35 protein-coding genes, 1 pseudogene and 1 riboswitch are annotated in these 57,671 nt (G+C 31.0%); of the genes and pseudogenes, 27 read left to right on the forward strand and 9 right to left on the reverse strand.

Annotation, left to right across the window (positions count from 1 at the left end; translation table 11 throughout):
* Positions 1-39: 39 nt before the first annotated feature.
* Complete coding sequence (gene dltB, locus ACJDT4_RS03905) at positions 40-1,029, reverse strand: D-alanyl-lipoteichoic acid biosynthesis protein DltB (protein ID WP_406786228.1); 990 nt, start codon at positions 1,027-1,029, stop codon at positions 40-42.
* Positions 1,026-2,552 (reverse strand): D-alanine--poly(phosphoribitol) ligase subunit DltA, encoded by a 1,527-nt coding sequence (gene dltA / locus ACJDT4_RS03910; protein WP_406786229.1) that lies wholly within the window; start codon positions 2,550-2,552, stop codon positions 1,026-1,028. The genes dltB and dltA overlap by 4 nt, the downstream gene beginning before the upstream one ends.
* Before the next feature lie 218 nt (positions 2,553-2,770).
* Positions 2,771-2,874, forward strand: a riboswitch (TPP riboswitch).
* An 89-nt stretch (positions 2,875-2,963) separates the two neighbouring features.
* Here dltA and thiC point away from each other — a divergent pair.
* Together thiC and ACJDT4_RS03920 are read left to right on the forward strand one after the other, a co-directional pair.
* Positions 2,964-4,277 carry a phosphomethylpyrimidine synthase ThiC gene (thiC, locus tag ACJDT4_RS03915; RefSeq protein WP_406786230.1) on the forward strand — a complete coding sequence of 438 codons (1,314 nt, stop codon included), beginning with the start codon at positions 2,964-2,966 and terminating at the stop codon, positions 4,275-4,277.
* Between the two features lie 513 nt (positions 4,278-4,790).
* Positions 4,791-5,567 (forward strand): DUF2161 domain-containing phosphodiesterase, encoded by a 777-nt coding sequence (locus tag ACJDT4_RS03920; RefSeq protein ID WP_406786231.1) that lies wholly within the window; start codon positions 4,791-4,793, stop codon positions 5,565-5,567.
* Between the two features lie 105 nt (positions 5,568-5,672).
* Here ACJDT4_RS03920 and ACJDT4_RS03925 read toward each other — a convergent pair whose 3' ends face one another.
* The 3 genes from ACJDT4_RS03925 to ACJDT4_RS03935 form a co-directional block, all read right to left on the reverse strand.
* Positions 5,673-7,736: a methyl-accepting chemotaxis protein gene (locus tag ACJDT4_RS03925; protein WP_406786232.1), complete on the reverse strand. Its 2,064-nt coding sequence runs from the start codon at positions 7,734-7,736 to the stop codon at positions 5,673-5,675.
* Between the two features lie 620 nt (positions 7,737-8,356).
* Positions 8,357-10,255, reverse strand: coding sequence for an ABC-F family ATP-binding cassette domain-containing protein (locus tag ACJDT4_RS03930; RefSeq protein ID WP_406786233.1), 1,899 nt, complete (start codon positions 10,253-10,255; stop codon positions 8,357-8,359).
* A gap of 15 nt (positions 10,256-10,270) precedes the next feature.
* Positions 10,271-10,633, reverse strand: coding sequence for a helix-turn-helix domain-containing protein (locus tag ACJDT4_RS03935; RefSeq protein WP_406786470.1), 363 nt, complete (start codon positions 10,631-10,633; stop codon positions 10,271-10,273).
* A gap of 568 nt (positions 10,634-11,201) precedes the next feature.
* Here ACJDT4_RS03935 and ACJDT4_RS03940 point away from each other — a divergent pair.
* From ACJDT4_RS03940 to ACJDT4_RS03980, 9 genes are all read left to right on the forward strand, one after another.
* Complete coding sequence (locus ACJDT4_RS03940) at positions 11,202-11,933, forward strand: TrmH family RNA methyltransferase (protein ID WP_406786234.1); 732 nt, start codon at positions 11,202-11,204, stop codon at positions 11,931-11,933.
* A 153-nt stretch (positions 11,934-12,086) separates the two neighbouring features.
* On the forward strand, positions 12,087-12,245 hold the full coding sequence (locus ACJDT4_RS03945; protein WP_053242914.1) for a zinc-ribbon domain-containing protein: 159 nt from the start codon (positions 12,087-12,089) through the stop codon (positions 12,243-12,245).
* 122 nt (positions 12,246-12,367) lie between these two features.
* Complete coding sequence (locus ACJDT4_RS03950; RefSeq protein ID WP_406786235.1) at positions 12,368-13,942, forward strand: DEAD/DEAH box helicase; 1,575 nt, start codon at positions 12,368-12,370, stop codon at positions 13,940-13,942.
* A 143-nt stretch (positions 13,943-14,085) separates the two neighbouring features.
* Positions 14,086-14,985: a delta-lactam-biosynthetic de-N-acetylase gene (gene pdaA, locus ACJDT4_RS03955; protein WP_406786236.1), complete on the forward strand. Its 900-nt coding sequence runs from the start codon at positions 14,086-14,088 to the stop codon at positions 14,983-14,985.
* Between the two features lie 249 nt (positions 14,986-15,234).
* Positions 15,235-15,759, forward strand: coding sequence for a sigma-70 family RNA polymerase sigma factor (locus ACJDT4_RS03960; RefSeq protein ID WP_406786237.1), 525 nt, complete (start codon positions 15,235-15,237; stop codon positions 15,757-15,759).
* Positions 15,749-17,074, forward strand: coding sequence for a DUF4179 domain-containing protein (locus tag ACJDT4_RS03965; RefSeq protein WP_406786238.1), 1,326 nt, complete (start codon positions 15,749-15,751; stop codon positions 17,072-17,074). The genes ACJDT4_RS03960 and ACJDT4_RS03965 overlap by 11 nt, the downstream gene beginning before the upstream one ends.
* A gap of 447 nt (positions 17,075-17,521) precedes the next feature.
* Positions 17,522-19,168, forward strand: a complete 1,647-nt coding sequence (gene abc-f, locus ACJDT4_RS03970) for a ribosomal protection-like ABC-F family protein (RefSeq protein WP_406786239.1) — start codon at positions 17,522-17,524, stop codon at positions 19,166-19,168.
* A gap of 31 nt (positions 19,169-19,199) precedes the next feature.
* Positions 19,200-19,628 (forward strand): hypothetical protein, encoded by a 429-nt coding sequence (locus ACJDT4_RS03975; RefSeq protein ID WP_406786240.1) that lies wholly within the window; start codon positions 19,200-19,202, stop codon positions 19,626-19,628.
* A gap of 103 nt (positions 19,629-19,731) precedes the next feature.
* Positions 19,732-20,547: a CPBP family glutamic-type intramembrane protease gene (locus tag ACJDT4_RS03980; protein WP_406786241.1), complete on the forward strand. Its 816-nt coding sequence runs from the start codon at positions 19,732-19,734 to the stop codon at positions 20,545-20,547.
* Here the strand turns inward: ACJDT4_RS03980 and ACJDT4_RS03985 are convergent.
* The gene (locus tag ACJDT4_RS03985) at positions 20,516-21,373 is read right to left on the reverse strand and encodes an AraC family transcriptional regulator (RefSeq protein ID WP_406786242.1); all 858 of its coding nucleotides are present in this window, start codon (positions 21,371-21,373) and stop codon (positions 20,516-20,518) included. The two genes, ACJDT4_RS03980 and ACJDT4_RS03985, sit on opposite strands and share 32 nt — an antisense overlap.
* Positions 21,374-21,804: 431 nt before the next feature.
* Here ACJDT4_RS03985 and ACJDT4_RS03990 point away from each other — a divergent pair, with 431 nt between their 5' ends.
* Complete coding sequence (locus ACJDT4_RS03990) at positions 21,805-24,825, forward strand: glycoside hydrolase family 2 TIM barrel-domain containing protein (RefSeq protein WP_406786243.1); 3,021 nt, start codon at positions 21,805-21,807, stop codon at positions 24,823-24,825.
* Positions 24,826-25,013: 188 nt separating this feature from the next.
* Here ACJDT4_RS03990 and ACJDT4_RS03995 read toward each other — a convergent pair whose 3' ends face one another.
* Positions 25,014-25,661, reverse strand: coding sequence for a hypothetical protein (locus tag ACJDT4_RS03995; protein WP_406786244.1), 648 nt, complete (start codon positions 25,659-25,661; stop codon positions 25,014-25,016).
* 282 nt (positions 25,662-25,943) lie between these two features.
* On the opposite strand from ACJDT4_RS03995, the gene ACJDT4_RS04000 reads away from it, so the two are divergent.
* The 7 genes and pseudogenes from ACJDT4_RS04000 to ACJDT4_RS04030 all read left to right on the forward strand — a co-directional run bounded on the left by ACJDT4_RS04000 (position 25,944) and on the right by ACJDT4_RS04030 (position 38,629).
* Positions 25,944-26,960, forward strand: coding sequence for a LacI family DNA-binding transcriptional regulator (locus ACJDT4_RS04000; protein ID WP_406786245.1), 1,017 nt, complete (start codon positions 25,944-25,946; stop codon positions 26,958-26,960).
* Between the two features lie 150 nt (positions 26,961-27,110).
* The gene (locus tag ACJDT4_RS04005) at positions 27,111-28,355 is read left to right on the forward strand and encodes an ABC transporter substrate-binding protein (RefSeq protein ID WP_406786246.1); all 1,245 of its coding nucleotides are present in this window, start codon (positions 27,111-27,113) and stop codon (positions 28,353-28,355) included.
* A 238-nt stretch (positions 28,356-28,593) separates the two neighbouring features.
* Positions 28,594-29,463, forward strand: a pseudogene (locus ACJDT4_RS04010) (carbohydrate ABC transporter permease).
* The gene (locus tag ACJDT4_RS04015) at positions 29,460-30,287 is read left to right on the forward strand and encodes a carbohydrate ABC transporter permease (protein ID WP_406786247.1); all 828 of its coding nucleotides are present in this window, start codon (positions 29,460-29,462) and stop codon (positions 30,285-30,287) included. The pseudogene ACJDT4_RS04010 and the gene ACJDT4_RS04015 overlap by 4 nt, the downstream one beginning before the upstream one ends.
* Before the next feature lie 14 nt (positions 30,288-30,301).
* The gene (locus tag ACJDT4_RS04020) at positions 30,302-31,978 is read left to right on the forward strand and encodes a glycoside hydrolase family 13 protein (RefSeq protein ID WP_406786248.1); all 1,677 of its coding nucleotides are present in this window, start codon (positions 30,302-30,304) and stop codon (positions 31,976-31,978) included.
* A 737-nt stretch (positions 31,979-32,715) separates the two neighbouring features.
* Positions 32,716-35,316 (forward strand): glycoside hydrolase family 66 protein, encoded by a 2,601-nt coding sequence (locus ACJDT4_RS04025; protein ID WP_406786249.1) that lies wholly within the window; start codon positions 32,716-32,718, stop codon positions 35,314-35,316.
* A gap of 187 nt (positions 35,317-35,503) precedes the next feature.
* Positions 35,504-38,629: a CBM35 domain-containing protein gene (locus tag ACJDT4_RS04030; protein WP_406786250.1), complete on the forward strand. Its 3,126-nt coding sequence runs from the start codon at positions 35,504-35,506 to the stop codon at positions 38,627-38,629.
* A 683-nt stretch (positions 38,630-39,312) separates the two neighbouring features.
* On the opposite strand, the gene ACJDT4_RS04035 is transcribed toward ACJDT4_RS04030, so the two are convergent.
* Complete coding sequence (locus ACJDT4_RS04035; RefSeq protein ID WP_406786251.1) at positions 39,313-43,635, reverse strand: pullulanase X25 domain-containing protein; 4,323 nt, start codon at positions 43,633-43,635, stop codon at positions 39,313-39,315.
* A 254-nt stretch (positions 43,636-43,889) separates the two neighbouring features.
* Here ACJDT4_RS04035 and ACJDT4_RS04040 point away from each other — a divergent pair, with 254 nt between their 5' ends.
* Complete coding sequence (locus tag ACJDT4_RS04040) at positions 43,890-45,404, forward strand: leucine-rich repeat domain-containing protein (protein ID WP_406786252.1); 1,515 nt, start codon at positions 43,890-43,892, stop codon at positions 45,402-45,404.
* Between the two features lie 148 nt (positions 45,405-45,552).
* On the opposite strand, the gene ACJDT4_RS04045 is transcribed toward ACJDT4_RS04040, so the two are convergent.
* The gene (locus ACJDT4_RS04045) at positions 45,553-45,963 is read right to left on the reverse strand and encodes a CBS domain-containing protein (RefSeq protein WP_406786253.1); all 411 of its coding nucleotides are present in this window, start codon (positions 45,961-45,963) and stop codon (positions 45,553-45,555) included.
* Between the two features lie 981 nt (positions 45,964-46,944).
* Between ACJDT4_RS04045 and ACJDT4_RS04050 the strand changes: the two genes are divergently transcribed.
* The 7 genes from ACJDT4_RS04050 to ACJDT4_RS04080 all read left to right on the forward strand — a co-directional run bounded on the left by ACJDT4_RS04050 (position 46,945) and on the right by ACJDT4_RS04080 (position 57,650).
* Positions 46,945-49,875 carry an insulinase family protein gene (locus tag ACJDT4_RS04050; RefSeq protein ID WP_406786254.1) on the forward strand — a complete coding sequence of 977 codons (2,931 nt, stop codon included), beginning with the start codon at positions 46,945-46,947 and terminating at the stop codon, positions 49,873-49,875.
* A gap of 277 nt (positions 49,876-50,152) precedes the next feature.
* Positions 50,153-51,772 (forward strand): ABC transporter substrate-binding protein, encoded by a 1,620-nt coding sequence (locus ACJDT4_RS04055; protein ID WP_406786255.1) that lies wholly within the window; start codon positions 50,153-50,155, stop codon positions 51,770-51,772.
* Between the two features lie 35 nt (positions 51,773-51,807).
* Positions 51,808-52,806, forward strand: coding sequence for an ABC transporter ATP-binding protein (locus ACJDT4_RS04060; RefSeq protein ID WP_406786256.1), 999 nt, complete (start codon positions 51,808-51,810; stop codon positions 52,804-52,806).
* A complete protein-coding gene (locus ACJDT4_RS04065; protein WP_406786257.1) occupies positions 52,799-53,785 on the forward strand; it encodes an ABC transporter ATP-binding protein in 987 nt (328 codons plus the stop codon). The genes ACJDT4_RS04060 and ACJDT4_RS04065 overlap by 8 nt, the downstream gene beginning before the upstream one ends.
* Positions 53,786-53,810: 25 nt before the next feature.
* Positions 53,811-54,761 carry an ABC transporter permease gene (locus tag ACJDT4_RS04070; RefSeq protein WP_406786258.1) on the forward strand — a complete coding sequence of 317 codons (951 nt, stop codon included), beginning with the start codon at positions 53,811-53,813 and terminating at the stop codon, positions 54,759-54,761.
* A gap of 12 nt (positions 54,762-54,773) precedes the next feature.
* Positions 54,774-55,688: an oligopeptide ABC transporter permease gene (opp4C, locus tag ACJDT4_RS04075; RefSeq protein ID WP_406786259.1), complete on the forward strand. Its 915-nt coding sequence runs from the start codon at positions 54,774-54,776 to the stop codon at positions 55,686-55,688.
* 633 nt (positions 55,689-56,321) lie between these two features.
* Complete coding sequence (locus ACJDT4_RS04080; RefSeq protein WP_406786471.1) at positions 56,322-57,650, forward strand: M20 family metallopeptidase; 1,329 nt, start codon at positions 56,322-56,324, stop codon at positions 57,648-57,650.
* Positions 57,651-57,671: the final 21 nt, after the last annotated feature.

Below are 57,671 nucleotides of genomic sequence, written 5' to 3' on the forward strand. Positions count from 1 at the left end.
TTTTAGCAAAGTAATTTTTAAATCAAATTTTATATCACTTCAATTTATTGTAAGGTTTCTTAAGTTGATGACATTGCCGTGCCATATTCCCATAGTAAGCATTGTTATAATAAAGCCTAAATACGATGAGGTATATCTGCTTTTAAACCATTTATGTTTCATAGCGTTCATTACAAACCTAGTATATATAAAATCTCTAAACCAAAATGATAATGACATATGCCATCTATCCCAAAATTCTTTCATGTTCTTGCTTAAGAAAGGCATATTAAAGTTTTCTGGAAGCTTAACTCCTAAAAAATAGCCTGTACCAATAGCTATTGAACTATATCCAGCAAAATCAAAGAAAAGGTATAAACTGTAGGCGTACATACACTGAACTATATTATTTATACTAAAGTTAGATGGTATTTTTGAAAGCCAATAGGTGTATATTAAGCTGGCTATAACAAACTTATAGGCAACGCCTTTAAAAATCCTAAAGATACCATTTCCCATACAATCTATATATTCTTTTCTTGTAAGAGTTTTATTTATGTCTTTTTCAAAACGTCGACTTCTATCAATAGGACCAGAGCTAATGCTTGGGAAAAATAAAATAAAGTAAGTTAAATCAATAAGTTTAATTTCTTTTATTAATCCATCATGTGTTTCTATTATTACTTGCACAGTTCTAAAGGTAAGGTAAGAAATACCTATAAAACCTAAGGTTGAAGAAGTAAAAAATCTACTAAACTTGACTAAACAAAGAGGAAGTATGCTTAAAAAAACAAATATACGCATGATCCAAATATTATCTGTTTTTTGTCTAATCAAGAAATATAGCTTTATTAAGATTACCTGAAGTATGTAAAAGCCTAAAAAACTTAATAGTTCTGCTTTATTCCTTCCGATAAATAGCAACATCATACATAGGCTTAAAAAGGTTCCATAATATTTTAGTTTTTTCTCTAATAATCCAATAATTATCGCTGGAATTAATGAAACAAAAAGAATGTAGAAGAATATACCATGTTCAAAAGGGGTCATTTTAAATCCTCCTGAAGTAATTTTCTATCTATTTTGCAATTTGAATTCATAGGGAATTTATCTAGTATTTTAATTTTTCTAGGTACCATATATAGAGGCAAAGATTTATTAAGGTCATTTTTTATCTTCATAACTATTTTAAACTCCTTTTCATTAAATTCTTTGCTTAGCGTAACGAAGGCTGCTATATAAGAAATTTTTTCTTCAATTTTAACTGGCAGAGCAACAGCGTTACTTATGTAATCTAATTTTCTTAGATTATTTTCAATATCTTCTAACTCAATTCTATATCCATTTAATTTGATCTGGAAATCTTTTCTTCCGCAGTAGTAAAACAAATTATCTTTCTTGTATGCCAGGTCACCAGTTTTATAACCTTGCTTAAGGCCAGTTTCAGTTTTAACCGTGAAAAAGTGCTTTTTGTTCATTTCTTCATTGTTATAGTATCCAATACTTACATTGTCACCGACTACATAAATTTCACCTTTTTTGTTATCTTTAATTTCTTTGCCAGTATCATCTACTAGCATTACTTTAGAATTAGTCATTCCATACCCTATTGGAATAGAATCCTCAGCATAAATCATATTCTTACTGATTTCCGCAGCTGTTATTAAAACAGTGGCTTCTGTTGGACCATATCCATTAATTATTGAGATATCTCCAAACTTTTCATAGAGAGTTGAAACTAATTTTTTTGATAGTATTTCACCAGCAAAAAACATCTTTTCTAGCTTTGGAAGTAAGTTTTTATTAAAACTATTATCAATAACGCACATTTCGGCAAATGAAGGTGTTGATATCCACATAGCTATTTTTGATATGCCTAAATTTTTAAATAAATCCTTAAAATTTGTAGTCATTTCTTTATCTATTACATATAAAGTTTTCTTAAGAAGAAGTCCAATGTATATGCTAATCACAGATACATCGAAAGAGTAAGATACTTGATTTAAAAATACACTCTCTTCTTCACTAGTTTTGCAATAAGGCATGAACCATTCAATAAATGTTTTTAAAGCTTTGTAGGTGATTTGAACACCTTTAGGTTTACCAGTACTTCCAGAGGTATAAATCATATAATAAACATCATTTTCTTTTACACGGTATGATTTGTCAGGCTCAATTCCGCTAAATTTAACAAAAATATCATTCAAGGTGTTTAAGGACAAAATCTCTCCATTAAAGTTATCAATATCAATATTTCCTATATTAATAAATAATGTGGGTTTAGAGCTTTCAATAATATCTTTTATTCTGTCCTTTGGAAAAGTAGTATCTATAGGAATATAAGCATGTCCAGATTTACTACAAGCTAAAAAAGAAATTAGCATTTCATGTTCTTTATGACCGTAAATAGCTATTGGTGATTTATCGTCCCCATATTCAGAGATTATGTATTTTGCAAGTGCATCTGAATATTTTTTTAGCTGACCATATGTTAAAGTAGAATTTTTGTATATTTCGAAGACATTTTCCCTATGTTCAATGCAGATTTGATCTATAGTATCAAGCAAATTCAAAAGAATCAGTCCTTTCTATTGAGATAATTATTAAACATAAATATTATATTCTAGTAAATAAATGTTTTCAATACAATTAAATTACTTAATAGTATTTAGATACAACAACGACACATATATTACATAAGTGTAACGTATGTGTATTGTTAAAGTTATGGCATATTTAGAAATGTATATGTTAGTTTACAAACGTGTTAAGTGATGGTAAAATGAGAAATGTAATTTGCTAGAGGTGCCTTAATGTAAAAGGCTGAGAGGAGAAATCCAACTCTTAGAACTTGATGTAGTTAGTACTACCGTAGGGAAGCAGAGCATTATTAGATTATGAATTTTTAAGCTTGCCCTTAATTTGGGTGAGCTTTTTTTAATGTGTCTGCATCCAAAAATAAAATTTAGATAAGGAGAAATGTTATGAATTATTTAACCCAAATGGATGCTGCAAGAAAAAGTATATTTACAGAGGAGATGAAAGTTGTCTCTGAAAAAGAACATATTGAAATTGAAAAATTGAGAAAGCTTATTGCAGAAGGAAAAGTTGTAATTCCAGCTAACAAAAATCACAATTCCTTAAGTGCAGAAGGTATTGGGGAAGGACTTAGAACTAAAATAAATGTAAACCTAGGAATATCTAAAGATTGTGCCAATGTGGATATGGAACTTGAAAAGGTTAAAACAGCACTTCAAATGAAGGCAGAAGCTATTATGGATTTAAGTTCTTATGGAAAGACAGAAGAGTTTAGGAAAAAGCTTATAGAAATGTCTCCTGCGATGATAGGAACGGTTCCTATATATGATGCAGTAGGTTTTTATGATAAGGAATTAAAGGATATAACTGCAGAAGAATTCTTAAGGGTAGTTGAAAAACAAGCTCAAGATGGTGTGGATTTTATGACTATTCATGCTGGAATAAATAGAGAAACTGCTGAAGTTTTTAAAAGAAATAACAGAGTTATGAATATAGTTTCAAGAGGTGGTTCACTTTTGTATGCCTGGATGGAACTTAACAATAAGGAAAATCCATTCTATGAGTATTTTGATAAAGTTCTTGAAATATGCGCTAAATATGATGTTACTATAAGTCTTGGAGATGCTTGCAGGCCCGGATGCATAAAAGACTCAACTGATCCAAGCCAGATTAAAGAACTTATTACTCTTGGAGAACTTACTAAAAGGGCATGGGAGCAAAATGTACAAGTTATGATTGAAGGACCTGGACATATGGCGCTTAATGAAATAAAATCAAATATGATTATAGAAAAGAGATTATGTCATGGAGCACCTTTCTATGTTCTTGGACCTATTGTTACGGATATAGCTCCAGGGTATGACCATATAACAAGTGCAATAGGAGGAGCAATTGCAGCTGCAAACGGGGCGGACTTTCTATGCTATGTTACTCCAGCAGAGCATTTGAGGCTTCCTAACTTAGATGATATGAAAGAAGGAATTATAGCCTCTAAAATAGCTGCTCATGCCGCTGATATTGCAAAGAATGTTCCTGGTGCAAGGGAGTGGGATAATAAAATGGCAGAGGCAAGACAAAAATTAGATTGGAAGGCTACGTTTGAACTCTCAATAGATCCAGAAAAGGCTATAGGATATAGAAAAGAATCAACACCAGAAAATCCAGATACCTGCACTATGTGTGGAAAAATGTGTGCGGTTAGGAATATGAATAAAGTTATGAGTGGAAAAAATGTAAACATACTTAGAGACGATGATTAGCATAAAAATTGCGAAGTAATAATGCTTCGTCGCGTTAAAAAAATTCTATAAATCTTGGTGTATATTTTAAAATAGTGCTTGCTTTGAGTTCAAGAAGGATAATGGGCAAAGCCCAAGCCTCGTATATGTTTATACTCTCTGAAAAGATGCTCAGACAATTGAAATATCTAAGTATTTTACGATTTTTTTGCCAAGATTTATTAGAATCTTTTTAAACTGTTCCTTCAGCATTGTTACTTCGCTCTCTCGGTAGTGCAAGGAAAAAATTCCTCCGTGCCTACGGAATTTTAGCATGAATCTTTGTAATCAATTAAACTTGTACAATATATTATTGACTTTTATTAGTGTATATGGTTCTTAGTGTGAAATTGATAATACCATTATGTATTAAAATTGTGATTTTTTAAGTAAACTATAATTTTAATAAAATTGTTTTTGGTTTATGAAATCTTTATGATAAAATTACTATTAAATGTAGAGAAATTTATAATACTTTTATCATGAGGTGTAGTTATGATGGATAAAGAAAAAATACTAGAAGAAGATTTGTACAAGCCTGTTCACGATTTCTTTGAAAAACAAGGGTATACAGTAAGGGCGGAGGTTAAGGACTGCGATGTTACGGCTATTAAAGATGATTTCCTTATTATAGTTGAACTAAAAAAGAATTTGACTGTAGAACTCTTGTCACAGGCAGTTAAAAGGCAAAAAATTTCAGAACTAGTTTATATAGCTGTTCCAAAACCTAAAAGGATGAAAGCAGATTCAAAATGGAAGGATATTTGTCATCTTATAAGGAGATTAGAGCTTGGACTTATATTTGTGAATTTTAAGAGCAGCAAAACTTTTGTTGAAGTTGTCATAGAGCCCAAACCTTTTGATAGAATAAAAAGCATTAATGCAAATAAAAAAAAGAGAGCAAGTCTTATAAAAGAAATTAAGGGCAGAAACAAGGATTTAAATGTTGGAGGAACAAGGGGGAAAAAGCTTGTAACTTCTTATAGAGAAAGTGCAATTGAAATTGCCTGCTGCCTTGATAAATTTGGACCGCTTTCCCCTAAAAGGCTCAGAGAAATTGGAACGGACTGCAAAAAAACTGTATCTATTTTATACAAGAATTATTATGGCTGGTTTGATAAAAAATCAAGAGGGGTTTACGAGCTAAATGAGGAAGGAAAAAAGAACCTCAAGGTGTATGAAGAACTGGCAAAATACTACTATGAGAAGATAGGGGAGAAAGTGACAAGTGATCAGCTCAGAGTACAGAGTACAATTGACAGAGGACAGTGAAGGTGGATTTATCTTACTTACGTCAGATAAATCTAAAATTATATAAAAATGCAGTGTAATGAAAAAACCTTGGAATTATAGGTACATAAATCCAAGGTTTTAAAGCTAAATTTTAAACTGATCTATTGATACTTTTAATTCTTCTGCAATTGTAGCTAATTTTTCACCTGAGCTTGCAATTTCTTCAATTGTAGCTGATTGTTCTTCCGTAGATGCAGATGCCTGCTCTGTTCCAGCGGCATTCTCCTCAGATATTGCCGATAAATTTTGCGTTAATTCAATAATTTTGTTTTTATTCTCTGCCATTAAGCCTGTAGAATGATTAAGTTTAGTGATTATGATTTTTATATCATCAATTGCCTGTGCTATTCCCTCAAATTTTCCTTCAGTTGCTTCAACGCTATCTTCTTGTTCTGTAACAATCTCTTTTGTTTGCTTCATAAAATCAACTGCACTTTGTGATTTTGTCTTTAATTCATTTATTATAGTTTTAATGTCATTTGTAAAGTTATTAGATTGTTCTGCAAGCTTTCTTATTTCATCCGCAACAACGGCAAAACCTTTACCTGCTTCTCCTGCTCTTGCAGCTTCAATTGCAGCATTTAAAGCTAAAAGATTTGTCTGATCCGCAATGCTTTCAATCATAGCACTAGCACTTTCAATTTTTTCTGCATTTTCATTGTTACTCATTATAATCTGATATACATTGCTTGATGCATCACTGTTTTTCTGTGTCTTATTAATAAGCTCTTTTAAAATTAGGAAACCTTCTTCCTTTTGTTTTTCAATTTGAATTGCTGCAGCATTAAGTTCTTTAGTATAATTTAAATCTTGTTCTAATAAATTGCCTAACTCTTCTACATTATGAGCTGCTATTTCTGTATCTTTAGCTTGTTCACTAGATCCTCTTGCAATTTCTTCAATAGTTTTGGCTACTTCCTCTGCAGCAGTAGCTGCTTGCTCCGAAGTAGCTGTTAATTCTTCTGAGGAGGCAGCAATATGCTCTGCTGCACCTGCAGTTTTTCGAATAAATTCAGCCACGTTTTCTCTCATAATTTTAAGAAACCTTATCATATCTCCTATTTCATCTTTTCTATTTAAGTACTTTTCATTCAACTGTTTATCTTTGGAAAAATCTAAATTACCAAAATCTTTTACTCTGCCTGTGACTGCTATAATAGGTTTTGTTATGCTGCTAGATAAATAATTAGCCAAAATACTTATTAACACTAATATCACTATAGCCGAAATAACTACTATATTCATAATTTCTTTTGCACCAGAATTTAACTCCTTTTGAGTAATAAGCGATGCTAATATCCAATCCGTCCCTTCAACTTTATATGGACTTACAAGATATTTTTCTCCATTAATTGAAACCTCAAAGGTTTTTGCTTGATCAGTTAGAAGTTTATTCAAGCCAGCAATACCAACTTCTTGTACTTTTTTAAAATTATTTTTAGGATTTTTTCCATCTGCCATTATCACACCTGTATTGTGTATAAGCATTGAATACCCTGTTTTACCAAGCTTCATTTGATTTAACATATCGCTAATTTTAGATTGCTTCACATCAAGGCCTATTACTCCAAGAAACTTTCCATCTTTATCTGTAAATGAACGGGCATTGCTTGTAAGCATCGAAGACTGAAAAATATATGGCGCTGTTCTAATGATTTTTCCGTTCTTATTTTCAGCATCAACGTACCAAGGTCTTTTTACAGGATCATAACCTGCAAATGTAGTAGTTTCGGGCCATTGTATATATCTTCCATCCTTAGTGCCTAGATATACATAGTTTGTACCTTCATGGTTATGTCCATACTGCTCAAATATTTTGTATATCGCTTTTTCAAGTTCTCCATTAGCAGAAGGTTTCATTTGAGTTTCTTGTGTTGTGTTTTTATAAGTTGTTATGCTGTCATCTACCGCCATTATCAGGGGATTTGTTGCCAGCATATTAAGATTTTTATCTATTTGGTCATTGAAAATTTCAATTGATTGAGAAACTATTTTCAGTTGTTCTCTAGAATTACTCAAATAATCATTATAATTCTTTTTATTTACTTGATAAATTGCTATACCACTGATACTTACTACAGTCAGTAAAACAATTAAAACTATAGATATTAAAATCCTACCTTTTATCCCACTAATGCTTTTACTCATGATATCCCGTCCTTTTCTTATTTTTGCACTTTTACGTATTTTTCGACATTTATATAGCTTCCTTTATATGATTTTGTATGGATATTGAGGGCAATTTTAACATGATTATATTTTATATCATAAACTTCCACTTTATATAATATATATTGGTGCTAAATAATCATCTTCAAATGTTGATAACATGATATTCATTAGTATTACATTCTTTTTTTTACTTTGTTTTGCCTTGGATTTTATCTCTTTATAAGCAATTTTTTTAAAATCTATTTTCACTAATTTATATATATAAAGTTCTTAAGTTGATGACCTTAGGTGTGCATGAGGGGGGGAATTGGGATGTTTTAACACAAGCGATATGGATAGATGAGGATAAAGCTCAAATTATAGAGTAGATAAGCTGAAAGGCTGAAATCACCTAGCGCTAAATTTATCTCGATAAACTGGAATCTAAAAAGCAGAGTACAAAGTACAAAGGACAATGAAGGATGATTTTTCTCCGCTATGCTTTGAAAAATCTTAAACTTATTGCGCGCAAAGCGAAAGGTAAATCATTCTTAATTGTGCATTGAGTTAAATTTGAGTTTGTTAGGATAGATTATATTTAATGATTTTCAATATTGTTACTTATGATCTTTAATTCTTTCTGCCAATTCGTTTAAATATTCCCATCTGTCATACAAGTTTTGAAGCTTTTCTTCCTGCTCTTTCTTTTTAGCTAGGAGTTCTTGCAAAACTACATAATCACTTCCAGCTGAATTAATTTGACTTTCAAGTTCAGCAAGTTCTTTTTCAGCAGTTTCAATTAATCCATCTATTTCGTCATATTCTCTTTGCTCTTTATAAGAAAATTTAAGCTTATTATTTTTGGACTTTTCTTCTTTAGGCTTACTTTGCTTTATTTTTTCTGGCTTAGGTTCTTCAGTTAAAACTGCTTTCTCAAGGTATTCAGAGTAATTACCAGTGTTGTATTCTATTTTGCCATTACCTTTGAAAATAATAAGTTTATTTACAACCTTGTCAAGAAAATATCTATCATGAGAAACAGTTATTACGCTGCCAGAAAAACCATCAAGATAATCTTCAAGTAATGTGAGGGTTTCAATATCAAGATCATTTGTAGGCTCATCTAGTATAAGAACATTAGGAGCCTCCATAAGTATTCTTAAAAGATAAAGTCTTCTTTTTTCGCCACCAGAAAGTTTTGAAATAGGAGTCCACTGCATTTCTCCTGTAAATAAAAACTTTTCAAGCATTTTAGAAGCACTTATAAGTTCTCCACTTTCATCTTTTATAAATTCAGCACCTTCGCGTACATATTCAATTACTCTTAAATTTTCATCCATGTCTTTAGACTCTTGAGAAAAATAACCTATTTTAACGGTTGAACCAGCATCTACAGTTCCGCTGTCTGGAAGAATTTTGCCCGTTATTATATTTAAAAGTGTAGATTTTCCTATGCCATTTGGACCAACTATTCCAACAGTATCGCTTTTGGAAAAAATAAAGCTAAAATCATCTATTAATTTTTTGCTACCAAAGCTTTTGCTTATATTTTTTAGCTCTATAACCTTTTTGCCAAGCCTTGAGCTTTGAGCAGAAATTTCAATTTTATCTTGCACGGCTAATGATTCTTTTTTATTTAATTCATCAAATCTTTGTATTCTTGCTTTTTGCTTTGTGCTTCTTGCCTTAGCACCTCTTCTTATCCAGGCAAGCTCTCTTCTTAAAAGGTTTTGCCTTTTGTCTTCAGAGGATTTTTCCATCTCTTCTCTTTCGAGTTTTTTACTTAAAAAGTCACTGTAATTGCCTGTATAGGTGTATATTTTACCATTGTGAAGTTCAAACATGTTGTTTATTATTCTATCAAGAAAATACCTATCATGGGTTATCATAAATACTGCACCCTTTTTTTGAGTTAGATATTTTTCAAGCCATAAAATTGTCTCGCTATCAAGATGATTAGTAGGTTCATCTAAAATTAAAAGATTGGAAGGGGTTATAAGTGCAGCAGCTAAGGCAATTCTCTTTTTTTGACCGCCGGATAAATTGCCTATCTTTTCTTCAAAATTTTTTATTCCAAGCTTTGTGAGTATAGTCTTTGCTTCACTTTCCATATCCCATAAATTTAGAGCATCTAACTTTGAGGTTAAATCAACAATAAGCCCTTGAAGCTTTTCATCTTTAGGATTAAGTGCTGCATCGTGAATTGCTTTTTCATAAGCTTTTAAAATTGTCATTTCTTTAGAATTACCTTTGAAAATTTGTTCCATAACTGTTGAATCATCATAAAAATCCGTATTCTGCGAAAGATAGCTTATTGAAAGTTCATTGGAGGTTGTTATGCTTCCCGAATCGTAGTCAGTGAGACCGCAGAGTATTTTTAAAAGAGTTGATTTGCCGGTTCCATTTATTCCAATAAGACCTATTTTTTCTCCAGAATTTATAGTAAAGTTTATATCATTTAAAATAGTTTTTTCACCATAGCTTTTTGATATATTATTAAGAGTTATTAGATTCATAATAGCATTGTCCTTTCATAATTGTTTCCTATAATCGCTTGGGGAAATACCAAAGCTTTTTTTGAATATTTTAGAAAATAAAAGCACATCTCTATAGCCTATAGAACGTGCTAACTGTCCAGTAGTAAAATTGCAATCTTTAAGAAGTTCACAGGCCTTTTCCATTCTGAAATTTATTAAAAATTGCTGCGGAGAAGTATGCAAATATTCTTTAAATAGTCTAAAAAGATAGGCTCCTGTTATATTTACATATTTAGCGATATCATGGACTTTTATATTGTTGCTATAATTATTACTTATATATGTAGAAACATCTCCTATGTATTTTTCAGCAGTATCCTTTTGAGTAATATTTTTCTTTATGCCAATGAAGCTAATTCAAACATATGTAATTAAACTGACTCAACTGTCAATTGTCAATTGATTAAGGTATGCAAAATAGCACTTGTAAAAGTATAACATTGACTATTTTAAACTTTCAGGTTGTCTATCTATAGCTTAAGTTTGACAGTAGTTGTACTTTAGTAACATCATAATATGAATAGTATACATTATTCCATATTATAAAACCAGTAAAAGTTATGAAATAGAAGCAAAAGCAAATGTAAAATTAAGGAAAAAATATTATTGTCTATAACGTACAATGTTTACCTTTCGTTTCTCTCAGGTAAATATTAGAGCTTAATAGTATTAGCTGTCCTGAGCACTCTATCTTAAGTGTTTGGCACACATTAAGTTTAAGATCTTTAGAAGCGATAGTGGAGAAAAGTCAACAATCACTCTACTCTGTTTATAATATGTTTGAAATGACTGGGAAATAGTATTATAATAAAAAAGTATGTTTAAGAAAAAGTGAAATTTAATCAGTATACAATTCAAAGCTTACAATATTTACAAGTTGTGAACTGTGAATTATGAACTGTGCATTGATATAGGAGATTTAGATATGGATTTTAAATTAAAAAGTTATAAAAAAGATTTCGATTATTCTTATACCTTTGGAGCATTTCCAACTATGGAACTTATAAACTTTAAACCAGAAGCTGTAGTGAAGGTTTTAGTGAGTTCAAATTATGATAAAAAATCCTCAGAAGATAGTATATATAGTGTATGTAATGACAAGAATATAGAGGTAGAGGAAAATGATAAACTTTTTAATAAATTAAGTCCAAAGGAAAACTGTTACGTAATAGGAGTTCTCAAAAAGTTTAATTCTCAAATTGATAAGAATAAGAGCCATGTTGTGCTTGTTAACCCGAGTAACATGGGTAATATAGGAACAATTATAAGAACCATGATTGGATTTGGAATAAATGATCTTGCTGTTATAGGCCACGGCGCAGATTTGTTTAATCCAAAGGTAATAAGAGCATCTATGGGAGCAATATTTAAGTTAAAGTTTACTCATTATGATTGCTTTGAGGATTATATTAACGAAAATGGTCAACGCAGTGTATATCCTTTTATGTTAAAGGGTGCAGTAACTCTTGATAGTGTAAAAGTTGAAAAGGATAAGCCATTTTCAATAGTATTTGGAAATGAGGCTACAGGTTTAAGTGATGACTTCCTTAATTATGGAACGAGTGTACTTATACCTCATCATAAGACTATAGATTCACTCAACTTGACTATAGCCGCAGGCATTGCAATATATGAGTTTTCACTAAAAAGTAAATAGAGTTAAGCCTTAAAAGCATCTTGCATTAAGATAATTTGTGTGATATTATAAATAGGGTAATTTAATATATAAGAAATTCACATTCTCCTTTTTTTATGGAAAATGAAATTTTTATTTATTAGATTAGAATTAAAAAAAGGAGATGTTTATAATATGGCTGATAAGACTATTGTTTGTAAAGATTGTGGTAAGGAATTTGTTTTCACTGAAGGAGAACAGGAATTTTATAAAGAAAAAGGATTTGAAAATGATCCAGTAAGATGCCCTGAGTGCAGAAAATCAAGAAAGCAAAATAGATCCTTCAGAAAATAATTAAAAGAGAACTTTTAGTGGCTGTTGATCTCGTCAACAGCCATTTTTATGTATTTTAGGTAATTATGCTACTATGGCATTAAAAAATAATAATTGATATTATTTAAGAAAGGAAAGATTTAATGGAAAATATAAAATTTAATGATTTAGCTTTAAGTGACAGCGTATTAAAGGCAATAGACGACATGGGATTTGAAGAACCTTCTCAAATTCAAGCAGAAGCAATTCCAGTTGTACTTGAGGGAAATGATATGATAGGTCAGGCACAAACAGGAACAGGAAAAACACTTGCATTTGGTGCACCTATTATAAGTAAGATATCAGATGAGGAAAAAACAAATGCAATAGATGCATTGATATTAACGCCAACAAGAGAACTTGCAATTCAAATTACAGATGAATTAAATAGGCTAGCAAGATATGCAAAAACTAGAATATTACCTGTTTATGGAGGTCAGTCTATAGACAGACAAATAAAATCAATTAAAAGAGGAGTTAACATAATAGTTGGTACTCCTGGAAGAATAAAAGACCATATAAATAGAAGAACAATAAAACTTGATAGTATTAAGTTTCTTGTTTTAGATGAAGCAGATGAAATGCTAGATATGGGATTTATAGATGATATAGAATCAATAATAAAATCCAGCAATAATGACAGACAAACAATGCTTTTTTCAGCAACAATGCCAGCACCTATAAAGAAATTAGCTTCAAAGTATATGAGAAATGAAGTAAAGCATATTGCTATAGTTAAAAATTCTTTAACTGTTGATAAAATAAAACAGTATTATTTTGAAGTAAAGAATAAGGATAAATTTGAAACTCTATGTAGAATTATAGATGCTGATGAACCTGAAAGTACTATAATATTTTGCAAGACTAAAAGAGGCGTAGATGAACTTGTTGAATCCATGCAGGTTAGAGGATACAATGTTGAGGGAATGCATGGTGATATGAACCAAAATCAGAGAATAAATACACTTAAAAAGTTTAAGGAAAATACACTTGATTTTCTTGTGGCTACAGATGTTGCTGCTAGAGGAATAGACGTTCATGATATATCACATGTTATAAATTATGATATACCTCAGGATATTGAATCTTATGTTCACAGAATAGGCAGAACAGGAAGAGCAAATAAAGAAGGAATAGCATATTCACTAGTAACACCTAAAGAGTATGTAATGCTTAAGCAAATCGAAAAATTTACAAAGAGTAAAATAAAGAGAAAAGATATACCAACCGTTGATGATATATTTGAAACAAAATATAATAACATGCTTGAAAAAATAAAGCAAAATATAGAAAAAAATGATTTTAAGAAATATGTTCCTTTTGTTGAAAAATTAGATGATGAATATAATTTAGTAGATATATCAGCTGCTCTTATGCAAATGCTTTTTGAAAAAGAAATAAGCTTTGACTATACCGAAAATTCAATAGGCGTTGACTCAAACGTAAGATTATTTATAAATGTAGGAAGAAAAGACAAAATTAATGTTAAGAAACTCCTTGAGTTTATAGATAAAGTATCAGGAATAGAAGGAAATGAAATTGGCGATATAGATATACTTGATAAATTTACATTTATTGATGTTCCAGAAAGACTTACAGATGTTATAATAAGAAATGTCCGCGGTAAGAAATTAAATGGTAGAAAAGTAAATGTAGAAGTAGCAAATAGTAATAAATAAAAAATAATTTATTATAATATTTGATAGAAAGCTGTCTTTAGGTAATTAAAACTTTAGATGGCTTTTTGGCATGGAAAAAATTAATTTTATTTATATTAATTATTATTTGCAGATTGTACATACTAAAAGCATGGAGGTGAAATTTGTTGAAAAATAAAATTTTTTGTGCTTTTATAGCTTTTATGCTGATGATTAATTGTTTGTTTTATAATGTAAAAGCTCAAATTGATAGCAGTGTTTTGAATAAGGAAGTTAATAAACAAGAAGACATTAAAGAGTATATAAAGGAGCCTGTATTGGATCAGCTTAAAAATGTATTTTTTTCTAAATACTATAATGGGCTTAGTTCTAGACCTTATGAATGGTATTATATGAATCCTGGAAAAAATGTAACTCCAGGACCACCAAAAGAAACTTCAAAGTTTGTACCTAAGTATGACTGCTATTACATTGGAGATCAATCTAAAAAAGTGATATATTTAACTTTTGATGAAGGATATGAAAAGGGATATACAGGGAAGATTTTGGATGCGTTGAAAAAGCATAATGTTAAAGCAGCCTTCTTTGTTGTTAAGCCATATATAACCCAAAATCCTGAGCTAGTAAAAAGGATGGTTAATGAAGGACATTTAGTATGTAACCATAGTGCAAGACATCCATCTATGCCGTCAATAACAGATGAGAATAAATTTAAAAAAGAATTTACGGATGTTGAAGATGCTTATACTAAGGTTACAGGTAAAAAAATGCCTAAGTACTTTAGACCACCTATGGGCAAATATAGCGAATTATCACTTTATAATACAAAGAAATTAGGATATAAGACTATATTTTGGACATTTGCATATGCTGATTGGGAAACCGATAGTCAGCCATCTCATGAGTTTGCAATAAAAAAAATAATGAGTAAAACAAATAATGGTTCCGTGCTTCTTTTGCATGCAGTTTCAAAAACAAATAGTGAAATAATGGATGAACTTTTAACTAGATTTGAAAAAGAAGGATATAAAATAGAAACTTTAGACCAGCTAGTAAAACATTAGCGAAGGAACAATGCTTCGTAGCATTAAAAAAATCCTATAAATCTAAGATTTATTAGGATTTTTTTAAACTGTTCCTTCATCATTGTTCCTTCGTTCCCACGGTGGTACAAGGAAAAAATTCCTCCGTGCCTACGGAACTTTAGGTATGAATTTTTGTAATCAAGTTAAATTTTTGAAACTTTTCATCTTGATTAATCATCTAACATATGTAAAATAAAAGATGCTGCAGCAGTTGAAAGAAGGTAACGAATGGATATAAAAGAGCTTGTTATAAAAAGCAAGGATGGAAATATTTCATCATTTATGAAGCTTCTAAGAGAAAAAGAAGAGCTTATATATAAGATTTCCTTTACCTATACAAAAAATAAATATGATGCTGAGGATTGTATATCGGAGGCAGCGATAAAGGCTTTTGATAAGATAAAGCAGTTAAGAAATCCAGAAAAATTTTATTCATGGTATATTTCTATTCTTATAAATGTGTGTAGAAGAAGTATAAAGCAAAAAGTAAAAGCATCTTCAGATGAAGAATTAAAATTAATAAGAGATGAATTTTCTTATAGATCTGTTGATGACAGGATTATTATTGAAGGGCTTCTTTCTAAATTGAAAAAAGATGAAAGAGATATACTTGCGTTAAGGTATCTTAAGGATTATTCCATAAAGGAAATATCAAATATTATGGACATGCCTTTAAGTACCGTTAAGACGAAGATATATAGAAGTTTAAATGCTTTAAAATGTATAAATGGAGGTCTTAAAAATGAATACTAATATTCCGGATGATTTAATGGACAATGTTGAAAGAAAACTTAGAAAGCATGTTAAAAATAGAAGAAAAAACCTTCACAGGGCAGTAGCAGCCTTAGTTGGATGTGCAGTGATTTTGCCAACTTCAGCTTTTGCATATGCTAAGTATATAGATAGTATTCCGTATAAGCAGGAAATAGATTTGGCGCGTCAGCATAATAATATTACTAAGATAAATAAGGTCTTTAAATATAAAAATGTTACCTTTACTATAAAGGAAATTGTTGCAGATGACACTGGTATGGAGGTTATTTATGATGTATCTGATCCGAAGTATTCTATAGATAGGGTTAATTTTTCAGGTGGCAATAACAACTTTATTAGTGCTTGGGGATATTCCGCTCCACAAGAAGATGAAAACTCTAAAGAAAAAGCTTTTAATATATCTGTAGATAAAAGCGGGGGGGACTATATGGAAAATAACCCTATAAAAATAAAGATTAACTCAATTTCATACAAGGCTTCAAACAGTTTAGCAGATAAAATAAAATCTATGGTTAGTAGTAAAAGTACAAAGGTAGACTGGAGTTTAAAAATGAATGTTCCAATGCAAGCTACTAGAATAATTCCAATCAATAGGAATTACAAATTAGATATTGGTACATTAAAAATTAAGGATTTGAAAGAGGGAATACTTCAAACAATTATAGAATATGATTTTACTCCTTCAAGTAGTGATATACAAAGTGTAATGCCTATATTTTCAATAAGATTAGATAAAAAGTATACAAGCAATGTAGAAAAAAAACAGTCGAATTCAATGCAGGGAGAAGATTTTGAATCTATATATTATAAAAAAGTAAATGAGATAGGAATAAGACTTATAGGAGCGCGGGTTAATTATGAATTTGTGAATCCTAAAACATACGAAGTGAAAAATGATAAACTTCCAATGGAATTTGATTATAATGGAGATAAGTTTAAAATAGTTTCAATGAAGGATAAGGGCAAATCAACTGAATATGCAATAGAGTACAGTAAGAAAGAGAGGACGTATGATGATTTGAATATAGTATTTGGAAATGGAAGTGGTGGGCAAATAGAAAATGGTACTGTTGAATATAAAGATAAAGCTGCTAATGAAAAAATATATAAGAGTTTAATCAGAAAGATTCCAGAAGATAATATTAAGAGTATTTCCGATTTTAATACTGGTGCTATAAGTACTAAGGTTACAACAGAAGTGAAAGGAGAAAAAAGGTTTAAAGTTTCTGGAGCATATAAACGAATTATTTACGATGAGGATGAGATAGTAATTGATAATCCATTTAAAAATTAATTGAAAGTGTTGTTTTAGACAATTTTACTTGTTTAATATAAATTAGTGAGTTATAATGTTTATAATATTTTGAAAGGGTAAGGTATGTAAGCGATGCGAAAGTAATCTTTTTTAGAACGAATAACATCACAAAATTTAAAAATTTATATTTTAGTATGTTTTTTTGTGATGCAATAATATTCTAGAGAGGGTTACTTTACGTTTATTATAGTTAATTATATTAAAGTTTTAAATTGATAAAATATTTTTTACACTTAATTTTAAAGTAGGATTAGAGTACAAAGTACAAAGTAGAGGTAGTAGTGAAGGTAGATTTATCTTTCACTGTACTCTATACTCTTAATCTTTATAAATTACTTGTAGGAATTTTTTAACAACATTTAAAGCTTTCAGATATTTTATAATGATATGTAAGTTTCCTCTCTAAGCAAATGGGAGGAATTTTTTATGTTAAATTTAGAAATATGTAATTTAAAAAAGTATTTTGGAGATAGATTAATTTTAGAAATAGATAATTTAAAGGTTTATAGTGAAGACAAAATAGGTATAGTTGGAGTAAATGGAGCAGGTAAAAGTACACTTCTTAGTATACTTTGTGGAAAGCTTGAGGTAGATGAAGGCTATATAAAACATTATGGGAGTTGTTCTTATATAAGCCAGCTTGAAGAACCTAATTATGAGGTTAAGGATAATGAATTATACAGTAAATTTAATTTGCAAAATAAGTACAATAATAATTTAAGCGGTGGAGAAAAGACAAGGTTTAAGATAGCAGAAGCACTTAGTAAGGAAAGCGGCATTTTATTTGCAGATGAGCCAACATCAAACTTAGATATATCAGCCGTAAAAATGTTTGAAGGAATGCTATTAAATTTTAATGGTAGTATAATGCTTGTTTCACATGATAGAGAACTTTTAGACAGTGTTTGTAATAAAATACTTGAAATTGAAAATGGAAAAGTTAAATTATATGACGGTAACTACTCCCAATTTATAAATCGAAAGAAAATGGAAAGAGAGAGAAAAGAATTTGAATATACTCAGTATGTAAAGGAAAAAGAAAGGCTTGAAAAAGCAGCGGTTGAAATTGAAGGTAGAACTTCATCAATGAAAAAGGCACCTAAGAGAATGGGAAATTCTGAGGCTAGACTTCATAGAAAAATGGGAAATCAAAAATCTAAAGCAAAATTAGATAAGACAAGGAAGGCTATGTATTCAAGAATTGAGCACTTAGAGACAAAAGAAAAAGTTGTGAAGGTAGAAAAGGGAAATATTGATTTTGAAGCATTAAACAAAGTACATTCTAGAGTTGTTATTTCAGGCGAAAATATTAATAAGGCATTTGGAAAGAGAACAATATTTGATAATGCTAAATTTGAAATATTTAGTGGAACTAAGGTAGCTTTAATGGGTGACAATGGTTGTGGTAAGACAACTTTAATAAAGATGATACTAAATGATAAGGAAAAGATAAAAGTTTCAAAGGCACTTGAGATAGGATACTTTAGTCAGGATTTAAGTATTTTAGATGAAAGTAAAACCGTTCTCTACAATGTAATGAAAACTTCTGTTTATGATGAAGCTTTTGCAAGGCTTATTTTATCAAGGCTTTTATTTAAAAGAGAAGATGTTTATAAAGAAGTTTCAGTTTTAAGTGGAGGGGAGAGAGTAAAACTTTCTTTTGCTAAGATGATTCTTACAGGAAGCAATATACTTATATTAGATGAACCAACTAATTATCTAGATTTATATTCAATTGAGGCATTAGAAGAGGTTTTAAAAGAGTATGATGGAACAGTTTTATTTGTATCTCATGATAGAAAATTTATAAAAAAGGTTGCAACAGATATACTTACTATAAAAAATCATAAAATAAATACCTTTAGAGGAAATTATGATGAGTACTTGAAATTTATAAATAAGCCTAAGGATACAAATGTTGATGCTAAGAACGAAAAGATGATTTTGGAGAACAAATTATCCGAAATTATAGGAAGACTTTCTATGCCGGGTAAAAATGATAATATAGAGGAATTAGATGCAGAGTACAAAAGGATTCTACAAAGACTTAGAGAAGTAAAGCAAAGCTTATAGTAGTAATTTGGGCAAGTATACTATAAGAGAAATGAAACCCTTAGAGATTAAAGGAGAAATAACGGATTTTAATTCCTATGATGAAGATGAAATCTTGAAGAAAAATACAAATAATTTAAAAAAGGCAATTACATTGGCAAATTTGAGGCGTGTAATAAACTTTGATCAAACTGGCATTAAAGATGATAAATATATAGTTGCAGAAGAAATAGATGATTCAAAAAACGATTCTGATGGCAAAATTGTTACTTATTCTAAATGCATTTACACTGTTATGGAAGATGGAAGATGGTTAAATGGTCATAAAAACATTGATGATAAAGTAGAAGAGAGTTTAAGAAAGGTTGTCAGGGAGAAAAAATGTGAGCCGGTAGGATTGGTATATGTTAACACGTTACTTACCACATATGAAGAAGGACTTGAACGTATATTCTTAGAAATTTATGTACCAATAAAATAGTAGATAAAAGGTATTGACCTGGGACTTACTCATAGGTTTAAAATAAGTATTTAGTAAGTGCAATTGAGTGTATTTGCTAAATACTTTTTTTAAGGAGTTTGTTATGTTAACAGAAAAAATTTTGAAAAGGCCAATAGTAAGTTTTATTATACTAAGTAATATAATTTTTTGGCCACTTTTTTCACTTGTAGGAGCAGCAAAGCTTTTAGGGTTTCCATCAATAGTATTTGATATAATGCTGTGCATATCTTCTTGGTCATCAACCTTTGCTTTTGCAATTTTATTTAAAAGAATTTATAAAGGACAAAATTTCGTAAAATATGTGAAAGATAAATTTAAGGATAAAATTAAGCCCTCAATAATTATTTCAGCTGTAATTATTGAAGTTATGATATTTATTGGTCTTATCTTTATAGTGAAAGCTAAAAGCAATGAAGGATGCTCAATATTTTCAGTAACCTCTTTTGGAATGTTTGTATATCTGTTTTTTAAAAATTTACTTGCAGGACCTACGGGAGAGGAGCTAGGCTGGAGAGGTTTTGCACTAAATGAGCTTCAAAAAAAGTATTCGCCTTTAAAGTCAGCTTTAATATTAGGGCTTTGGTGGGGGCTTTGGCATATACCGATAATGCTCACAGTGGGGCTAACTGGTATAAACTTGATAAAATACATTGCATGTTTTATGACTTCAATTATATCGCTTAGTATTATAATGACAGTGTTTTATAATTTAAATAAAAATTTATTAGTTACAATTATAATACATCAATTATCTAATTTCCTTATTGGGATTATAAATGTTAAATTAACAGATATTATAATGTACTATGCACTTTTATACTTTTCAGCAGCAGTTATATTAATAGCCGTAAAGCATAAAAGAGTATTTAAAGAAGAATATTTCGGGCGGTATTTCTGAAGCCGGTTGGTGTATCACCTGTATATTTTTTGAAAATATGGCTGAAATATAAGGGATTATCATATCCAACCATGGCTGCAATCTCACATACATTGTAGTTAGAATCAAGCAGCAAATTTTTAGCTTTGGATAAGCGGGACATAATAATATATTGGTTAGGAGTCATTTGAGTAAAATCTTTAAATATTTTTATAAAATAGTTGTAGCTTAAATTATTTTCTAGTGCAAATTTTTCAATATTAATGTCCTGCTTATAATTACTTTGAAAAAATTGTATTGCATTAAAAATCACATCATTTTTAGCATGGTGTGATGTATTTTGTTCAGAGGTATCACGGTGCATATTGGCAACAAGTTCTTGCAAGTATAATTTTGTTAAAAGCAGGAAATTGGATCTCTTTAACTGAATCTCTTGAATTATTTTATTAAACAAATCATCATATTTATTATTTATTGCTATTGTATAAAAACCAGTATTTGAATAGCCAGAATCTTTTAATAAAGAAGCTGCCTTATATCCTGTAAAGTGAATCCAATATATTTCTGGATTTTCATGAAGTAAATAATGATAATTTTGTTCGTGATTTGGAAAATACACAATAAAGGTTCCTGCTTTTACAGTCTTAAAAGAATCCTCAAATTTGTAGTGTCCAAGTCCATTTGCAAGGTAAAGAATTTGAAAATCACGTCGTCCACCTGGTCTTATTGTTTGAAATTTGTTTTTTGTGATTAATTTCTGATGTCCTACACTATTTACAATAATATCTTCACTGTTGTCTTCAATCCCTTCAAAAGTTTCTTGATAGTATCCAGTTATATTAAGCATAATAACACCCCACTATATTTAAGCCCATTATAGCATTGCTATTTTAAACTGTCTATTCAAAAATCGTTATTTTGTATATGTTTTCAGTTAAATTGTTTATATTAATGCATTGCGGCAAATTGTATAATGGAGATAGATACAGGTGTTAATAAGTAGAGGATTATGAGAGGATTTAAATATAAGAAAGTTAAAATATATAGATAACTTGAAAGTCAGAGTAGAGAGTAGAGTGAAGTATGATTTTTCTTCCCTGTGCTTTGAAGAATCTAAAATTTAATGTTTCCGCATGGCGTAAAATATAGTATCCAGTGCAGCTGACACTATTAAGTTCAAGGATTTAGCTGAGAGAAACGAAAGGTAAATCTAATTCCTACTCTTTACTATGTTTCAATTTGACATCTTGTATCAAAAATTTTGCAGGGGTGATAGAAATGTTAAATGTGAAGAAATATTGGGAAGATTTAAACGTTATGCATGTAAATAGACTGGAGCCAAGAGCATATTATATACCCTATGGCGATGCCAAGACTGCATTTAATAAGAAAAGGGGAGAATCACCTTATTATCAAACTTTGAATGGAAGCTGGAAATTTAAATATTATAAAAGTGTAAAACTTATAGAAGATGGGTTTTATAATGAGAATGCTTGTGTAAACGATTGGGATAATATTATAGTTCCATCTTGCTGGCAAGTAAACGGCTATGACCAGTGCCATTATACCAATTTAAACTATCCAATACCATGTGATCCACCATATGTACCAAATGAAAATCCAGCTGGAACTTATGTTAGAGAATTTAATGTGTCCGAAAACTGGAGTGGTAAATCAAAATATGTAGTATTTGAAGGTGTAAATTCCTGTTTTTATCTTTGGGTTAATGGAAAATTTGTAGGATATAGTCAGGGAAGCAGAATGCCTGCTGAGTTCGATATTACAAACTATTTGATAAGTGGAAAAAATAGAATGTCAGTGTTAGTTCTAAAATGGTGTGATGGAACTTATTTAGAGGATCAAGATTTGTGGCGTTTTTCAGGGATATTTAGGGATGTATATTTACTTGCTAGAGAAGAGGCTCACGTTGTAGATGTATTTACGAAACAAGATTTGTTAGCAGATTTTAGTAAGGCTTCATTGAATTGCGAAATAAAAACTGTAGGAAGCTGTGATATAAAGATAGAGCTTATGAATGCTGAAGCTAAGGTTGTCGCTAAAGGTACGAAGACTATAGATGGTAAAGACAATATACAGCTGGAAGTAGAAGAACCTACATTGTGGAATGCAGAAGCTCCATACCTGTATAAATTATATGTTTACAGCGGCGATGAGGTGATTTTATTTAATATTGGATTTAGAAGGATTGAAGCATTAGATGGTGTATTTGATGTTAATGGAAAGGCTGTAAAATTAAAGGGAGTAAACCGTCATGACTCTCATCCGGAACTAGGACAGTCCATCCCATTAAATCACATGAAAAAAGATCTTATGCTTATGAAGCGTCATAATATTAATACTATAAGAACTTCTCACTATCCAAATGATCCGCGTTTTTTAGATTTATGCGATGAATATGGTTTTTATGTGGTAGATGAGGCGGATTTAGAATGTCATGGATTGCACAGTGCAGGGCTATTTAAAGATGGTTCCTTCCATGTGCTTTCAAAGAATTCTCAGTGGAAAAAAGCTTTTTTAGACAGGGCAGAGAGATTAGTAGAAAGAGACAAAAATCATCCTTCTGTTATAATATGGTCAATGGGAAACGAGTCAGGTTATGATGCAAATCATATTGCTATGGCTAAATGGGCAAAAACTAGGGATAATTCAAGATTAATTCATTATGAAGGTGCGGCAGAAAATTATAAGGGCAGCACAGATACAGAGTGCCTTGATATGGAAAGCAGGATGTATGCTTCTACTGAATATATTGAAAAATATGCGCAAAATGAAGATAACAAAAAACCTCTCTTCCTTTGTGAATATTGCCATGCCATGGGAAATGGTCCGGGAGATTTAAAGGATTATTGGGATGTAATATACAAGTATCCAAAGCTAATGGGAGGCTGTGTTTGGGAATGGTGTGATCATGGAATAAAAACAGAAACCTCTGATGGAGAAGAGTTCTATGCTTATGGTGGAGATTTTGGAGATAAACCTAACGATGGAAACTTCTGCTTAGATGGTCTTGTATATCCTGATAGAAAACCTCACACAGGTCTTCTTGAATTGAAGAAGGTTATAGCACCTGTAAAAGTAGACGCAGAAGATTTAAAAAAAGGTACAATAAAGGTTACTAATTTATTTGATTTTATTGATTTGTCAGACATTGCATTATGCTGGAAGGTTGAAAAAGATGGAAAAACTATTCAGCAGGGAGAAATTTCAGAACTTGGGGTTGAACCACAGGAATCTCAGGTATATGAACTAGACTTTGACATTCCAGAAAAATTAGAAAGCAGGTTTTTCCTTACAATAAGCTGCATACAAAAGAAAGATACCCTCTGGGCTGAAAAAGGGTACGAGATAACTTTTGAACAGTTTGAACTACCGGCTCAAAAGCTTCAGAATAACTTTAAAAAGTGTGTTTCTTCAATAAAATTAGAGCAGGTGGATAATTTAATTACAATAGAAGGTTTTGATTTTTGCCATGTATTTGATGTTTATGACGGAGCATTTATAAAAATATCAAAGAACTATGTAGATATGATTGATGGTTTGCCAAAGTTTAATATATGGAGAGCACCAACAGATAATGATAGAAATATAAAGGATAAATGGATAGTTGAAGGTTATGAAAGAGCAGTTACCCATGTGTATGATGCTAAAATTACAAATAGTTCAGATACTTCTGTGGAAATTACTACGAGTTTTTCACTTGCTGGATATAGTATGTATCCTATTCTCCACGGAGAAGCTATTTGGACTGTAAATGGAACAGGAGAAATATCACTTAAGGTTAAAGCTAAGGTTAGAGAAGAACTTGAATTTCTTCCACGTTTTGGTTTGCAGCTTATAATGCCAAAGGGTACTGAGGAAGTTGAGTATTTTGGCTATGGACCTCATGAAAGCTATATAGATAAAAAGCGAAGTGTTAAAAAAGGAAAATACTTGCTTACTGTAGATGATATGTTTGAAAACTATCTTATGCCTCAAGAAAATGGTTCGAGATACGGAACAGAATGGGCTGTTATATCTAACAAATTAGGTATGGGACTTAAGTTTACAGGAACCTCTGATTTCTCCTTCAATGCAGCACACTATACACCAGAGGATTTAACGAAGGCTGGTCACCCATACGAGCTTAATAAGAGAAAGGAAACTGTTGTAAATATTGACTATAAAATGAGTGGTGTAGGTTCAAATTCTTGTGGACCAGAACTTCTTAACAAATATCGTTTAGAGGAAAAAGAATTTGAATTTGATTTAAAGATAACTCCTATTTTTAAAGAAGAGTAAATGAGTGAAACAATAATGTCTTGCAACGTTATTGTTTCAACCAAAGATTTACCACAATTAGGTATTGGCTTAGTATATTTTTCAACTTTAATATATCTCTTTCCTTAAAGTTAATAAGAATACTAATAAAATTTGTATGAATTTTATTAGTAAAAAAATAGGTTGCTGCACTAAGTGCAACAACCTATTTATTTGCGTAATAGTGTTTTGAGAATTTTAAGTGCCCTGCTTTTTCTTTCGGATGAGGAAATTACTACTAATATATTGTCATCATTATTAGAAGACAGTTTGTTTAAAATATTGGAATCTTCAATATATATTCCGTATGTACCTAAATTACCAGAAGAATTAGTTTTAGTTAAAAACTTATAATTTTCTTTTGAAAGTGAAGAAAATCCATTGAGCGATTGCAAATTTAAAAATATACCAGAAGAAAAATAACTTTGAAAAAACTTTTTATTTACAATAGCCATATCTATATCCTTTGCAGTAATTTTAGCAGCTAATTTTTCAAAGGTTTGAGGATTAGAACTAAGAGATTCTTTATCAGTGAAGGCTGAGTCAAGAGTAATAATTTTTTTCTTATCGTTATTTAATATAGTTTTGTTAATATTATTTTTCATGTCAGACATATTCTTTTCATTGATGTAATTTCCAATGTAAGTAATATTGTAGTATTCCTGTTGTTTTGTAACCATGGAATATATAAAAGATACTATAAGTGCGATTACTATTAATACAGCAAAAATGTGAATTTTATAATATTCCCAAATATAAGCTCTTTTTTCTTTAGGAGACATTTTTTTTACCATTTCAGCTACTTGTGGATTTTTCATAAGTTAATTCACTTCCTAAACTAAATATGTATGTTTTTATATAATAATTTAGCATAGCATAAATAAGGGATTTTAACAAATATTATAAGTCAAATTCAAAGAATAAAAGTGTATAATAATTCTAGACATGGTTTAATATATATGATATACTAAAAATACATTAAACGTTTACGTTGAATTTTATAGCATTAATTGAAATGGTTTGTCCTTAATAGCCTAGCAATTACTATATTCAAATCGTAAAATACATAAGAATAAGAAGTTTAGAAGGAATGTGTTATTATGGAAAATCAAAATGGCAGACCAACAATTAAAGATGTAGCAAGAGAAGCGGGTGTATCTGTAGCCACTGTTTCAAGAATAATCAATGGATTAGATGGATATTCAGAGGAAACACGCTCGGCAGTTATGGATGTTGTTTATAAATTAGGATATAGAAGAAATGCTGTTGCTGCCCATTTAAAAATAAAAAAGACACATACTATAGGTGTACTTATGCCTAGAATTGACACTGGATTTTATACGGAAATACTTGATGGAATAGAAGATGCAGCACATAGAAATAATTACAGTGTTATAATCTGCAACACAGGAAATTCTGGTATTAGAACAACAGAGTATTTAAATGTTTTATATGAACGTCAAGTAGATGGAATAATTGCTTGTAGTATGTCTCCAAAAGAAAATTTTGATAAAAAAATAGTAGCAACACATATACCTAGTATTCTTGTTTCAACATTATCTTATCGCTGTGCATTACCATATGTAAGGGTTGATGACTATCAAGCTTCTTATGCAGCTGTGTCATACTTAATTAAAAATGGACATAAAAAAATAGCAATGTTATCAGGACCTTTAAGTGATCCTATTGCAGGGATTCAAAGGATTAATGGATACAAACAGGCACTTATAGACAATAAACTTGATATAAATGAAAATATTATCAAATATGCAAATTTTAATTTTGAAACAGGCCAAAAGGCTATGAGAGAACTCTTAAAAGAAAAAGATAAGTTTACTGCGATATTTGCTGTTTGTGATACTGTAGCTGTAGCAGCATTATCTCTAGCTTATGAAAATGGACTTAAAGTTCCAGATGATTTTTCTATTATAGGATACGACAATACAAAGGAAGCATCTATGTGTATACCACCGCTTACAACTTTGGCTCAACCATTGTCAGAGATGGGTCAAAAGGCTTTTAATATGATATTAAAAAGGATAACTACTAAAAGTGAAGTTGAAAGCATAATTATGCCATATACAATTGTAGAAAGGGCTACAGTAAAAAAAATATAATATTATATTTTTTTTGCAAGTTACGTAAACGATTAAGTAAAACTGAATTAAATTTACTATAAAATATGATTAAAATGCTTAAATAAGTTTACGTAAACGGTATTAGCGTAAACTTATAATATATAATTATAATTCTTGGGGGGATTTTTTATGAATAAAAAAATTAAAACTTTTTTAGTAACTGCTTTAACATTAACACTTAGTTGCTCCTTGTTAGCTGGTTGTGGTAGTAGTTCATCAGGAAGCGATAGTAAAGTAAAACTAGAGTTGTTTTCAAATAAACCTGAAAATAAAAATATACTTCAAAGCATGATTAAGGAATTTGAAAATAAAAATCCCAATATTACAATTACCCTTACTGATCCACCTAAAGCTGGTACCGTTTTGAAAACAAGGCTTACTAAAAATGATATGCCAGATGTATTAAGTATAGGTGGAGATTCTACTTATAGTGATCTTGTAAAAGCTAATGCCTTAGAAGATTTAAGTAATGAAAGTTTTAGTAAGGAAGTACAAAAGCCATATATTAATATGCTTAATCAACTTGTAAGTAATAAAGACACTAAATTATATGGAGTACCATATGCTACAAATGCTGATGGCGTAATATATAATAAAGATATATTTAATAAATTAAACTTACAGATCCCTAAGACTTGGGATGAATTTATGACTGTAATTAAAAAAATTGAAGCTTCTGGACAATTACCTTTTTACTTTACACTTAAAGATTCATGGACAGGAATGTGCTTCTGGAATATTTTTGCAAGTGACTTACAGCCTGATAACTTTCTTCAAAACAGAAAAGCCAATAAAACTACTTTTGCAGCTACACATGGTGAAGTAGTTAATAAAATGCTTGAATTAACAAAGCATGGTGAAAAAGGTATATTGGGTGTAAGTTATGATGATGGAAATGCAGCTTTTGCACAGGGAAAGGCAGCAATGTATCTTCAGGGGAACTGGGCAATAAATGAAATAAAAAAATCTAATTCTAGTATAAATCTTGGAATGTTCCCATTACCAGCTTCAAATGATATTAGTAAAAATAAGATAATTTCAGGTATAGATGTATTATTTGCAGTATCTAATAAATCAAAACATGTACCTGAAGCTAAGAAATTTATAAAATTTATGCTTGAAAAAGAAAATGCACAAAAATATATAAAAGACCAATTTGCTTTTTCTGCTGTAAATGATGTTGTGCAAGGAGATGAAAGTGTTAAGGGTGTTCAGGAATACTTTAAAAATGGACAAATAGGAGCATATCCAGATCACTATTATCCAGTTGGACTAGATGCTGCAACTGTAGTACAAAGTTTATTTAATAATAATGATAAAACAAAATTCTTAAAAGACCTTGATACTGAATATGATAAAGCTAATAATCAATAAAATAGTACAAGGTAACATAAAAGTTATTTGAGCAGCAGCTTATTACTCTTACAGAGTAGGATAAAGATGCTTTAGGATATTGTTGTTTTGCGTTAGATGAAATCAAGTTATATTTTTTCCGTTACCTGTTAAAATGTTTACTTAAAAGCTTTTAATAGCGTTAACGGAAAAAATTAACTGTAATTGTGCATTGATTGTAGCTTAAATGAAAAATAAAAGTGGGGTGAGAGTTTTGAAAATGAAAGTAAAAAGAATGGGTACATTTTATCTAATGATAATACCAGCATTTTTGTTGTTTTTTATTTTCCACACAATGGCACTAATTAAAGGTATTTTTTATAGTTTTACAAATTGGCAGGGCTATGGTACATGGAATTTCATAGGATTAAAAAATTATATAGGGTTATTTAAGGATAATAACATATTTAATGCATATGGATTTACCTTTAAATTTGCAATTGTAACAACAATTATTGTTAATGTACTAAGCCTGGCAATAGCAATGGGATTAAATTAGAAAATAAGATTTAAAAGTACATTAAGATCATTGTATTTTTTGCCCAATATACTTGGAGTTTTAATAGTTGGTTTTATATTTAATTTTATTTTTGCTCATATTTTACCAGGTGCTGGACAGAGCCTTCATATAGCTTCATTAAGTCAAAATATATTAGGAAGCGAAAAACTTGCATGGCTTGGTATTGTATTTGTAACAGCATGGCAGTCGATAGCTTTTAATACAATAATATATATTGCTGGGCTTCAGACTGTTGATGATGATATATATGAGGCATGTGAAATAGATGGTGCAAATGCATGGCAAAAGTTTAAGGGAATAACTTTTCCATTAATAGCACCATTTTTTACAATAAATATGGTTCTTTGTATGAAAAATTTCCTTATGGTATTTGACCAGATTATGGCAATGACAGGAGGGGGACCAGGAAGAGCAACTCAGTCAATTTCAGTTCTTATATATACAAGAGGATTTCAAAATGGAGAATTTGCATATCAGTCTGCTAATGCTGTAATATATTTCTTTGTTATTGTAGCTATATCCTTATTTCAACTTAGAATCCTTGAAAAGAGGGAGGCGAAGATACAATGAAAAGAAACAAAACAAATTGGCCTTTAACGATATTGCTTATAGTAATTGCAGTAGTGACTATAATATTTCCATTATATATCACCATTGTAATAGCCTTAAAGGTTCCAAAGGATATGGTGCCATCAGCTATATCTTTTCCTAAAGCATTGCATTTTGAGAATTTTCCAAAGGCTATAAGGATGACAAATTTCTTTACTGCTTTAAAAAATAGTTCATTAATAACAATATTTACGCTTATATTTACCATTATTACTAATTCATTTGTAGCCTATGCTATAGCAAGAAATAGAGATAAAAAAGTATTTAACCTATTATATTATTATTTTGTTAGTGCAATGTTTGTGCCATTTCCTATAATAATGCTTCCACTTGTTAAGCAGGTAAGTCAATTTCATATGGATAATATAGCGGGAATTATATTTTTATATGTTGTATTTGGTCTGCCGTTTAATGTATTTTTGTATGTGGCATATATAAAGTCCATACCGATGTCTCTTGAAGAAGCAGCAATAATAGATGGAGCAACAACCTGGCAAGTATTTTTTAGAATAGTATTTCCTATGTTAACGCCAATAAATGCTACAGTTGCAATTACAACCTGCCTTTGGACTTGGAATGATTTTATGTTGCCATTGGTTATTTTAACAAAACCTGAATTGCAAACTTTGCCGTTAGTTCAGTATGTATTTCAGTCTCAATTTAGTACAAATTATAATTTAGCATTTGCATCATATATTCTTGCATTGTTACCGTTAGTTGTAATATATGCATTTGCGCAAAAATGGATTATATCAGGAGTTACTAAGGGGGCAATAAAACAATAGAAGGAGTTGATATAATGAGTAAAAAGTGGTGGAAAGAAAGTGTAATTTACCAAATTTACCCAAGAAGCTTTAAAGATAGTAATGGTGATGGAATTGGAGATATAAAAGGTGTGATTCAAGGACTTGATTATTTAAAAAGGTTAGGAATTAACATAATATGGTTATCACCAGTTTATGAATCACCTAATGATGATAATGGATATGACATAAGTAATTACAGAGCTATAATGAAGGAATTTGGTACCATGGAGGATTTTGATCTTCTTTTAAAAGAGGCACATAAAAGAGATATAAAAATAGTAATGGACTTGGTAGTAAATCATACGTCTGATGAACATCAATGGTTTAAGGAAAGCAGAAAATCAAAAGATAATAAGTATAGGGATTATTATATTTGGAGAAATGGTAAAAACGGACAGCCACCTAATGACTGGATTTCATTTTTTAGTGGTTCAGCCTGGGAATATGATAAGACAACAGAAATGTACTATCTGCACTTATTTTCTAAAAAACAAGCTGATTTGAATTGGGAAAATGCTGAAGTGAGAAAAGAAGTTTTTGATATGATGAAATGGTGGCTTGATAAGGGAATAGACGGTTTTAGAATGGATGTTATAAGTCTAATAGCAAAGGATATAGATATTGATGATGAAAAAGATTCCAAAGTAGTTATGCCCAATATCCCTAATATAAATAATGAAAGAGTGCATAAATTTTTGCAGGAAATGAATAGGGAGGTTTTAAGCAAATACGACATTATGACAGTTGGAGAAACACCAGGAGTAGATCCACAAGAAGCCCTGAATTTCGTTGGAAATGATAGAAACGAACTTAACATGATATTTCAATTTGAGCATGTAGGAATAGGGGATGGACCAGATGGAAAATGGGGGAAAAGTGAATTTAATTTAAAAGAATTTAAAGATATAATGTCAAAATGGCAGGATGTACTTGAAAATGGTGGATGGAACAGCTTGTACCTAAGTAATCATGATCAACCAAGATCAGTTTCAAGATTTGGCAATGACACAGAATATAGAGAAGAATCAGCTAAGATGTTAGCTACATGCATTCACATGATGAAAGGGACACCTTATGTTTACCAAGGCGAAGAACTTGGAATGACGAATGTTAAGTTTGACAGCTTAGACGATTATAGAGACATAGAAACCATTAATGCATATAAGGAATATGTTGAAAGTGGCAAGAAAACTAAAGAAGAAATGATGGAGGCAATTTATAAAAGAGGTAGGGATAATGCTAGAACTCCATTTCAATGGGATGATTCTGAAAATGCAGGATTTACTGAAGGAACACCGTGGATAAGGGTTAACCCAAATTATAAGACCATAAATGCTAAGTCACAATTAGATGATGAAAACTCTGTGTTCAATTATTACAGAAAACTTATAGAATTGAGAAAAAAATATGAAATTATAGCTTATGGAAAATATAAACTTATTCTTGATGATGATAAAAACATATATGCGTATTTAAGAAAATTGAATAATGAAACACTGCTTGTAATGTGTAATTTCAGTGATAAGAATTCAAAATTTACTTTGCCTGAGGATATAAAATACAATAAAAAGGAGGTGCTTATTTCAAATTATAATGTTAATTGTGATGAAATTGAGAAGATTGATTTAAAACCGTATGAAGCTAGAGTATATTTGCTTATAGATAGATAAGTTGAAAGGTCAAAATTGCAAGTTACAAGTTTGTCCTATTAAACCGGAAGTTGTGAAGTAACAATGCTTCGTTGCATACACATACGTGGGGCTTGGGATGTAATCCCATTATCCTTCTAGAATAAGATAAAAGTACTTTTAATAATAAATCCTATAAATCTAAGTGGTATTTTAAGCGAGTGCTTGCCTAAGGTATAGAAGGATAATGGGCAAAGCCCAAACCCCGTGTATGTTTACTCGCCATCGCTCAGACAGATTGAAATATCTAAGCATTTTACAATTTTTGAACCAAGATTTATTAGAATCTTTTTAAATCGTTCCTTCAGCATTGTTATTTCACTCCCACGGTATAATACAAGGGAAAAATTTCTCCGTACCTACTGAATTTTGGTGTAAATCTTTATAATCCATCATTTAAAGAATTTATAATTGCTTTTTATTGTAAAATCTCGTCAGCGGTGTATTTTTCGTAGAGAATCGGAGAAAAATATTCCTTGCTTTTTCGGGCTAAGTGAAGTGATGTTGACTTGGGATGGTTTAAATAAAGCTTTATAAATCTTAGAATTTTAGGATTTATCGTCTTAGATTTATTAGCTTTATTTAATATCCCAAATCAATATCACCTCGCTAAATTCCAGTTTATCTATATTAATGCCTTAAAAATTAATCGCTGAAAAATCAAAATAGATTTTCATAATTAAGAAGATTTATTTATGAAAAATAGTGAGGTGTAAGTGATGTTAAAAAGTAAAATATTTAAAATGACTATTTTTTTACTTTGCATTGTATTTATTGGCGTTTACACAAAAACAGATACTAAAGCTGAAGGAACTGCTAAAATTGTTAACAGGGTTTACATGGATAAGTCTAGGTATAATCCTGGGGATTCGGCCTCTATTTCAATAGATGTATCTAATACAATGGGCAGCGATTGGAGCGGAAAATTAAATATAGATATAATGAGTAATGAAAGCATTGTATATTCAACAAGTAAGACTATTGCACTAGGTAATGGAGCATCAAATACAATTACTTTGAATTGGAATGTGCCAAAGGATGATTATAAGGGATATATGGTTAAAGTGTATACTGGAAGCAATGATTTTAAAACATCGGCAATAGACGTATCAAGCAGTTGGACTAAGTTCCCAAGGTATGGTTATATACCTGACTTTGACAATACTATATCTAAGGATGATGTGAATAAGCAAATAAATTCTTTAACACAAGATTATTATATAAATTCCTATCAATTCTATGATTGGATGTGGAGACATGAAAATCCAATAAAAAAATCAGATGGTGTAAATGTTGATGCAAGCTGGCAGGATGCATTTAATAGAAACATTACTTGGAGTACTATCCAAAATTATATAAATGCAGTTCATAGTAAAAATTCTACAGCAATGGCATATATGATGGCTTATGCAGCTAGAGAAAATTATTCAAGCTATGGGGTAAGCCCGGCTTGGGGTATATATAAATATAATAACAATACATTAGGTCAGATAAATGATCCTTTTGTTACAGGAACCTCTATATGGTTTTTTCAGCCATCTAATACAAACTGGCAAAATTATATCACTAATGCATATAAGGATTGTATAAATACTGGTGGTTTTGATGGAATCCAAATGGACCAGATAGGAGAAATGGACAATGTATATGATAGTAATGGAAATAAATATGATCTTCAGAACTCATTTTCTAGCCTAGTAAATGCAGCAAAGAGTAAACTAAAAAGCAACAATCCTAGTAAAAGTTATGTTGATTTTAATTTGGTTAATGGCTCAGTAGGAGGATGGGCAGTTGATGATGTAACTGATAATGCAAATGGAGATATTAATTTTAGCGAATTATGGGATAAAGCAAGTAATTATAACGATATTAAAAACTATGTTCAAAGATTAAGAAGTAATAAAAAAGGAACAGTTCTAGCAGCATATATGAATTACTATGAAAACTTAGGAAAAAGGTATGAGGCAGAAGATGCAAGTTTTTCAGGTCCAGATGTAGCAAATAATCATCCGGGTTATAGTGGAACAGGATTTTTAGAGAACTTTGCAAAGGTTGGAGATAATGTTACTTTTAATATAAGTGTAGACAATGATATGACTTATGCTCTGGATTTTCAATATTCTTCTGATGCAGATAAAGCAACTAGAACTGTTTACGTAGATGGAAATAAAATTGGACAAGTAAATTGTCAACCTCAAGGCGGATGGGATAAATACGCATTTGATGCATCTATAAGCACATATTTAGCTAAAGGAAATCACACAGTTAAAATATCATATGATAGTGAAGATTCGGGGGCAATTAATTTAGATTGCTTAACCTTAGGCGAATTTGATGAAAATTCTGTAAGGTTGGCAGATGCAGCAATTCAAGCAAGTGGTGCTTCACATATTGAAATGGGAGCAGGATTAGATGGTGCTATGATGCTTCCAAGTGAATATTATCCAAATAAAAGTAAAGTTATGAGTCCGACTTTAAGGGAAGCAATGAAACAAAACAATAAATTTATAACAGCATATGAAAATTTACTTTTTGATACAGATATAACTTACGGTGATGGAGGAAATCAATATATAAGTATAAATAATGAAGCTGTATCAGGTGACGGAACTAGCGGCACAATATGGCATATGACAAGAATGAAAAATGATTATGATATTTTGCACTTAATTAATTTATCCAGCAAAACTAACAGCAAATGGAGAGATAGCACTAGTACTCCAAAGCTAAAAACTAATTTGAATGTTAAATATTACCTATCAGATACTGCCAATATTTCAGGCGTATATGTAGCTTCACCAGACAGCAATGAAGGACTTAGCCAGCAATTAAACTATACAGAAGGAACAGATAATGTTGGACATTATATTTCATTTACAGTACCAAGTCTTCAATATTGGGATATGATTTATATAAAGAGAAATATTTCTACACCAAGTAATAACACATATGAAGCTGAAGGTGCTATAAAAACAAATGTAACCACTAATACAAATCATGTTGGCTATACAGGTAGTGGATTCGTAGATGGTTTCGTAAATCCAGGAAGTGAAGTTACTTTTCAAGCTAATATCCCTCAGGATGGAAACTATTCGTTGAATTTTAAATATGCAAATTGTACAGGAGGAAATGCAACAAGACATGTGTATATAGATGGATCGTATGCAGGTACTATAAATATGGCAAATTTGAAAGATTGGGATACTTGGGGGACTTCATCAGTAACGGCTAAATTATCATCAGGTATTCATACTATTTGTATTTGTTATGACTCATCTGATAAAAATGCTATAAATTTAGATAATTTATCAATTAATTAAGTTTTATTAAATGTAAAGCACCTTGAAATTCATTTGTATAAAAATTTGTCCTCTTGGCATTTGAATATACATGAATTTCAATAGCTGGACCACTCTAGTTGTGATTTAGATACTAATATAGTGTTGTTAGAATAGCTCTATACAATGCTATATTATTATAAATATTAATCATTGGGGAGGAAAATATATGAACAGATTAAGAAAAAAGATTACCTCAACAATAACTAGCACAGTGTTTATTTTTAGCTTTTTCTCTAGCACGGCATGTTTTAATGCAAGCAAGGTAAAAGCTCAAGTTTATCCAGAGACTACTTATGAAGCTGAGACAAGCACCAAGTACAATGTAACTACAGATAATAATCATCCAGGATATACTGGAACAGGCTTTGTGGATGGCTTTGGTGAAGTTGGTGATTACTTAGAATTTCCAGTATCAGTAGCATCAACGGGTGATTATACTTTAAGATTTAGGTATTCTAATTTTACAGGAAAAACTAACATCAGAGAGATTTATGTTGACGGAAAATTTGTAAGCAATGCATACTTTAAGGACACGGGAAGTTGGGATACTTGGGAAACTACTGATGTAGGAACTAATTTAACAGCTGGTAGCCATGTAGTTAAAGTTGCAGTAAATAGCAGTTCAGATGGTTTTATAAACTTAGATAATCTTGTTGTTACTACTAAAAATGTTTCTGTAAGAAGTTTATATATGTCAAACTGGAATAACATGATGGCTATTTGGCAGGCAAGTAAATTGAGTGATAATGATACTACAAGTGGGAGCGGTCCAAGATTATCTGAAATTAGATATTCTGATAATTGGGGTGTAAATCAGATTAAGGATTATGATGGATTTTTCCGTGATGAAACAAATAGCGTAAAATATGATCAAATTCATAATTTTGATTCTGAAGCATATTATGATGAAAATGGTACATTGCACAACAATTATTTAAAGTATAATGATAAAAATTTACCTGGAATGGAAATATCAAAGGACTATGTTATGGTGCCAAACCAAAATTTAGTTGTAGTAAGGTATACTTTAAAAAATACTGGTGATAAGGATTTAACTTATAGTGTACTTGATATGCTTCATCCAAGTAATACATCTGGAGGTAGTATTTCTTCTAATTATGATTCATCTAGAAATGCTATAATTATAAATAGAAGCAATTCTGGACAACCTTATATGGCATTAGGAGCATTTACTAAACCATCCTACTATCAAGTAGCTAATGATGCTGATTCAAGTTTGCCAAGTACAACTTGTTCACCATGGTATACCTTTGACAATAATGGTACTTTAAACAATAATTCAAGTGTTACAGCTAATGATGTATCTACAGCTTTTGCACAAAAAGTAACAGTACCTAAGGGAACTACACAAAATGCATATTTTTATGTAGCTTTGGGTTCAAGTTTAAATGATGTTCAAAATATTTGTGATACTGCTAGAAGTAACCAAGGAGATTATTGGTTTAATAATACTGCACAAAGTTATTCAAACTGGTTTAGTAGTAAAAAAGTACCTAACTATGCTGATAGTGATTTAACTTCTGTTTATAAAAGAAATCTTGTTATGATTAAGAATTCTATAAAACCAGGAACTTCAACAGATGATGGTGCAATGCCAGCCACAACTAACCCTTTAAATTATAGTTACAAAATATGGTCAAGAGATTCTGCAGTGACAGCAATGTCTTTAGATGCAGCAGGTTTTACAGATGAAGCTGCAAAGTATTGGAATTGGTTAGCAGCTAGGCAGAATGCAGATGGAAGCTTCCACACTTGTTTTAATTTGTGGGATAATACGAATGCACAATTTGTTGAGCCAGAAAATGATGCCATAGGTTTCTTCTTGATTGGCGCATATAAGCATTACTTAGATACAGGAGATAAAACTTTCCTTAATAATATTTATAATTCTATGAAGAAAGCATCTTCTTATATAACTACTAATATGGATCAAACGACAGGATTTGGACCAGCTGATAAGAGTATATGGGAAGAAGGAAATCAGTCTGAAGATTACACTTATACGCAAGCTGCTTATGCAGAAGGTTTAAAATGTGCTTCTATGGTAGCTTCAACTGAAGGTGACAGTACTTTAGCAGATAATCTTAACGGTGCAGCTAGTACAATAATGACTGCAATTAATAGGGATGATACGAGTTCAGTAAAGGGACTTTGGAATGCTGCTGGTGGTTATTATGATAGATGTATAAATGCTGATGGCACAGCAAATACCATGGAAGATACTTCAACAGATATATTATTTGCACTTGGATTGATAGATGTAAATTCTTCAAGAGCGGCTAGCCATATTAACAAAATGGAAAAAGATTTAGCTGTTGATGAGTATGGTTTGCCAAGGTATGCAGGGGATACTTTCTATTACACTTCACAGTGGAGTCCTTCAGGTAATGAAGCCTTAGAAGCTTCACCATCATGGCCTCAAATGACTATGTGGGATGCAGTATATCAAGCTTACAGTGGAAATAAAACAAAAGCATATGACATGCTTGAATGGTTTAAGCATAGGACAGGCAGTGGCTTTATGGTTACAGGAGAAGCTACTAGTAATGTCACAGAAGCACCTTTAGTTAGTACGGCTTCAGAGCCAGTTACAGCAGCATCATATATTCTTGCTAGTTTGGCTTATTCAGGCCAAAATGATATGAGAGTATATCCATCAGAATGTAATGCTGGTTGCTATAAGTCTATCAATGTTACAAATGGGGCAAGTGATGATTGGAGTCAGTATAAATATGTGCCTTATTATTTAGGAACACCAGAAAATGGTTCAGACACGGATATTAAAAAAGTATATATAAGTAATGATGCAAATAATATATATATAAGGGTAAATAATGCATCAGGAACACTTACTTCGGATACAACTTCAAATAATTTTCAGGTTAGTGCATACACTGAAGATTTTGCGAAGACAGCATCAACAACCACTAATTCACAGTACGGTACTGGACTTAATAGAAATATGGCGTATATGTTTACTAGAAAAAATACAGATAAAGGATATGCAAAGTATACTGTAAACAACGGACAGTGGGTTCAAAACAAGAACATTACAAGTGTTATAGCACCACAATGGGATTCAAGTACAGGTGGAATTGAACTTGTAATACCAAGGTCAGAAATTGGTTCACCAGCTAATGATGCTTGGGGTCATATAACTATAGTTTTATCAAAATATGCAAATAGCTCATGGTCTGATGAAAGCACTTTAAGGTTAAATTATAGACTTACATCAAACTCTGAAGCTTGGTTGTATGGTAATTTTGAATAAAAAAGAGGATGTAGCACTAAAAATTAATTCAATAGTAATTTAAAAATATTGCGAAGTAATAATGCTTCGTTGCATACACATACGTGGGGCTTGGGATGTAATCCCATTATCCTTCTAGAATAAGATAAAAGTACTTTTAATAATAAATCCTATAAATCTAAGTGGTATTTTAAGCGAGTGCTTGCCTAAGGTATAGAAGGATAATGGGCAAAGCCCAAACCTCGTATATGTGTATATTCATTGCCTTCCGAGCATAGCGAAGTAATGTTGATTTGGGATGGTTTAAACGAAGCTTTATAGATCAAGGCAAATCCACATTCATTCTACTCTCTACTCTTCTTCAAATTACAGTCTATAGGAATAAATTTGGTATTAGTAATTTAAAGCTTCCAGATTGTTTATCTATAGGAGCTTGGTACAATATAAAAATGATACGTGTAAGTATAGGGTATAATAACTCCTCAACACTGTGAGGAGTTATCAAGAAAGATCGCATAAAAAATTCGATTTTTGTTCCTAAAATATTGACATCGATACATATGGTGGGGGCTGGTGCCAACAATTAGCTTACAGCAAGGATGTCCATTGTAATGTTGAATCTGAAGAATATCTGTTAGCAAACCCCTAGTATGATAAATAGAAAATACATACGCTTGTGAATTAGTGTGCAAGGCAAAACCATTTTATATCTTTTTCTTTTTATAAATAAACAATAATACTGTACCACTTAAAGTGATTACAAGTCCAATTTCAATTAGCAATACTGTATCTAAAGCAGAGCCTGTTTTAGGCAGAACTGCTAAAGTACTTTTAGGAACTTTGGCAGCAGATGATGATGCATTTGAGCCGGTTTTGCTAGAAGTTGGAATAGCTATAGGTGAAGTAGTATTTCCACCCGATGTTGTATTTCCGCCAGTTGTGGGATTTCCACCGGGATTGTTGCTTGGTGGAGTAGTTTTAACAGGAACGATATAATTTGGATTGTAAATATCCTTTAAATTTGACAAGTTAAGTCCGGCTAAATTGCAGTTGGATAAAAGTATTATACCGGATTGTGCAGGAATATTTACGGTAACCTTACCATTAGTTACAGTGTAGTGCTCTGTAGGATTAAGTGCATTTGTAAGTCTTACTCCATCTGGTACTGTAGGTACATCCAGAGTAATTGAGGTTATATTATCAGTTCTTCTGTTTACAGCAATAACTGCATGATCAGTTAAGGCATCACGAGTATAAGCTAAAACATCATTTTTGTAATCAGAAGGAACGTTTATAGGTGTTATATCTCCTGTTCTTAGTACAGAATTACTTTTTCTTATAGCAATTAAAGTTGCATACCATTCTACTAACTCTTGATTTCCTTTACCCCATATCATTCCACGACGATTATCAGGATCATCTGCACCAGGCATTCCAGCTTCATCTCCGTAGTAAATGCATGGAGCACCTGGATATGTCATCTGGATAAGAGGTATCATTTTCATCTTTGCTAAAGCTTCAGCAGAAGGATAATTGGCGATGGCTTTTGTGTCCTTTGTAGCTCCGTCAAAAGCAGATATTATTCTTTGTGTATCATGGGAATCTACAAGGTTAAGCATAGCTTCAAATGCCTCTTTAGGATATTGCTCCCTCATAGTTTCAAGCTCATTCATAGCATCTACAGCACTGTATTTAGTAGTATTGTCATCGCTAGTACCTTTAACAAAATCCATTACAGGTGTTCTGAATCTATAATTCATTACAGAATCATACATATCTCCAAGTAAATATTTTGATGCGTCAGTCCAAATTTCACCTATAATTACATTGTCGCCTTCGCTTTTAACAGCTTGTCTAAAATGTCTCCAAGTTTCATCAGAAACTTCATTTGCAACATCAAGTCTCCAGCCATCAGAACCTTGTTTTAACCAGTAGGTTGAATTAGCATCAGGTCCATCAATAATTTCATTTGCCCAGGTTGTAACATTATATTCTGAACCATTTAAAGCTTGAATATCTGGCATTGAATCATTACCATTCCAGCCATCGTAATCATAATGTTCAGGATCTCCTGCAGCTGCTGGAACTTTTTTGTTATTTATTTTGAACCAGTCTTTATAATGTAAATCTGTTATTCCTTGAGAAGCTAAATCATCAGTTACCTTTTTCTCTGCATCACTTTGAGTTAAGCCTTTTAGATTCATTAAATCATAAACTCTAGACCAATATTGATATGCACCTATTGGTTTTCCTTTAGCCATATATTTGCCATATCTATCGAAATAAATAGAGTCATCTGATACATGATTAAATACTCCATCAAGAATTATGTGAATTCCTCTTTTATGAGCTTCGTTTGCAAGCGATACAAAGTTATCCATTGAGCCAAGTATAGGATCTACATTTTTGTAGTCTGTTGTATCATATCTATGGTTTGATACTGATTGGCTTATAGGATTTAGATATAATACGTTTACTCCAAGGGATTGAAGGTAGTCAAGTTTTTTTTGTATTCCAATTAAATCACCACCATACATTTCATTAGACCACAGACCGTCACCTTTTGTACCCTTATAATCAGGGTTAGGTTTTCCGTCTGCTGTGAATTCTAATGTAGGGTCTTCAGGAATTGAATACCAATCGTTGTAAAATTCATAATTAGTGTTTCCACGTGAAGTTTTTTGAGCAGTATCGTTTGAAGTATCTCCATTAAAAAATCTATCAGGGAATATTTGATACACTACTGCGTTTTTAAACCAATCAGGAGTTTTATAATTTTTATCGTATACATTCATGTCGTACAATTTTACTTTTCCAAGGTCATTAGGTGCTCCGGCTCCAAAATATCCATCATCATCACCATAAGCTTTTACATCCGAACCATTAGAGACTATAAAGTAATATTTGTCCATTTCTATATTAGAAGGCGTATAAGTTATTGTCCATTTATCATTTCCATCTGAAAAGCTGCCATTTTGTTTCATTGGAAGTTTTTGTATTCCTTGTGGTGTTTGCAATATTAGATAGGCATTAGTTAAATCACCTTTAGCAGCTTTTATGCTGAAGGTTACTGTTGAGCCTGTAGGAACTGCTCCATAAGGAGACTTGTAATCATCAAGCTTTGAATTAAAGTACAAAGCAGAAGTGTTTATTTTTTTGTCAGATAAATCATTAAAAACTATATCTGTGTTTGGATCATAGCTTATAGTAACTACTCTATCTGAGGCTACATTTAATTCTCCAACTTGTACTTTCTTATTGGTCATTTCCAATTTTAAATCTGTATAATCTCCTTTTTTTAAAGAAATTTTTGCAGAGTAAATTCCAGTAAGGTTATCATCTTTTAGATAAGTGTTATCAGGTATTCCAGTTCCGGTGAGTTTTATATCAAGTTTTTTATAACTAGTTGAATCAACTATTAAGTGAGAATCATCGTTATACCAAAAGGTGATATCCTCAGCCGTAGGAACAGATAACTTTATATTTTCTCCACCAGCTCTTGCATTTGCTCCATAGTTTTCAGTCCAGTTACCATTTGCTGCAACCTTATATTCATAGTCTCCGGCAGGTATATTTTTAAGTGTTAATGTATAAATGCCATTTCCAACATAAGTCATTGTAGTTTTGCTAGATGCAGGATCCCAACTTGAACCATCAACAGGTACTTGGATACTTCCAGGTACTACAATTTTTCTTCCAGAGTATTTTGGAAAGTTAAAAGTTGAATTACCATTCTTGGATGTATTAGGATTTAGTGGATCCAAAACAGATTTACCATCTACAATGAATTTATATTCATAAGAATTTGCATCATCACCAAGTCTTAGAGTAACAGACCATGTTCCATTTTGGTCTTTCATCATAGCTTTTTTATTGCTTTCCCAATTTGTAAAGTCACCAGCAAGATATACCTCTTTAGCGCTATCATTTTTATATGAAAATGTAACAGTTCCGCTATCATTTATAACAGGGCTTGTTATTTTTTGAGGAATAGTTTTAAGTCCAAGTGCAGCGGAAACTTTATCAGCATCATTGATTGAATCATATAAAGTTTTATTTTTTGTATCACAAATAAAAACTACAAATTTTCCACCAGCAGGTACCTTTATTGATAAATTAGTAGCACCGGCAGGTATAGAATTGTCCCATGCATAGTTTAAACAGGTTTTATATTGATAGCTGCCTTCGGGAACAAAGGTACTGTAAATGTATTGACCATCATTATTCAATGGACTAAATTCAAAGCCCTGAAGTTTTTCGTTCCAGTTATCATTTCCTTTATTTCTTATTTCACCTATAAGAGAAACTTCAGGAGATAAAATGCTGTTAGTGCATATGTTTAAGTCAGGATTACATACAAAAGTTACATTTTGATCTTTATCTAGAGAAAATTTTATATTGTCAGTAATTTCTCCATTTGACCATTTATGATCGTAAGCGGTTTTATATTCATAATCTCCCTTTTTTAAAGCAAAGCTTTTTTTGTAAAAACCATTTCCGATATAATCAAGATCATAGCTGCTGCCAGTTGTATCCCAGTCTTTTCCACCAATTTGTGCAAAATTTCCAACTAAAGTTGCCGTATTTTTAAACTTATCTGGATTGTTTACTGAGTCATATAATGTCTTGTTTTTAAAGTCAGCCTTAAAAGTAACCTTCTCAGCTTTTGTAACATTTAATGTTTTATTTTTTCCACCTTTTTCAAAATTATCACCGTAGTTTTCATCTAAGCTTCCATTTAGAGCAATTTTGTAATTAAAGTTACCAGTTTTTTTGAAGTCAACAGTTAATTCATATAAGCCGTTTGGAAATTCTTTCATAACAAAAGCAGAATTTGTTGGATCCCAATCATTTCCCATATCCTGTGTCTTTAAAAAGTTCCCTATAAGAGTAACTGCAGAATCGGCTGGTGGCAGGTTCTCATTTTCAGCAGCTTTTATTGTTATACCTAAATTAGGTATTAAGCTGAATAAAAAGAAAAACACTGTCACAAAGCTTAAAAGTTTTGTTTTTGTAGTTCTTTTCATTAATAAATCCCCCCTAAATTAATGCAATCGATTGCACAAGTAAGTGCAAACGTTTTACTCAAATAACATATTACACCATTTAAAGCTAATTTACAATAATTACATAAAAAATTTTATATTATAAATGGTATTTGCAGGACTTTTTTAGTTTATAGAAAATTTAATATGATAAGGCTATAGCAGTGATATAGATAGACAACTTGAAATATTAAAATTCCAAGTTGTTTATCTATAATGAAAGGGGATAAATTGAAATGAAAAACAAGATTATAATTGGGAGTATAATTACATTATCAATGATATTTACGGTTAAGGTTAAAGCAGCGGTATTTAAAGACAATCAATTAGTTCAAGCCAATAAAATCTGGACAATACACTTTAATAAGGAAGTTTTTCTTGATAATTTATCAAAACAGGGAATTACAGTAGTAGATAGCAGTGGCAATAGTGTAAAGGCTACATTAAATTTTGGAACAGATAATAAAACAGTAGTGGTAAAACCACCAGTTGGTGGGTATAAAAAAGGAAGCAAATTTAAACTAATTATTGGGAATAAGGTTCATTCTAAGGATGATAATATAAAAGAGCCAATCATAGTTAATTTTAGTATTGAGAAAGGCAATGAAGCTGAAATTGTAACATTTAAGGATGCCAATTTAGAAAAGGTTGTTCGTGATGCTATAAATAAACCTGATGGTAGCATATATAAAACGGATGTAGAGAAAATTACATCATTAGAAGCAGATGAAAAAAATATAACTTATTTAGATGGTATAGAAAACCTTATAAACCTAGAAGAGTTTTCTGCAAATGAAAATAATATAAAGGACATAGCTCCATTAAAAGAATTAACTAATTTGCAGTGGGTTTATTTGGATAAAAATCAAGTAAGCAGTGTAGGTTCTTTATCGAATTTGGCTTCTTTAAAAGCTTTGTCACTGCAAAACAATAAATTGGTTGATATAAGTGAACTTAATAATTTAAAGGAATTACGGACTTTGCACTTAAATAATAATGAAATAAATAATATAAGTCCAATAAAAAATTTGAGCAAATTAAGTGATTTATCTGTGGCTGATAACAAAATTCAAAATATAGATTCATTAAGTAGTTTGCAAAATATAGAGTACTTGGATTTATCAGGTAATTGTATAAGCAATATAGAACCACTGACTCAATTAAATGGCCTCAAATATTTAACTTTAACAGGTAATTTTATTGACAATATAGATTGTCTAAAAAATGTTAAAAACTTAAGAACGGTGGATGGTTACTTAGTTGATGATTTAGATAAATATTTTAAACTTTACTACAAGGCTTATGAAATTATAAAGGTTCTAATTAAACCTTCTATGTCAGATTTAGAAAAAGAAAAGGCAATTCATGATTATGTTGTGTTAAATACTAAATTTGATTATGATAACTATTCAAAAAATACAGCACCCCCTCATGATTATGATGCTTATGGAATACTTATAAATGGGACAGGAGTGTGCGAAGGATATGCAGAAACAGTTAAATTACTTCTTAATATGGCCGGAATTAATTGTGTTGTAGTATCGGGAGAAGCTAATAATGGTACATGGCAAAGTCATGCGTGGAATATAGTCAAAATAGATGGGAAGTATTATGAGCTTGATACAACCTGGGATGATTCTGTGCCAGATATAATTGGCTATGTTAGATATGATTATTTTAATGTAAATGACAGCCAAATGGCAAAAGACCATAATTGGGATAGAAGTAAATATCCTAAATGTGATAATTAATAATTGGCAAAAAACAACAAAACTTATAAAAGGTCAGTATATACTGCTTTTTATAAGTTTTTATTTTAAAAGAATATTGATTTTTAAATTGTTTAAAAATCAATATTCTTTTAAAGCGCAGACTTTACTTTCATTATTTAAGAAGAAATTAGTATGAATATTGGATATATGAATTTTTATAATTTATTATGTCCTCTTTTTTTACTATACCTATAAATACGTTATTATCATCAACAACAGGAAGAAAATTTTTGTTTTTCATGGAGTTTTCAACCTCTTCTATTTCACAGTCAATTCCAATAGGTTTATTTATCATATGTTTAACTATATCAAATATTCCAACTTTATTTAAATCTTTAAATTCAAGCTTTGGTGAGGCAGTAATTTTAGCAATTAAATCATCCTTTGAAATGACACCAGCGTATTCACCTTTATTATTTAAAATTATAATTTGCATACAATTATAATATCTCATTCTTTCGAATATTTGTCTTATTGTAGAAGTTAATTTGGCGTAAACCACTTGTTTTTTAGGAGTTAAAAAAAACGCTACATTCATAACTTATAACCTCTTTTCATATTTATATTAATTGCAAAAAAATTAATTAATATACAATATTGTTTACAGTTTTATTATATAAAAAAAATAAATACATGTCTATAATTTATTTGATAATTAATTAAAAATTAATAAATTTATTTAATAAATCAACAAAAAACGTAAAAATGTAAATGTTTTAACTAAAAAAGTGTCAATAAAGTAGACGCAGGCTCAAATTGTTAACTTTTATGGTATAATAAAACATTAATTATATTTAGGTATGTGAAAGAGGTGCTGTACATGTACAAACTTATGCTTATAGAAGACGATATTAAGTTAAGTTCTATTATTAAAAATTATATTCTGAAATTGAGATTGAAAAAGATAAGTATAGGCAAATATATAAAATAGGAATAACAGAAGAGGAAATAAAGAAAATCATTTCTAAAGAATTTCAAATCTTATTTTTTTCAGGAATAATAGTTGCAATACCAGTAGCGTTTATATTTTCACTTATATTTGTTAGTAAAGATAGCTCGGCTGTGCTTGGAAATTTATACTGTAATGCAATTATTAGCTGCATTTTTATAGTGGTAGAAACCATATATTATTTTATAGCTAGAAACGTTTATACAAATGAAATTACTATGAATTTTATGGAAAATAAATTTATAAAGGTATAATTTAACATAAGTATTTGCTATAATTATAACATATTAATATTTTATGTATTTTTATATGATAAAAAAGGAAATATAAAGTATAAAGGATAATACACATCGAAACTCTAATTTTTGATAATAGGCATAGGCATCTAAGCTAAACTTAGTGCGCAGTTCATAATGTATAACTAAGGATGTTTTTTGCTAACGCTATTAAAAAACAGCTTTAACTATGAAACGTGTATTGGAGATTGGAAGATATCAATTGTAATTTTATATTAAATTAAGTTTAAAGATTACATAATTTTAATGTATTACAGTATAAGGAGGAAGTATAATGAATTCTTTTAATAAGGACAGTATCTACCATGGATTTAAATTTATATATGAAGAAGAAATTAAAGAGATAGGCTCTAAAGCTTTTATGTTTGAACATATTAAGAGTGGAGCAAAGCTTTTATATTTAGAAAATGATGACAGCAACAAAGTTTTTTCTATAAGCTTTAGAACACCGCCAAAAGACAGCACAGGTGTATTTCATATCTTAGAACATTCTGTATTATGTGGTTCAGATAAGTATCCAGTTAAGGAGCCTTTCGTTGAACTTTTAAAAGGTTCTTTAAGCACATTTTTAAATGCCTTTACCTTTAGTGATAAAACTATGTATCCTGTGGCTAGTAAAAATGATAAGGATTTTTTAAATTTAATTGATGTTTATATGGATGCTGTGCTTCATCCTAATATATATAAAACAAAGCAGATATTAGAGCAAGAAGGCTGGCATTATGAACTTGACAAACCTGAAGATGATATAACGTATAAAGGTGTTGTTTATAATGAAATGAAGGGAGCATTTTCATCACCAGAAGGAATTTTAATGAGAAAAATACAAAACTCACTTTTCCCAGATAATGCATATGGCTTTGAATCTGGAGGAGATCCTAAAGACATCCCAGATTTAACATATGAAGATTTTATTGCCTCCCATAAAAAATATTATAGCCCTGCAAATAGTTATATTTATTTATATGGAGCTATGGATTTGGATGAAAAATTAGAGTATCTTGATAGAGAATACTTAAGTTCCTATGAAAGAATACAGGTTGACTCAAAGATAGAACCTCAGAAGCCTATTGGAAACGATGTTGAATTAGTAGAGGAGTATCCTATATTGCCTAATGAAGGTGAAAGAGATAAAACTTATTTGAGTTTAAATTTTGCTGTATCAAAATCTACGGATGCAGAAACTTATTTAGCCTTTGATATACTTGAATTTCTTCTTCTTGAAAGTCCAGCGGCACCATTAAAAAAGGCACTTTTGGAAGCAGGAATATGTAAAGATGTATTTGGAATTTATGATAATAGTATATTGCAGCCGTTTTTTGCTATTACTATTAAAAATTCAAATGAAGATAAAAAAGAAGAGTTTAAAAAATTAGTTTTTGATACTTTGAAAAAGCTTGTTAATGAAGGAATAGACAAGAAACTTATAGAGGCAGCTATTAATGTAAAAGAGTTTCAACTTAGAGAAGCTGATTATGGAAGTATGCCTAGAGGACTTGGGTACAGTGTAAAGGCTATGGATAGTTGGCTTTATGACGAGAGTCCGCTTTTAAATTTGAAATTTGAAGATACTTTGAAGCAAATAAAAAAGGCTTTAACAGAAAACTATTTTGAAAAGCTAATAGAAAAATATATTTTAAATAGTAAACATGAAAGCTTAGTGGTAATAAAACCTTCAAAAGCAGTGGCGGAGGAAAGTGCCAAAGCTTTAAGTGAGAAGCTTAAGGGTTTAAAAAAGTCTCTAAGTAAAGATGAAATAAATAAACTTGTTTCGGAAACAGAAAGCTTAAAGAAAAGGCAGGCTAGTGAGGATTCACCAGAGGATTTGAAGAAGCTTCCAATGCTTTCTTTAGACGATATAGATGAAAAAGCAGAAAAACTTCCTATTTTAGAGGAAGACCTAGATGGAACAAAATTACTGTATCACGAAATATCTACTAATAAAATAGCTTATTTTAATTTGTATTTTGATTCATTAGATATTTCAGAGGATAAAGTTAAGTATTTATCGCTTCTTGAAGAAGTATTAGGAAAAATTGATACTGAGAAATACAAATACGAAGAATTGGCAAATGAAATAAATATAAAGACAGGGGATATAACCTTTACAAATAGTATTTTTGTAGATAAAAATACTACAGATAAATATTATCCTAAATTTACAATAAAGGTTAAGGTACTTCAAGATAAAATTGAAGATGCTCTTAAGATCATGGATCAAATAATGTTTCACAGTATATTTGAAAATAAGAAGAGGCTTAAAGATATAGTTCAAGAGATAAAATCTAGAATGGAAATGTATATAAATGGCAACGGTCAGTCTGTAGCCGCTAAGAGAATTACTTCTTATTTCTCGATTTCCGGAAGATATAGTGAAGAATTAAAGGGGTTAGAATATTATAAATTCATATGCAATATTGATAAAAAACTAGATAATAGCTATGAAGAAGTAAGTTCAAACCTAAAAGAAGTTTCACAAATGCTATTTAATAAGGATAACCTAATAATAAGTTTAACAGGAGAAAAGGATATTCTTTCAGAGTTTAAAAATAAGTTCTCTAATCTTAACATTCAAAATAAGAAAACGGAAGCAAATAGAGAGCTACCTAAACTTAAACAAATTCAGAATAATGAAGGGCTTATTACTTCAAGTAAAGTTCAATATGTATGCAAAGGCTTTGATTTTAAAAAGCTTGGATATGATTATTCTGGAAAACTAGAAGTACTTAAAAAGATATTGTCTTTAGATTATTTATGGAATAATGTAAGAGTTATGGGCGGAGCTTATGGAGTTTCTATAGCAATGTCCAAAAGCGGTGATTTCCTATTTTGGTCATACAGGGATCCTAATCTTAAGGAAACTTTAAATGTATATGATAATGCATATAAATTTATAGAAGCTTTTAAAGCAGATGATTATGAAATGACAAAATATATAATAGGAACCTTTGCTGGACTTGATGCTCCATTAACTCCAAGGCAAAAGGGTGAACGTTCGGATGAAAACTACTTTAAAGGAATTACAGAAGCTGATATACAAAGATGGAGAAAAGAGGTTCTAGACACTAAGAAAGAAGATATAAATGAGTTTTCAAAATTCTTAAAAGATATTGTTGATCAAAATTACATTTGCGTGCTTGGAAATCATAATAAAATTAAGGAAAATGAAAGTGAATTTAATAGTAGCATAGAAGTATTTGAATAATTGAATTTTATGGAAAGGACTATAAAAGGTCCTTTCTTTTTTTGAGACAATTTATGCAATTAAAAATGAATATTCTTACAAAAAAGTTGTAAGACTTACAGCATGAAAACATTTCCATACAGCATAAAAATAAAAATATGTATAAAATATAGCTTATTTTGTTATTAATATTGAAAAAAAACTGCCGATATGTTACTATATTATCAACAATAATGCAACGTATATTTATACTCATGAATAAATATGCTAAAATAAATAAACTAGGGGGCAAAAGAATATGAAATCAAAGGTAGTTAGAGCTTTAATAGCTGCGGTTACTTGCACGATTATGGTTACTTTGTCTGCTTGTGGTGGGGCGACATCAAGCAGTTCAAGTACAAGTTCAAATTCTAAAAAAATTGTAAATATTGGTATAATGAATGCACCAAGTGGATTTAATGCACTTGATTCATCAGATTCATCTCAAAACTATATGACAGAGATATTATTTAGACCATTACTTGATCTCAGTCCAGATCTAAAATTTATACCATCACTTGCAGATTCCATAACAACAACTGATAATAAAACCTTTGTTGTGAAATTAAACAAAAAAGCTAAATGGACAGATGGAAAACCAGTAACAGCAGATGATGTTATGTTTACAATCAATCTTATAACAAATCCTAAAGTAGCAGCAACCATTGCATCGAAATTTAATATATTAGCAGGCCTTGATGAAAATGGTAAAAACACTTCTGGAAGTGATAGCTTTGAGGGTGCAAAAAAGGTTGATGATTATACTGTAAATCTTGTTACAAAGCAACCGGTAGATACAACTGTATTCAATGATTTAGTAAGTCAATATTTAAAAACTGTTCCTAAACATGTACTTCAGTCAACACCACTTGATCAGATGTTTAAAGCAGCTTTCTTCCAGAACCCTACTGTAACAGATGGTCCATTTAAATTAGTTACATATAAGAAAGATCAGTATGTACAAATGGCTGCTAACAAAGATTATTTTAGAGGAACACCTAAACTTACTCAGCTTAACTTTAAAATAATGCAAAGTACTGAAATAACAGTTCAGCTTCAAAGTGGAGAAATTGACATGAATGAACCTAATATAGGAATTGTTCCTATTGATGACATTGAAAAAATAAAAGCAATGAAAAATGTGACTTTCAATCCAGATAAGAAATCTAATACACTTCAAACTTTAGAGATAAATACTACGGTTGTAAAAGATCCAAAGGTTAGAAAAGCTATTTCATATGCTATAAATAGAGAACAAATAGTTAAGAATCTTTTGAAGGGTTCAGGGGAAACAGCAGTTGGACCATATACTCCATCAAGCAAGTTCTTTAATAAAAATGCTGACTTTGGTGGATATGACCCAGCAAAAGCAAAACAATTATTAAAGGAAGCAAATTGGGATTCAAGCAAGGTACTTAAGTTTAATGTACCTACAGGAAACACAGTTCGTGAACAAGCAGCAAATATAATAGCCCAAAATCTTCAAGAAGTAGGAATTAAAGTTCAAATACAAAAATATGATTTCGTTACAAGTTTATCGCTTGCTAAAAAGCATCAATTTGATTTATATATAGTTGGACTTAATATTGACGTTGTTAACCCTGATATTTCTTCATATATATCAAGTGGTCAACTACTAGATTTAAGTGCATACAACAATAAGCAAGTAGATGATTTACTGGAGAAAGGTAAAGTTACTGTAGGAGCTGAAGATCGTGCTAAAATTTACGATCAAGTTCAAGAAATATATGCTAATGACATGCCTGCACCAGGAGTATATTGCCCTATAGATCAAGGAATATACAATAAAAGAGTAATTTACGGAAAACCAAGTTCTTTTGGAATGTATTCCGAACTTGAAAAGTGGGATGTAAAGTAAAAAGTAGCTTATTTTATAATTGGTGGTGAAAAAATATGGATGATTTGCTTAAAGTTAATCATTTAAAAACAGCATTTACAATAGAAGGAAATGAAGTTGTTCCAGTTGATGATGTTACCTTTTCCCTAAAAAAAGGAGAGACAATTGGAATAGTTGGAGAATCTGGGTGTGGAAAGAGTGTTACCTCTTTCTCGCTCATGAGGCTTCTTGGTAAAAATGGAAAGATAAAAAGTGGAGAAGTGATTTTTGAAGGAGAAGACATAGCTAAAAAAAGTGAGAAAGAAATGCATGAACTTCGTGGAAATAAAATGTCCATGATATTTCAGGAACCTATGACTTCTTTAAATCCTTTATTTACAATTGGAAACCAAATGATAGAAGCTATAATGCTTCATTTGAAAATGGATAAAAAGGCTGCAAGAGAATATGCAATAAAAATGCTTAAAGAAGTTGGAATACCAAGAGCAGAAGAGATAATAGACGATTATCCTCATACGCTTTCTGGAGGAATGAGACAAAGAGTAATGATAGCAATGGCTTTATCTTGTAAGCCTAAGCTTCTTATTGCGGATGAGCCTACAACAGCACTTGATGTTACAATACAAGCTCAAATACTTGAACTTATAAAGAGGCTCCGTGAAAGCTATGGAATGTCTGTAATGTTAATAACTCATGATCTTGGAGTAATATCGGAAATGGCTGATAAGGTTATAGTAATGTATGCTGGACAAGTAGTTGAGGAAACAGATGTATTTACACTATTTGATAATCCAGAGCATCCATATACAGAAGCACTTATGAATTCTATACCACAAATAGATGATGCTGAAGAAGATACTTTAGAGGGCATTCCAGGAGTTGTACCTTCACTTCAAAAAATGGTTGATGGTTGTAGATTTCATACGAGGTGCTCAAAAGCAACGGAAAGATGTAAAAAGGAAGTTCCAGAACTTAAGAAGATAAAAGAAGGGCATTTAGTAAGATGTTTTTTAGTTGAAGATAAGATAAAAAAGAGTGGTGAAGCGAATGAGTAATGCAGAAGTTAATAAAAAAGTACAGCCATTAATTGAGGTTAAAAATTTAAAAACTTATTATCCTATAAAAAGGGGAATAATTTCTAGAACTGTAGGGTATGTGAAAGCGGTTGATGGAGTTAGTTTTAAAATATATCCAGGTGAAACCTTAGGACTTGTTGGAGAATCCGGTTGTGGTAAATCTTCAATGGGAAGAACTCTTATAAAATTAGAGCATCCTAATGAAGGAGAGATTATATTTGAAGGTCAGGATATTGCAAAATACTCAAATAAAGAAATGCTTAAGCTTCGTTCTGATATTCAAATTATATTTCAGGATCCATATTCTTCACTTAATCCACGTAAAAGAGTAAGTGAAATATTATCAGAGCCACTTAAAGTTCATAACACCGTTCCAGCAGATCAGATTTCAAAGGAAGTGGACAGGCTACTTGCAAGTGTTGATTTGCAGAAGAATGCTAAAAATCGTTACCCTAATGAATTTTCTGGTGGGCAGCGCCAAAGAATAGGAATTGCAAGAGCATTAGCACTTAAGCCTAAATTTATTATTTGTGATGAGCCAGTTTCGGCACTTGATGTTTCTACTCAAGCACAGGTTTTAAATCTGCTTAAAGGACTTCAAAAGGAGTTCAATTTAACGTTCTTATTTATTGCTCATGGACTTGGTGCAGTTAAATATGTAAGCGATCGTATAGCAGTAATGTATTTAGGAAAGATTGTTGAGATTGGAACAACTGATGAGATAGTTAATAATCCACAGCATCCTTATACAAAAGCACTTTTAAGTGCATATCCAGTACCAAATCCACATTTAAGAGGAAAAAAGAGAGTTATATTGGAAGGCGATGTGCCAAGTCCTGCAAATCCACCAAGTGGATGTAGATTTCACACACGTTGTCCTTATGCAAAAGATATATGCAGTAAAGAAGAGCCAGAATTAAAAGATGGTGATCATGCAGTAGCATGCCATCTAGTGTAATTAATTTTAGAAGGGGGTTAGTTCTGTGCTAAATTACATTATTAGACGTTTAGGAATAGCTTTAGTGGTATTGTTTGGTGTTACTATAATTAGCTTTGCAATAATAAACATGGCACCAGGAAGTCCACTCGATATGATAGTTGATCCACATATGACAGCGGCAGACCTTGCAGCTAGAAAAGCAGCACTTGGGTTAAATAAACCGGTATATGTTCAATATATAAGTTGGCTTCAAAATTTATTACATGGTAATATGGGATATTCATTAACATCCTTTAGACCTGTATCACAAATTATTGGAGAAAGAATTTTACCAACATTGGAGCTTATGGGGGCATCTCTAATACTCGGAATTATTATAGCAATTCCACTTGGAATTTTGAGTGCAACAAAACAGTATTCAGTATTAGATTATATTTGTACAACAGGATCTCTTTTAGGAATATCAATGCCTACATTTTTCTTAGGACTTACTTTAATTTATATATTTGCGTTAAAACTTGGACTTCTTCCATCTGGAGGTATGATTACTCTTGGAAGTGACAGTGGATTTGTTGATGGAATAAGACATCTTATACTTCCAGCTGTTGTTCTTGGAGTTAATACAGCAGGTCTATTTGTAAGGTATGTAAGATCAAGTATGCTGGAAATTTTGGAGCAGGATTACTTAAGAACAGCAAGGGCAAAAGGAGTAATTGAGCGTTTAGTAATAACAAAGCATGCTCTTCGTAATGCACTTATTCCTATTGTTACTATTATAGGCCTTCAAATTGCAACTTTACTTGGTGGAGCAACTATAACAGAGCAAATTTTTTCATGGCCTGGAATAGGACAACTTACAATTCAGTCCATAATGAGTCGTGATTATCCAACAATAATGGGATTAAATCTTTTAGCAGCAATAATGGTTTTATTTGCTAATTTATTAACTGATATTGTTTATTCTGTTGTTGATCCAAGAATTAAATATAGTTAAGGGGTGATATTAATGTCTGAAGTAAAAACTGAAGTTGAAAATAATAACTCTTTAATTTTTGAATCTGTTGAAAATGAAGAGGACGAAAGCTACATAAAAGCCGTAGTCCATAGATTTTTAAAACATAAGCTGGCAGTTTTTGGTGTGGTAATTATGATTATATTAGTGGTATGTGCAGTTTTAGCACCAATAATTGCTCCACAAAATCCATATAAGGTTACAAATGTATTTAGTGGAGCACCGAGTGGAGATCATTTACTTGGTACCGATAAGGTTGGAAGAGATGTTTTGAGCCGTCTTATATATGGAGCTAGAGTATCCTTAATAGTTGGCATAGGAGCAGTTGCAATAAGTGCTGTAATTGGAACTACTTTAGGTCTTCTATCTGGATATGCTGGTGGTTGGATTGACATGTTAATAATGCGAGTAGCAGATATGTTTATGTCCTTCCCTCAAATGATGCTTATCATGGTAATAGTAAGTATTGTTGGACCAAAGCTTTCTAATGTAATAATTGTGCTTGGATTTTTGGGATGGCCATCAATAGCTCGTCTTGTAAGAGGTAGTACACTTTCTGTAAAAGAATCTGACTATATAAAATCTACTGTTGTATTGGGGTTTAAAACTCCTAGAATATTATTCTTGCACATACTTCCTAACATATTTGCACCAATCCTTGTAAATATAACTTTTGGAATAGCAAATGCAATAATAATGGAGGCATCACTTAGTTTCTTGGGTTTAGGAGTTCAGCCGCCTACAGCAAGCTGGGGTAATATGCTTACGGATTCTCAGTCTATATCTGTTTTAACATCACAGCCTTGGCTTTGGATACCACCTGGTGTAATGATAATAGTAAGTGTTTTATCTGTTAATTTCATTGGTGATGGTATGAGAGATGCACTTGATCCAAAGAAATTCAGATAATGTGAAATGATATTTTATCAGTGCGTTAAATAGAATTTATAAATCTATGTGCTGGTTTTAAGCGAGTAACTGCTTAAGGTATAGAAGGATAATGGGCAAAGCCCAAACCCCGTGTATGTTTACTCGCTTTTGCCTCAAAAAGATTGAAAGTAAACATATGCGGGGGTTTGGTTTTAACCCATTATCCTTCTAGTCTTAATGATTTTCGAAATTACAAGCAAGATTTATTGAAAATTTTTTAAACAGTTTTCTCAATACTATAATTTCACATAAGCGATATTAAGGAAAAATTTTCTCCGTTATACTACGAAAAATTGGGGCATACAAGTATTTTTGTAGTGGCGAGAAAAAATCTAAATATTTTCAAAATTCTGAATTAAATATGACTCGAGTTTTATTTTTTTTATCCAGAATTAAGTTTTAAGACTTTCTGCAGTGAAGCGGAAGAAAGTCAACCTTAACTGTGAACTGTGCATTATGCACTGAAAAAAGTATTACTTGTAGAGTTTTGATAAATATATTTTAAAGATTTCAAGCTGTCTATACATAGTATGAGCATGAAATAAGGGGGGGCTATTTACGATAGATTCAGAAGAGGTTTCAAGGTTAGTTGAAGATAAAAAGGGTGAATTTATATATGCAAATGATAAGATATGGGAGTTTGCAGAGACAAGATTTCAAGAGTATAGGTCTAGTAAGCTTTTATGTGACATATTAGAGAAAGAAGGATTTTTTATTACAAAGGCTGTAGCTGGTATGGATACAGCATTTGTTGCTACTTTTGGCAATGGAAAGCCCAAAATTGGTATTTTAGGGGAATATGATGCTTTATATAATCTAAGTCAAAAGGCTAATATAGATGAGAAGCAAGCAGTTGTTGAGAATGGAAATGGACATGGGTGCGGGCATAATGCTTTGGGAGTTGGGGCACTTGCAGCTGTTGTTGCAGTAAAGGATTATATGGTTAAAAATAATCTTAAAGGAACCATATGCTACTTTGGATGTCCGGGAGAAGAGGGCGGTTCAGGAAAAACCTATATGGTAAGAGAGAAGGTTTTTAGTGATATTGATGCTGCTTTTACATGGCATCCATCAGATGTAACTGGGGTAGTTGAAGGAAGTACGCTTGCAAATATACAGGCTTATGTAAGATTTTACGGGAAAAGTGCCCATGCAGCAGCATGCCCTCATCTAGGAAGAAGTGCTTTAGATGCAGTAGAGCTTATGAATGTTGGAATAAATTATTTAAGAGAACATGTAATAGAAGATGCAAGAATGCACTATGCGCTTACAAACGGTGGAGGACTTTCACCTAATGTTGTTCAGGCATTTGCAGAAGAACTTTTACTTGTAAGGGCACCAAAGATGTCACAAGCTAAGGAAATATATGAGAGAGTTAAAAGCATAGCTAAAGGTGCAGCGCTTATGACAGGCACTAAAGTAGAGATAATATTTGATAAGGCTGCTTCAAATGTTATTGTAAATGATACTTTAAATAAAGTAATGTATGAAAAACTTTTAGAACTTGAACCAATAAAATTGATTAAAGAAGAAGAAGAGTTTGCTAAAAAGATTAAAAATACATTAGGTGATGAGGAAAAAGCAAGTGGCAAATTTATAGTAGATTCCGTAAAGGAGTACAAGTTTACAGAAAAGGCTGCACCAGGATCAACAGATGTAGGAGATGTAAGTTTTGTTGTACCAACAGCACAAATAAATACATCCTGTTGGGCTTCTGGAACTGCTGGTCATTCCTGGCAGGTAGTTTCTCAGGGAAAATGCAGTTATTTACATAAGGCTATGCTTTTAGCAGGTAAAGCTATGGCCCTTTCAGCCTTAGAACTTTTTGAAAATGATGAAATAATAACAAAGGCAAAGGCAGAACTGAAGGAAAGGCTGAATGGAGAAGAATATGTCTGCCCTATACCGGCTGATGTAAAGCCGCACTTAAAAGTTGAATAAATGTTGATATAGGCAGCAATA

It is taken from the genome of Clostridium neuense, assembly GCF_045310695.1.
GTDB lineage: Bacteria > Bacillota > Clostridia > Clostridiales > Clostridiaceae > Clostridium_S > Clostridium_S neuense.

Coding starts and splice junctions, on each gene's coding strand:
- dltB (WP_406786228.1), bottom strand. CDS start 1,029: ATGACCCCTTTTGAACATGGTATATTCTTCTACATTCTTTTTGTTTCA.
- thiC (WP_406786230.1), top strand. CDS start 2,964: ATGAATTATTTAACCCAAATGGATGCTGCAAGAAAAAGTATATTTACA.
- ACJDT4_RS03920 (WP_406786231.1), top strand. CDS start 4,791: ATGATGGATAAAGAAAAAATACTAGAAGAAGATTTGTACAAGCCTGTT.
- ACJDT4_RS03925 (WP_406786232.1), bottom strand. CDS start 7,736: ATGAGTAAAAGCATTAGTGGGATAAAAGGTAGGATTTTAATATCTATA.
- ACJDT4_RS03930 (WP_406786233.1), bottom strand. CDS start 10,255: ATGAATCTAATAACTCTTAATAATATATCAAAAAGCTATGGTGAAAAA.
- ACJDT4_RS03940 (WP_406786234.1), top strand. CDS start 11,202: ATGGATTTTAAATTAAAAAGTTATAAAAAAGATTTCGATTATTCTTAT.
- ACJDT4_RS03945 (WP_053242914.1), top strand. CDS start 12,087: ATGGCTGATAAGACTATTGTTTGTAAAGATTGTGGTAAGGAATTTGTT.
- ACJDT4_RS03950 (WP_406786235.1), top strand. CDS start 12,368: ATGGAAAATATAAAATTTAATGATTTAGCTTTAAGTGACAGCGTATTA.
- ACJDT4_RS03960 (WP_406786237.1), top strand. CDS start 15,235: ATGGATATAAAAGAGCTTGTTATAAAAAGCAAGGATGGAAATATTTCA.
- ACJDT4_RS03965 (WP_406786238.1), top strand. CDS start 15,749: ATGAATACTAATATTCCGGATGATTTAATGGACAATGTTGAAAGAAAA.
- abc-f (WP_406786239.1), top strand. CDS start 17,522: ATGTTAAATTTAGAAATATGTAATTTAAAAAAGTATTTTGGAGATAGA.
- ACJDT4_RS03975 (WP_406786240.1), top strand. CDS start 19,200: ATGAAACCCTTAGAGATTAAAGGAGAAATAACGGATTTTAATTCCTAT.
- ACJDT4_RS03980 (WP_406786241.1), top strand. CDS start 19,732: ATGTTAACAGAAAAAATTTTGAAAAGGCCAATAGTAAGTTTTATTATA.
- ACJDT4_RS03985 (WP_406786242.1), bottom strand. CDS start 21,373: ATGCTTAATATAACTGGATACTATCAAGAAACTTTTGAAGGGATTGAA.
- ACJDT4_RS03990 (WP_406786243.1), top strand. CDS start 21,805: ATGTTAAATGTGAAGAAATATTGGGAAGATTTAAACGTTATGCATGTA.
- ACJDT4_RS03995 (WP_406786244.1), bottom strand. CDS start 25,661: ATGAAAAATCCACAAGTAGCTGAAATGGTAAAAAAAATGTCTCCTAAA.
- ACJDT4_RS04000 (WP_406786245.1), top strand. CDS start 25,944: ATGGAAAATCAAAATGGCAGACCAACAATTAAAGATGTAGCAAGAGAA.
- ACJDT4_RS04005 (WP_406786246.1), top strand. CDS start 27,111: ATGAATAAAAAAATTAAAACTTTTTTAGTAACTGCTTTAACATTAACA.
- ACJDT4_RS04015 (WP_406786247.1), top strand. CDS start 29,460: ATGAAAAGAAACAAAACAAATTGGCCTTTAACGATATTGCTTATAGTA.
- ACJDT4_RS04020 (WP_406786248.1), top strand. CDS start 30,302: ATGAGTAAAAAGTGGTGGAAAGAAAGTGTAATTTACCAAATTTACCCA.
- ACJDT4_RS04025 (WP_406786249.1), top strand. CDS start 32,716: ATGTTAAAAAGTAAAATATTTAAAATGACTATTTTTTTACTTTGCATT.
- ACJDT4_RS04030 (WP_406786250.1), top strand. CDS start 35,504: ATGAACAGATTAAGAAAAAAGATTACCTCAACAATAACTAGCACAGTG.
- ACJDT4_RS04035 (WP_406786251.1), bottom strand. CDS start 43,635: ATGAAAAGAACTACAAAAACAAAACTTTTAAGCTTTGTGACAGTGTTT.
- ACJDT4_RS04040 (WP_406786252.1), top strand. CDS start 43,890: ATGAAAAACAAGATTATAATTGGGAGTATAATTACATTATCAATGATA.
- ACJDT4_RS04045 (WP_406786253.1), bottom strand. CDS start 45,963: ATGAATGTAGCGTTTTTTTTAACTCCTAAAAAACAAGTGGTTTACGCC.
- ACJDT4_RS04050 (WP_406786254.1), top strand. CDS start 46,945: ATGAATTCTTTTAATAAGGACAGTATCTACCATGGATTTAAATTTATA.
- ACJDT4_RS04055 (WP_406786255.1), top strand. CDS start 50,153: ATGAAATCAAAGGTAGTTAGAGCTTTAATAGCTGCGGTTACTTGCACG.
- ACJDT4_RS04060 (WP_406786256.1), top strand. CDS start 51,808: ATGGATGATTTGCTTAAAGTTAATCATTTAAAAACAGCATTTACAATA.
- ACJDT4_RS04065 (WP_406786257.1), top strand. CDS start 52,799: ATGAGTAATGCAGAAGTTAATAAAAAAGTACAGCCATTAATTGAGGTT.
- opp4C (WP_406786259.1), top strand. CDS start 54,774: ATGTCTGAAGTAAAAACTGAAGTTGAAAATAATAACTCTTTAATTTTT.